The sequence below is a fragment of the Sorangium sp. So ce295 genome (assembly GCF_051527405.1).
Taxonomy (GTDB): Bacteria; Myxococcota_A; Polyangia; order Polyangiales; family Polyangiaceae; genus Sorangium; species Sorangium cellulosum_B.
The window spans coordinates 1,839,876-1,897,546 of record NZ_CP150324.1 but is presented as its reverse complement, the minus strand read 5'-3'; the positions used below and the strand labels follow the sequence as shown (position 1 = coordinate 1,897,546).

46 protein-coding genes and 2 pseudogenes (2 of these 48 cut by a window edge) are annotated in these 57,671 nt (G+C 69.2%); 27 read left to right on the top strand and 21 right to left on the bottom strand.

What is annotated here, in order from left to right:
* Positions 1–581 carry the 5' portion of a hypothetical protein gene (locus tag WMF11_RS07250; protein ID WP_437907705.1) on the bottom strand. It extends 10 nt beyond the left edge of the window, so the window shows 581 of its 591 coding nt (coding positions 1–581); it begins with the start codon at positions 579–581; its stop codon lies off the left edge, out of view.
* A 48-nt stretch (positions 582–629) separates the two neighbouring features.
* Positions 630–890, bottom strand: coding sequence for a hypothetical protein (locus WMF11_RS07245; RefSeq protein WP_437907704.1), 261 nt, complete (start codon positions 888–890; stop codon positions 630–632).
* 612 nt (positions 891–1,502) lie between these two features.
* Between WMF11_RS07245 and tssC the strand changes: the two genes are divergently transcribed.
* The 6 genes and pseudogenes from tssC (at position 1,503) to WMF11_RS07215 (ending at position 8,777) form a co-directional block, all read left to right on the top strand.
* On the top strand, positions 1,503–2,975 hold the full coding sequence (tssC, locus tag WMF11_RS07240) for a type VI secretion system contractile sheath large subunit (protein WP_437907703.1): 1,473 nt from the start codon (positions 1,503–1,505) through the stop codon (positions 2,973–2,975).
* A gap of 100 nt (positions 2,976–3,075) precedes the next feature.
* A complete protein-coding gene (locus WMF11_RS07235; RefSeq protein WP_437976914.1) occupies positions 3,076–5,190 on the top strand; it encodes a M13 family metallopeptidase in 2,115 nt (704 codons plus the stop codon).
* A 33-nt stretch (positions 5,191–5,223) separates the two neighbouring features.
* A pseudogene (locus tag WMF11_RS07230) lies at positions 5,224–5,499 on the top strand (glutathione S-transferase family protein); the annotation flags it as partial.
* 275 nt (positions 5,500–5,774) lie between these two features.
* The gene (locus WMF11_RS07225; protein WP_437976913.1) at positions 5,775–6,422 is read left to right on the top strand and encodes an RNA polymerase sigma factor; all 648 of its coding nucleotides are present in this window, start codon (positions 5,775–5,777) and stop codon (positions 6,420–6,422) included.
* On the top strand, positions 6,412–7,731 hold the full coding sequence (locus WMF11_RS07220) for a FecR domain-containing protein (RefSeq protein WP_437907700.1): 1,320 nt from the start codon (positions 6,412–6,414) through the stop codon (positions 7,729–7,731). Before WMF11_RS07225 ends, WMF11_RS07220 begins: the two co-directional genes overlap by 11 nt.
* Positions 7,728–8,777, top strand: coding sequence for a hypothetical protein (locus WMF11_RS07215; RefSeq protein ID WP_437907699.1), 1,050 nt, complete (start codon positions 7,728–7,730; stop codon positions 8,775–8,777). Before WMF11_RS07220 ends, WMF11_RS07215 begins: the two co-directional genes overlap by 4 nt.
* A 113-nt stretch (positions 8,778–8,890) precedes the next feature.
* On the opposite strand, the gene WMF11_RS07210 is transcribed toward WMF11_RS07215, so the two are convergent.
* On the bottom strand, positions 8,891–9,715 hold the full coding sequence (locus WMF11_RS07210) for a LamG domain-containing protein (protein WP_437907698.1): 825 nt from the start codon (positions 9,713–9,715) through the stop codon (positions 8,891–8,893).
* Between the two features lie 417 nt (positions 9,716–10,132).
* On the opposite strand from WMF11_RS07210, the gene WMF11_RS07205 reads away from it, so the two are divergent.
* The 5 genes from WMF11_RS07205 (at position 10,133) to WMF11_RS07185 (ending at position 15,717) form a co-directional block, all read left to right on the top strand.
* Positions 10,133–11,848 (top strand): DUF1592 domain-containing protein, encoded by a 1,716-nt coding sequence (locus WMF11_RS07205; protein ID WP_437907697.1) that lies wholly within the window; start codon positions 10,133–10,135, stop codon positions 11,846–11,848.
* Positions 11,845–13,146: a DUF1552 domain-containing protein gene (locus WMF11_RS07200; protein WP_437716203.1), complete on the top strand. Its 1,302-nt coding sequence runs from the start codon at positions 11,845–11,847 to the stop codon at positions 13,144–13,146. The genes WMF11_RS07205 and WMF11_RS07200 overlap by 4 nt, the downstream gene beginning before the upstream one ends.
* Before the next feature lie 426 nt (positions 13,147–13,572).
* Entirely contained in the window at positions 13,573–14,547 is a 975-nt protein-coding gene (locus WMF11_RS07195; RefSeq protein WP_437976912.1) for a hypothetical protein, read from the top strand.
* 247 nt (positions 14,548–14,794) lie between these two features.
* Complete coding sequence (locus tag WMF11_RS07190; RefSeq protein ID WP_437907695.1) at positions 14,795–14,938, top strand: hypothetical protein; 144 nt, start codon at positions 14,795–14,797, stop codon at positions 14,936–14,938.
* 146 nt (positions 14,939–15,084) lie between these two features.
* Positions 15,085–15,717, top strand: a complete 633-nt coding sequence (locus WMF11_RS07185) for a glutathione S-transferase family protein (protein ID WP_437976911.1) — start codon at positions 15,085–15,087, stop codon at positions 15,715–15,717.
* Positions 15,718–15,752: 35 nt separating this feature from the next.
* Here the strand turns inward: WMF11_RS07185 and WMF11_RS07180 are convergent, their stop codons facing one another.
* On the bottom strand, positions 15,753–15,932 hold the full coding sequence (locus WMF11_RS07180; RefSeq protein ID WP_437976910.1) for a hypothetical protein: 180 nt from the start codon (positions 15,930–15,932) through the stop codon (positions 15,753–15,755).
* 296 nt (positions 15,933–16,228) lie between these two features.
* On the opposite strand from WMF11_RS07180, the gene WMF11_RS07175 reads away from it, so the two are divergent.
* From WMF11_RS07175 to WMF11_RS07165, 3 genes are all read left to right on the top strand, one after another.
* Positions 16,229–16,435, top strand: coding sequence for a hypothetical protein (locus tag WMF11_RS07175; RefSeq protein ID WP_437907692.1), 207 nt, complete (start codon positions 16,229–16,231; stop codon positions 16,433–16,435).
* An 83-nt stretch (positions 16,436–16,518) separates the two neighbouring features.
* Complete coding sequence (locus WMF11_RS07170; RefSeq protein WP_437976909.1) at positions 16,519–17,448, top strand: alpha/beta fold hydrolase; 930 nt, start codon at positions 16,519–16,521, stop codon at positions 17,446–17,448.
* 92 nt (positions 17,449–17,540) lie between these two features.
* The gene (locus tag WMF11_RS07165) at positions 17,541–18,446 is read left to right on the top strand and encodes a YihY/virulence factor BrkB family protein (protein WP_437976908.1); all 906 of its coding nucleotides are present in this window, start codon (positions 17,541–17,543) and stop codon (positions 18,444–18,446) included.
* Between the two features lie 21 nt (positions 18,447–18,467).
* Here the strand turns inward: WMF11_RS07165 and WMF11_RS07160 are convergent, their stop codons facing one another.
* Positions 18,468–19,622, bottom strand: a complete 1,155-nt coding sequence (locus tag WMF11_RS07160) for an AI-2E family transporter (RefSeq protein ID WP_437976907.1) — start codon at positions 19,620–19,622, stop codon at positions 18,468–18,470.
* A gap of 1,489 nt (positions 19,623–21,111) precedes the next feature.
* On the opposite strand from WMF11_RS07160, the pseudogene WMF11_RS07155 reads away from it, so the two are divergent.
* A pseudogene (locus tag WMF11_RS07155) lies at positions 21,112–23,253 on the top strand (right-handed parallel beta-helix repeat-containing protein); the annotation flags it as partial.
* A gap of 111 nt (positions 23,254–23,364) precedes the next feature.
* Here WMF11_RS07155 and WMF11_RS07150 read toward each other — a convergent pair.
* Complete coding sequence (locus WMF11_RS07150) at positions 23,365–24,681, bottom strand: extracellular catalytic domain type 1 short-chain-length polyhydroxyalkanoate depolymerase (RefSeq protein WP_437976906.1); 1,317 nt, start codon at positions 24,679–24,681, stop codon at positions 23,365–23,367.
* Positions 24,682–25,240: 559 nt separating this feature from the next.
* Between WMF11_RS07150 and WMF11_RS07145 the strand changes: the two genes are divergently transcribed.
* Genes WMF11_RS07145 through WMF11_RS07135 form a run of 3 tightly spaced genes read left to right on the top strand, consistent with a single transcriptional unit; the run spans position 25,241 to position 30,660 of the window.
* Positions 25,241–26,797: a hypothetical protein gene (locus WMF11_RS07145; RefSeq protein ID WP_437976905.1), complete on the top strand. Its 1,557-nt coding sequence runs from the start codon at positions 25,241–25,243 to the stop codon at positions 26,795–26,797.
* Between the two features lie 42 nt (positions 26,798–26,839).
* Positions 26,840–29,149, top strand: coding sequence for a family 43 glycosylhydrolase (locus tag WMF11_RS07140; RefSeq protein ID WP_437976904.1), 2,310 nt, complete (start codon positions 26,840–26,842; stop codon positions 29,147–29,149).
* Between the two features lie 23 nt (positions 29,150–29,172).
* Positions 29,173–30,660 carry a UxaA family hydrolase gene (locus WMF11_RS07135; RefSeq protein WP_437979285.1) on the top strand — a complete coding sequence of 496 codons (1,488 nt, stop codon included), beginning with the start codon at positions 29,173–29,175 and terminating at the stop codon, positions 30,658–30,660.
* Between the two features lie 98 nt (positions 30,661–30,758).
* On the opposite strand, the gene WMF11_RS07130 is transcribed toward WMF11_RS07135, so the two are convergent.
* The 4 genes from WMF11_RS07130 to WMF11_RS07115 all read right to left on the bottom strand — a co-directional run bounded on the left by WMF11_RS07130 (position 30,759) and on the right by WMF11_RS07115 (position 35,528).
* Positions 30,759–32,072, bottom strand: coding sequence for an MFS transporter (locus WMF11_RS07130; RefSeq protein ID WP_437907683.1), 1,314 nt, complete (start codon positions 32,070–32,072; stop codon positions 30,759–30,761).
* 31 nt (positions 32,073–32,103) lie between these two features.
* Positions 32,104–33,234, bottom strand: coding sequence for a mannitol dehydrogenase family protein (locus WMF11_RS07125; protein ID WP_437976903.1), 1,131 nt, complete (start codon positions 33,232–33,234; stop codon positions 32,104–32,106).
* Between the two features lie 53 nt (positions 33,235–33,287).
* Complete coding sequence (locus WMF11_RS07120; protein ID WP_437907681.1) at positions 33,288–34,301, bottom strand: zinc-binding alcohol dehydrogenase family protein; 1,014 nt, start codon at positions 34,299–34,301, stop codon at positions 33,288–33,290.
* 195 nt (positions 34,302–34,496) lie between these two features.
* The gene (locus tag WMF11_RS07115) at positions 34,497–35,528 is read right to left on the bottom strand and encodes an amidohydrolase family protein (protein WP_437907680.1); all 1,032 of its coding nucleotides are present in this window, start codon (positions 35,526–35,528) and stop codon (positions 34,497–34,499) included.
* Between the two features lie 779 nt (positions 35,529–36,307).
* On the opposite strand from WMF11_RS07115, the gene WMF11_RS07110 reads away from it, so the two are divergent.
* The 3 genes from WMF11_RS07110 (at position 36,308) to WMF11_RS07100 (ending at position 39,215) form a co-directional block, all read left to right on the top strand.
* Entirely contained in the window at positions 36,308–37,396 is a 1,089-nt protein-coding gene (locus WMF11_RS07110; protein ID WP_437976902.1) for a PfkB family carbohydrate kinase, read from the top strand.
* Positions 37,393–38,064 carry a bifunctional 4-hydroxy-2-oxoglutarate aldolase/2-dehydro-3-deoxy-phosphogluconate aldolase gene (locus tag WMF11_RS07105; protein WP_437976901.1) on the top strand — a complete coding sequence of 224 codons (672 nt, stop codon included), beginning with the start codon at positions 37,393–37,395 and terminating at the stop codon, positions 38,062–38,064. Before WMF11_RS07110 ends, WMF11_RS07105 begins: the two co-directional genes overlap by 4 nt.
* Before the next feature lie 77 nt (positions 38,065–38,141).
* Positions 38,142–39,215: a hypothetical protein gene (locus WMF11_RS07100; RefSeq protein WP_437976900.1), complete on the top strand. Its 1,074-nt coding sequence runs from the start codon at positions 38,142–38,144 to the stop codon at positions 39,213–39,215.
* A 97-nt stretch (positions 39,216–39,312) separates the two neighbouring features.
* Here the strand turns inward: WMF11_RS07100 and WMF11_RS07095 are convergent, their stop codons facing one another.
* The 3 genes from WMF11_RS07095 to WMF11_RS07085 all read right to left on the bottom strand — a co-directional run bounded on the left by WMF11_RS07095 (position 39,313) and on the right by WMF11_RS07085 (position 45,123).
* On the bottom strand, positions 39,313–40,257 hold the full coding sequence (locus WMF11_RS07095; RefSeq protein WP_437976899.1) for a lamin tail domain-containing protein: 945 nt from the start codon (positions 40,255–40,257) through the stop codon (positions 39,313–39,315).
* 11 nt (positions 40,258–40,268) lie between these two features.
* On the bottom strand, positions 40,269–42,353 hold the full coding sequence (locus tag WMF11_RS07090) for a PEP/pyruvate-binding domain-containing protein (RefSeq protein WP_437976898.1): 2,085 nt from the start codon (positions 42,351–42,353) through the stop codon (positions 40,269–40,271).
* A 388-nt stretch (positions 42,354–42,741) separates the two neighbouring features.
* Positions 42,742–45,123, bottom strand: a complete 2,382-nt coding sequence (locus WMF11_RS07085; protein WP_437976897.1) for an FG-GAP repeat domain-containing protein — start codon at positions 45,121–45,123, stop codon at positions 42,742–42,744.
* A gap of 144 nt (positions 45,124–45,267) precedes the next feature.
* On the opposite strand from WMF11_RS07085, the gene WMF11_RS07080 reads away from it, so the two are divergent.
* Positions 45,268–45,972, top strand: a complete 705-nt coding sequence (locus tag WMF11_RS07080) for a DUF3455 domain-containing protein (RefSeq protein ID WP_437976896.1) — start codon at positions 45,268–45,270, stop codon at positions 45,970–45,972.
* Positions 45,973–46,150: 178 nt separating this feature from the next.
* Here WMF11_RS07080 and WMF11_RS07075 read toward each other — a convergent pair whose 3' ends face one another.
* The 7 genes from WMF11_RS07075 to WMF11_RS07045 form a co-directional block, all read right to left on the bottom strand.
* On the bottom strand, positions 46,151–47,020 hold the full coding sequence (locus WMF11_RS07075) for a hypothetical protein (protein WP_437976895.1): 870 nt from the start codon (positions 47,018–47,020) through the stop codon (positions 46,151–46,153).
* Complete coding sequence (locus tag WMF11_RS07070) at positions 47,017–47,454, bottom strand: hypothetical protein (protein ID WP_437907671.1); 438 nt, start codon at positions 47,452–47,454, stop codon at positions 47,017–47,019. Before WMF11_RS07070 ends, WMF11_RS07075 begins: the two co-directional genes overlap by 4 nt.
* Positions 47,444–48,358: a hypothetical protein gene (locus WMF11_RS07065; protein WP_437976894.1), complete on the bottom strand. Its 915-nt coding sequence runs from the start codon at positions 48,356–48,358 to the stop codon at positions 47,444–47,446. Before WMF11_RS07065 ends, WMF11_RS07070 begins: the two co-directional genes overlap by 11 nt.
* Before the next feature lie 185 nt (positions 48,359–48,543).
* Complete coding sequence (locus WMF11_RS07060) at positions 48,544–49,653, bottom strand: TOMM precursor leader peptide-binding protein (RefSeq protein WP_437976893.1); 1,110 nt, start codon at positions 49,651–49,653, stop codon at positions 48,544–48,546.
* Complete coding sequence (locus WMF11_RS07055) at positions 49,625–50,146, bottom strand: GNAT family N-acetyltransferase (RefSeq protein ID WP_437976892.1); 522 nt, start codon at positions 50,144–50,146, stop codon at positions 49,625–49,627. Before WMF11_RS07055 ends, WMF11_RS07060 begins: the two co-directional genes overlap by 29 nt.
* Entirely contained in the window at positions 50,127–51,392 is a 1,266-nt protein-coding gene (locus WMF11_RS07050) for an MFS transporter (RefSeq protein ID WP_437976891.1), read from the bottom strand. The genes WMF11_RS07055 and WMF11_RS07050 overlap by 20 nt, the downstream gene beginning before the upstream one ends.
* A 241-nt stretch (positions 51,393–51,633) precedes the next feature.
* The gene (locus WMF11_RS07045; RefSeq protein WP_437976890.1) at positions 51,634–51,855 is read right to left on the bottom strand and encodes a hypothetical protein; all 222 of its coding nucleotides are present in this window, start codon (positions 51,853–51,855) and stop codon (positions 51,634–51,636) included.
* 805 nt (positions 51,856–52,660) lie between these two features.
* On the opposite strand from WMF11_RS07045, the gene WMF11_RS07040 reads away from it, so the two are divergent.
* From WMF11_RS07040 to WMF11_RS07020, 5 genes are all read left to right on the top strand, one after another.
* On the top strand, positions 52,661–54,442 hold the full coding sequence (locus WMF11_RS07040; protein ID WP_437976889.1) for a hypothetical protein: 1,782 nt from the start codon (positions 52,661–52,663) through the stop codon (positions 54,440–54,442).
* Positions 54,443–54,553: 111 nt separating this feature from the next.
* On the top strand, positions 54,554–54,685 hold the full coding sequence (locus tag WMF11_RS07035) for a hypothetical protein (protein WP_437907665.1): 132 nt from the start codon (positions 54,554–54,556) through the stop codon (positions 54,683–54,685).
* A 21-nt stretch (positions 54,686–54,706) separates the two neighbouring features.
* A complete protein-coding gene (locus WMF11_RS07030) occupies positions 54,707–55,186 on the top strand; it encodes a hypothetical protein (protein ID WP_437976888.1) in 480 nt (159 codons plus the stop codon).
* Between the two features lie 135 nt (positions 55,187–55,321).
* Positions 55,322–55,654: a hypothetical protein gene (locus tag WMF11_RS07025; protein WP_437976887.1), complete on the top strand. Its 333-nt coding sequence runs from the start codon at positions 55,322–55,324 to the stop codon at positions 55,652–55,654.
* A gap of 266 nt (positions 55,655–55,920) precedes the next feature.
* Entirely contained in the window at positions 55,921–56,982 is a 1,062-nt protein-coding gene (locus WMF11_RS07020; RefSeq protein WP_437976886.1) for an endonuclease/exonuclease/phosphatase family protein, read from the top strand.
* Between the two features lie 240 nt (positions 56,983–57,222).
* Here WMF11_RS07020 and WMF11_RS07015 read toward each other — a convergent pair whose 3' ends face one another.
* Positions 57,223–57,671, bottom strand: partial view of a methyl-accepting chemotaxis protein gene (locus WMF11_RS07015; protein WP_437976885.1) — the end only. The gene runs 1,234 nt beyond the window's last position; the window shows 449 of its 1,683 coding nt (coding positions 1,235–1,683); its start codon lies off the right edge, out of view — the gene reads right to left on this strand; the stop codon is at positions 57,223–57,225.

Here is a 57,671-nt window from a genome sequence, read left to right as displayed (position 1 = left end):
TCGCCGCCGGTGGGTGCGCCCGCGCCCGCGCTCGCGAAGAAGCTCTGGATACGGCCGTGGTTCAGCACCACGAAGAAGTCGACCCCGTACTTCACGAGCGTGATCCAGTGGGGCATGGCCGGGGAGCGCCGCATCAGCAGCTGGAGCATCCCGGACCCGACGAGGAGCGCCGGGACAAGGAGCTTGAGGTCGACCTGCGGCGGCGGGACGACCTGCGACGCCGCGTTCAGCCTGTCCGCGGCACGGACGACGAGGCGCGCCGTCCGGCCCGGGCTCGGCGGCTCGGCGGGCGTCGCGCAGGGCGAGGGCGTGAGCCCATCGATCGGGCGACAGCTACAACCCGAGAGCTCGGGGATGTGCGCGAGCTCGGAGAAGACGTCCTCCAGCGGGACATCGGGCTCGTGCTCGACCGTGAGGCTCCCGGCCCACGCGCTCGCCCGCGCGTCGACGACGCTGGGGCACGCGCGCGCCTGCTCCGCGATCTCCTCGGCCCTCGCCGGGTCCCTGCGCAGCGCGGGGACGGCGAGGCGCACGCGCCCTGGAACCCAGTGGATGATGACGACCCCTCGATCGCTCGGCATGGCTCACCTCCCGGCCTGCGAGGCCGGGTCACCGGAACACCCCTCTTGTCAGCGCCCGGGCGGCTCCATCTCCGCGCGCGACAACCCCTGCGCGCCGCCCGAGCCGGCGCGCTGCTCCTGGCGCGCCATCTCCTCCCTCACCTCGGCGACGAGGTCGGCGAGCCTCTCCCTGCCCTCGCCGAGCGAGCCCCTGATCGCGTCCACGGCGACGAAGCCGAGCTTCATGGCCCTCTTGACGGTCGGACGGGTGATCCTCGTCAAGCTGGCGAGCCCCATACCGATGATGATGCCGAGCCCGAGGCGTTCCATCCCCACTCCTCTCCTCGAAATCCACGACCCAAGGCGCGCCTTGGCGCGCCGAATACCGACGACGCGCGAAGGCGCTCCGGATGCCGACGACGCGCAGACGCGCGCCGAAAGACAGAGAATCTGGACCACACGGGCACAGGGCACACGGAGAGATAGACAGAGACAGGCGATGTCCGCTGTCCCTCCGTGCTCCCACTGCCCATTTCACTCGGCCCCGAGCCGTTCGGGGCGCTGGCGCCGCGCGGCGCCGCGCGGCCACGACCAGGACGGGCGTCGCCGCGGGGGCGTCGGCGCCTGATCCGGGAGTGCGAGAGGGCAGACTCGAACGAAAGCCCTTATGTCTTCGGCTTCCGTGGGAGCACCCACACGAGATTTGTAACACTGCAGTCGCGCGACCGCCATGGGCTTTTCATGTCCGGTCGACACCTGACTCGCGTGCTGAGGGAGCGTTCCGCGCGGGCGTCCGAGGCGCGCCGAGCGCGCGTTTCTCCTCTGGCGGCGCCGCGCCATGCCGCGCCGCCGCGGGCTCGTCCCGCCCGGGCGCGGCGGGGCGCGCGGGCGCCGGCGTGTCCATCGCTTCCAGCCGGCGAGCGACCGTGGTAAATTCCGGACATGCAAGCGGGGCAGCACGAAGAGCCGGTGATGGGGAGCAATGGCTCTCTCCTTGCGGAGCTCCTGGCGGAGACGGGGGTCGCCCCGACCAACGGCGCCTACCACGATGTGAAGCGGGGCGTGGAGGCGGTGGTCGGCAAGGTCGCGGGCCGCCCGGAGGCCGGCGCGGCGCTGGACAGCGCCCTCATCGACCTGTGGATCGCCGAGATCGACCAGCGGCTGTCGCGGCAGATCGACGAGATCCTGCATCACCCGGTGTTCCAGCGCCTCGAGGCCGCGTGGCGCGGCCTGAAGTTCGCCATCGATCACATCGACTTCCGGGAGAACATCCGCGTCGAGATCCTCAACTGCTCGAAGGACGATCTGCTCGCGGATTTCGAGGACTCGTCCGAGGTCGTGAGGAGCGGCCTCTACAAGATCGCCTATTCGTCGGAGTTCGGCAATTTCGGCGGCAAGCCGTTCGGCGCCATCATCTCGAACTACGAGTTCGGCCCCGTGCCCCAGGACATCGCGCTCCTCCAGAAATGCGCGGCGGTGGCGACGATGGCGCACGCGCCCTTCCTGGCCGTCGCGGGCCCGCAGTTCTTCGGGCTCAAGGACTACCGGAAGGTGCCGCACCTCGGCGACATCAAGGCGCTCTTCGAGGGGCCGCAGTACGTGAAGTACACGGCGTTCCGCGAGTCCGAGGACGCGCGCTACGTCGGCCTGCTCCTCCCCCGCTTCCTCCTGCGCCTGCCCTACGGGGCGAGCACCTCGCCCATCCGGGCGTTCTCCTACGAGGAGGACGTCGTGGGCAACCACGCGGCGTACCTCTGGGGGGCGCCCACCTACGCGATGGCGACCCGGCTCGCCGAGAGCTTCGCGCGCCACCGCTGGTGCCTGCACATCATCGGGCCGCAATCCGGCGGCACGGTCGAGGGGCTCACGCTCCACGAGTACGAGGCGCTCGGCGCCATCCAGACGAAGATCCCGACCGAGATCATGCTGACCGAGCGCCGCGAGTTCGAGCTCAGCGAGGAGGGCTTCATCGGGCTCACGTTCCGCAAGGACACGGACAACGCCTGCTTCTTCTCGGCGAACTCGGCGCAAAAGCCCAAGTACTTCGGCCAGAGCGAGGAGGGGCGCGCCGCCGAGGTCAACTACCGGCTCGGCACACAGCTGCCTTATGTCTTCCTCGTCAGCCGGCTCGCCCACTACCTCAAGGTCATGCAGCGCGAGCAGATCGGCACCTGGAAGGAGCGCGGCGACCTCGAGCGCGAGCTGAACAGCTGGCTCAGCCAGTATGTCGCGGACATGGATGTCGTGTCGCCCGCCGTGCGCTCGCGCAGGCCGCTCCGCAAGGGGCGGACCTCGGTGACCGAGGTCGAGGGGAGCGCGGGCTGGTACCGGGTCCACCTCGAGGTGCGCCCGCACCTCAAGTACATGGGGGCCTATTTCACCCTGAGCCTGATGGGCAAGCTCGACCGGGAGTGAGGCCGGCCCCGCTCCGGGCGGATGCCGGCGCGAGCGCGCGATCCCGCGGCGGGCGGCCATCGCGCGCCCGCGCGACGGCCGGCCTGTGGTAGAGCGCTGTATGCGCACGCTCCGACAGCCTGCCGCTCCCCTCGCGCTCACCGTGGCCCTCTCCGCGCTGGCGGCCTGCGGCCCCGCCGCGAGCCCGCCGCCGGCGCCCCCGCCCCCCACCGTGAAGGCGCTGATGCCGCCGGCGCCGCAGGGCCTCCCTGTCGTCGAGACGAAGCTCGAGAGCGTCGGGCTCGACGAGGCCGCGCTCGACCGATCGGCGAACCCCTGCGAGGACTTCTATCAGTTCGCGTGCGGCGGATGGCTGGCGAAGACCGAGATCCCGGGGGACGAGTCCGTCTGGATGCGGAGCTTCCACGAGATCGAGAAGCGCAACGAGGCGGAGCTCCGGCGCATCCTCGAGGACGCCGCGAGCGCCGGCGACCGGGATCCGGTGACCAAGAAGATCGGCGCCTACTACGGCGCATGCATGGACGAGCCCGCTGTCGAGGCCGCCGGCGCGAAGCCCGTCGCGGACCTCCTCGCGAAGGCGCGGCGGGTGCGCGACCCGAAGGGCCTCGGGGCGCTCGTCACCGAGCTCCACCGCCGCCGCATCTGGGCGCTGTTCGACATCGCATCCGCGCAGGACATGAAGGACGCGACCCGCGTCATCGCGCAGCTCGACCAGAGCGGCCTCGGCCTGCCAGACCGCGACTACTACCTCAACGAGGACGACAAATCGAAGGCGCTCCGCAAGACCTACGAGGAGCACGTCGCGCGGATGATGCGGCTCGCCGGGGCGCAGGAGGCGGCGGCGAAGGCGGCGGCGCTCGAGGTCGTGCAGATCGAGACCGAGCTCGCGAAGATCTCGAAGACGCGGGTCGAGCGGCGAGACCCGGCGGGCCTCTACAACAAGCTCGACCGGACGGCGCTCGCGAAGGCCGCGCCGGCGTTCTCGTGGGACGCGTATTTCCAGGGGCTCGGCCTCCAGGACGTCAAGGAGGTCAACGTGACCTCCGTCCGGTTCTTCGAGGGGCTCTCCCGGCTGCTCACGTCGGTGAAGCCCGCCGCGTGGCAGAGCTACCTGTCGTGGCACGTGGTGCGCTCCATGACGCCCGCGCTGCCCAAGGCGTTCGTCGACGAGAGCTTCACGCTGCAGGCCGCGCTCACCGGGCAGAAGGAGGTGCGGCCGCGCTGGAAGCGCTGCGTGGACGCGACCGATGACGCGCTCGGCGAGCTGCTCGCGCAGCCGTTCGTCAAGACGAGCTTCCCCGGCGCGAGCAAGCCCGCGGCCGAGGCGATGGTGCACCAGATCAGCGACGCGTTCGCGCGCGACGTCCGGGCGCTCGACTGGATGGATGAGGGCACGCGGCAGCGCGCGCTCGCCAAGCTCGCCGCGATGGCGTACCTCATCGGATATCCCGACAAGTGGAGGACCTACGATTTCGAGGTCGATCCGAGATCGTACGCGAAGAACGCGCTCGCCGCGCGCGCCTTCCACACGCAGTGGGACCTCGGGAAGATCGACAAACCGCTCGATCGCGACGAGTGGCAGATGAGCCCGCCCACCGTGAACGCCTATTACGACCCGCAGCGCAACCACATGGTCTTCCCGGCCGGCATCCTGCAGCCGCCGTTCTACAGCGTGAGCTCGGCCGCGGCGGTGAACCTCGGCGGCATCGGCATGGTGGTCGGGCACGAGCTCACGCACGGGTTCGACGACGCGGGCTCGCAGTTCGACCAGAAGGGCAACCTGGAGGACTGGTGGTCGAAGGAGGTCGGGGCGGCGTTCAAGGAGAAGACCGGCTGCGTCGAGGCGCAGTACTCGGCCTTCGAGGCGCTGCCGGGGCTGAAGCTGAACGGCAAGCTGACGCTGGGCGAGAACATCGCGGATCTCGGGGGCGTGAAGCTCGCCTTCATGGCGTACCGCGCGATGCGCAAGGGCGCGGCGGAGCAGACGGTCGCGAGCGGGTTCACGGAAGATCAGCAGTTCTTCATCGCGCACGGCCAGTCCTGGTGCGGCAAGCTGCGCGACGAGGCGCTGCGGCTGATGGTCCAGGTGAACCCGCACTCCCCGCCGCGGTTCCGCGTGAACGGCCCGCTCGCGAACCTCCCGGAGTTCGGCGAGGCGTTCAAGTGCGCGCCGGGCACGCCGATGCGGCCGACCAAGACGTGCGCTGTCTGGTAGCCGCGCGCGGCGGGCTCGGTTAAACGAGCCTCCATGATCCTGATTGGCCAGTACGACTCTCCCTTCGTGCGCCGCGTCGCCGTGGCGCTCCAGCATTACGGGCTCGCGTACGAGCACCGCCCGTGGTCGGTGTGGGCCGACGCGGCGTCCATCGCGAAGTACAACCCGCTCCGGCGGGTCCCCGTGCTCGTGACGGACGGCGGGGAGCCGCTCGTGGAGAGCGCTGCGATCCTCGACGCCCTCGACGACCTGGTGGGGCCCGATCGCGCGCTCCTGCCGCGCTCGGGCGAGGCGCGCCGCGCTGCCCTTCCGCGTCCTCGAGGTCGCGCGCGGCGCCTGAGCCCCGGTCGCTCTTGCGGCAAACTTACATCCCCACGCCAGTCACTCCCGTGGTGAGCCGGTCCGAGCCCGAGCCGCTACTGCATGGAAGTGCGCTTCGCCAGCTGGACCGAAGACGCCCCGCCGCGCGCGCGGCATCTGCGGACGTGCGCGGGGCGCGCTCCCCCGGCCGCCCCGACTCACCTTCTTGCGCCGGGAGCACCGGCTCGGTACTGTGACTGCTCCGCACGACCGCTGCGGGAGTCATGAGCCCTCGGAGCGATGCCGTAGCACGTAAAGCCAGCCTTGCCATCACTCCTCCGGAGAGTGGCGGTCCCGACGAGGGTGAGGTGGTGCGCGCGCTCGTGACAGGGGAGCCATGGGCGGCAGCAGCGGTATGGAACAAGCATGCTCCGAAGGTGTTCCGGATCGCGGCGCGCGTACTCGGGCCGGGCGCCGACGCCGAGGACATCACCCAGGAGGTGTTCGTGCGGGTTTTCTCCAAGATATCCGGGCTGAGGGACCCGGACGCGCTGGGAAGCTTCGTGTTCTCGGTGACCGTTCGAATCCTCAAGTGGGAGCTCCGGCGAAGGCGCGTGCGGCGCATCCTCCAGCTGTCGGACACCGCGGATCTTCCGGAGCACCCCGTCGAGCCGGCCGACAGCGAGGCGCGCGAGGCGCTGGGGCGTCTCTACGCGATCCTCGACACGCTGAGCGCGGACGATCGGACCGCGTTCGTGCTCCGGCACATGGAGGGCATGAGCCTGCAAGAGATCGCAGAGGCGGTCGGCGTCTCGCTGGCCACCGTCAAGCGGCGGCTCGGCCGGGCCACCGAGCGCGTGTCGTCGCTGGTGGAGAGCGACACGACCCTCGCCGCCTACGGCATGAGAGAAGAGGCACGGGATGAACCCTGACGAGGCGAAGGAGCCGGAGCTGAGCCCGAGGGCGGCGCGCCTGGTCGAGCTCTCGTGCCAGTCGCTCGGCGCGATGACGCACCAGCAGCGCACCCGGGGGCTGCTTCGCGTGACGGAGCGGACGGCGGCGCGCCGGGGCTTCCGGTCCTCGCCGCTGCTCGCAGGAGGGCTGTCGCTCGCCGTCGCCGCCACGGGCGTGCTCGCGTTCCGAGGGTGGCAGCGGCGGGCGCACGGAGATCGGCTGTCCTACGAAGTCGAGGGGGGCGTCGCGAAGGACGGCGATCTCCAGGCGGACGCGTCGAGCCGCCCGACGTTGCGGTTCTCGGACGGCACCGAGGTGCAGCTCGCCGAGGGGGCGCGCGCGCACATCGCGGCGGTGACCGCGCAGGGCGCCCGGGTGGCGCTCGACAAGGGCGAGGTCCACGCGCGCGTGGTCCACCGGTCGGAGACGCAGTGGCTGTTCGACGCGGGGCCGTTCGTCGTGACCGTGACCGGGACGGCCTTCGCGCTCGCCTGGGCGCCGGACGACGAGCGGCTCGACCTCCGGCTCGAGGACGGCTCCGTCGCCGTCCATGGGCCGCTCTCCGCGGAGCCGATCGCGGTGCGCGCAGGGCAGTGGCTGACGGTCCGGGTGCGCAACGGAGAGGTTCTCCTCCGGGACCTCGACGCGCGGCAGGGTGCCGAAGCGGCGCCCGCCCCGCCTCCCTCCGCCTCCGCGCTGGCCGCCGCTCCGCCCGCCGAAGGCCGCGCGGAGGCCCCGGTCGCCTCGCCGGCCGCCGCCGAGCCGCGCGGCGAGCCCGCGGCCGCGCGGGGGACGGCGCGCGGCCCGGAGGCGGGGCCGAAGCGCGACTGGGCCGGCAAGCTCGCGGCCGGCAAGCTCGACGCCATCGTCGACGAGGCGCAGCGCCTCGGGCTCGACGCCGCCCTCGCCGAGAGCACGAGCGAGGAGCTCGCGGCCCTCGCGGACGCGGCGCGATACACCCGGCGGACCGACGTCGCGCGGAGGGCGCTCCTCGCGCAGCGGCGGCGGTTCCCGGGGACGCGCCGGGGCGCCGAGGCGGCGTTCCTGCTCGGGCGGCTCGCGGAGACACAGGAGGGGCCGGCCGCAGCGCTCGCCTGGTTCGAGAGCTACCTGAAGGAGGCGCCGCAAGGGGGGGCCTATGCCTCCGAGGCGCTCGGGCGCAAGATGGTGCTCGTGCAGGGGCTCCAGGGCGATGACCGGGCCGAGCTGGTCGCGCGGGAGTACCTGCGCCGGTTCCCGGGCGGCACTTACGCGCAGGCGGCGCGGGCCCTCGCCCGGACGCCGTGAGGCGCGCGCTCGCGCAGGCGCTCGCGCTCCTCCTGGCGGCGGCGAGCGCCGTGGCCTCCGCGGAGCCTGCCCGCGTGGTCCTCGTGCGGCCCGGCGCCGCGGACCCGTCGATCGCGGAGGCGCTGATCCGCATCCGGGGGGAGCTGGTCGCCGACGGCTTCGACGTCGTGCTCGCCGACGCGAGCGCCGCCTCGGCGCCCCGGTCGGCCGAGGTCGACGTCGCGCAGCAGCGCGGCTCCGCGGCGCTCATCGGGATGTCGCTGGAGCCGGACGCCCAGGCCGCCGAGCTCTGGGTGGTCGACCGGCTCACGAGCAAGACGCTCACGCGGCGGATCGACATCCGCGGCGAGCCGCGCGCGCGCATGGCCGAGGTGCTCGCCGTGCGCGCGGTCGAGCTGCTCCGGGCGAGCCTGCTCGAGCTCCTGATGGCCTCGCGGCGCTCCGCGGAGGGGGCGTCCCCGCCGCCCGTGGCGAGCGACGCGCGCCGGCACGCGTCCCGGTGGGCGGAGCGGTCGCTGGACGGGGCGCGCCGGTCGACGTGGGGGGTCGAGCTGGGGGGCGCGCTCCTCGCGAGCCCGGGCGGCGTCGGCCCCGCGCTGCTCTCGGTCGGGCGCCTCCGCTTCGCGCCGCTGCGGCCGTTCCAGGCGCGCCTGTCGCTCGCGGGGCTCGGGACGGCCCCGCGCGTCGACGGGCCGCAGGGCAGCGCCACGGTGGCCCAGCGGCTCGCGCTCGTCGAGTTCGCGGTCCTCCCCTGGCCCGACCTGCGCGTTCGCCCGATGCTCTCGGCCGGCGCGGGGGTGCTGCACGCGTCGGTCGACGGCGAGGCAGCGTGGCCGTACCGGGGCGTCCACAGCGCCCGGTGGGCGTTCTCGGCGGACGCCGGTCTGGGCGCCGAGATCGAGCTCGTGCGGGGGCTCGACATCTCCGTCGAGGGGCACGTGCTCGTCGCCGAGCCGTATCCCGTGGTGCGCTTCCTCAACGACGAGGTGGCGTCCGGCGCGCGCCCGGCACTGCTCGGCAGCCTCAGCTTCGTGGGGTGGCTGTGAGAGACTGCGGCTGATCGGATTCAGCAAGCGAGCAGCCCGCCCGGTCGCAGGCGGAGGCATCCTCGCGACCGCGTCTCTATCCGTGAGGAGAGGAGCGCCGCGGGCGAGGCTCCTCATCGGGGATCCGGCGGAGAGCGCTGCGAGAGCTCGGCGACCTCTGCCGGGACGAGCGCCCGGCTGTGGATGACGATGTCATCGACGTCCGCAAAGAGGAACCGACTCGCGCCCCCCCATCGACCGACATAAAGGGTGTCGGAGCCGGGCGCTATCGTCACGTCGATCGGCGCCGCCTGGTCGAGCTGCCCGTCGAGGTAGAGGGACATGGTGAGCGCCTCGCCGTCGACGACCGCGGCGGCGTGCGTCCACCGGCGAGGCTCCATGCAGAAGCAGATGAGGAATTGATAATCGCTGGTCTCCGGCCCTTTCCAGAACCCGAAGTGCATGCCCGGCGGCGACTGCGCGTAGTCGATGTTGATCTCCCATCCGCCGGTGTTCTCCGTGCTGACCACGGTCGCCAGGACCTCGGGCGCGGGCTCGTCGCTCGTCAGGCGCACCCACGCCGAGACGCTCCAGCTCGCGGTGGCGTTCGGGAAGCTGTCGACCGCCATGAACTCGCCCTCGCCGAGGTGCATCGCCTTGCCGAACCGACCGTCTTGCACCCACGTTCCTCCGGTCAGCGCTCCGTCGCGCATGTTGCCGGAGGAATCGAGCACGACCGTGCCCTCTCCCTCGTCGAACGTCCAGTGCGCGACCATGCCCTGGGTCAGCGTCGTGGGGGCCAGCTCGATGGCGTCGAGCGGCCCTGCCTCGCAGGCCGCGAGCCCCAGCAGCGCGACGGCGGCCAGGCGGCGGCGCGTCGCGCGGCCGGGGGGCCTCGCGGCAGAAGCCGGCATCGCGGTGGTAACCCGGTGCGGGGACAGCGTGTTCGACCGCTTCATGGTCAGGCCCTCTCCGTAGCAGGACAGAGAAGCGGCGCCGAGGGGCACGGCGGGCCCGCCGGTCCTGTCCCGATCTCGGCCAATCCCCGGTTCCGAGCTTCGGTGTCCTAAGGCACCCGGCGGTGACGCGGCGCAGCGTGCTGGGCTGCAGCATATCCGATCTTCCTGTGTCGCCTCGCAGCGCGCGTTTAACCAGAAATTTGTCATGGAGTGCGAATCGACTGGAGGGTGAGCCGTTTCGGGGGCGAGCCGCTACTGCCACATGCTCCCTGCGACGGCCGACCTACTGGTCGCCTGACCATCCCGCGACGCTGCCGTCGCGAGACGTCGAACCTGCGTCTTTCTCTCTCGAGGCGCCCGGGTCGTTGCAGGGGTGCGCTCGCGGAGCGGATGCGTTCACACGAGGAGATGAACACGATGAGACTTATCTTACGGACTTGCGCAGGGCTCGTCCTTTGCGCGCTCGCAGCCGCCTCATGCACCGGGGTGCTCGGCGGCCCAGGCGACGCCGAGGAGCGGCCTGGCGGCCCAGGCGACGCCGAGGAGCGGCCTGGCGGCTCCGTGGCTCCTGACCCGAGCTTCGACGGGACCCCGGCGGATCCCACCTCGGCGGGCGTCAAGGTGCTCCGCCGGCTCAGCGGGCGCGAGTACCTCAACACCGTCCGGGATCTGCTCGGAGACACCACGCTGCACCTTAACGATGTGCCCGTGGAGAATGACGATCCGGTCCTCGGCTACCATCTGCCCGGCCCGGTCGACAAGCTGAACGCCGAGCTGTTCCGCGACGCAGCCGAGAAGCTCGCCGCGAACGCGGCATCACGCCTGAGCGCGCTCGTGCCGTGCGACGCGCAAAGCGCCGGAGAAGAAGCGTGTGCCCGGCAGTTCGTGACGGAGTTCGGCCTGAAGGCGTACCGGCGCCCCCTCTCCGCCGACGAGGTGGACGGGCTGATGCGCCTCTATCAGACCGGGCGAACGGAGATCGAGCTCGACTTCAACGGCGCGATCGTCCTCCTCGTCGAGGCGATGCTGCAGTCGCGGGGGTTCCTCTACCACTGGGAGAACGGGCAGGAGCCAGCGCTCGTCGAGGGGAAGACGGTGAAGCTGGACGGCTATGCGCTCGCCAGCCGCCTCTCGTACTTCCTCTGGGGGACGATGCCTGACCAGGCGCTGTTCGACGCCGCGGCCGCGGATCGGCTGGCGAGCGCGGAGGACGTGGCCCGAGAGGCGCGCCGGATGCTAGGCGATCCGAGATCGCGCGACGCCGTGGCCGACTTCTTCGAGGATTGGCTCGACCTCTCGGCGGTCGCTCGCAAGCCGAAGGACGCCGACGTCTACCCCGAGTTCGACGATGCGCTGAAGCGGGCGATGTCGGAGGAGGTGCGGCGCTTCGTCGCCGGGGTCGTCCTCGATGGCACCGGGCGCTTCGAGGAGGTGCTGACCGGGACGAGCTCGTTCGCGAACGAGCCGCTCGCCGCGGTTTATGGAGTGAGCGGGCCGAAGGGCGAGGAGATGCAGCCCGTGTCGCTCGACCCGGCCCAGCGGTCAGGCATCTTGACCTCGCCTGCGTTCCTGACCGTGACCGGCGCGGCCGACGGCTCGCACCCGGTCAGGCGAGGGAAAGCCATCCTTAACCAGATCCTGTGTCAGACGCTCCCGCCGCCGCCGAACGACATCCCGGAGCCGAAGAGGCCAGATGAGGGAGGTACCACGCGAGAGCGCTTCGCGGAGCACTCCCAGCTGGCGTGCGCGAAGGGCTGCCATGCGCGCCTGGATCCGCTCGGCTTCCCGTTCGAGAACTACGACGGCATCGGACGCTTCCGGACCATGGACAACGGAGAGCCGGTCGACGCGACGAGCACCGTCGAGCTGGACGGCCAGGTCCACGCCGTGGCCGACGCGCGCGGGCTCAGCCAGGTGCTCGCCTCGAGCGAGGCGGTCCACAGCTGCTTCGCCAAGCAATGGCTGCGCTATGCGCTCGGTCGAGGCGAGACGGGGGACGACAAGGCCTCGTTCGAGTCGGTGGTGGATGCCTTCAAGGGCGCTGATCAGGACATCCGCGAGCTGATGGTGGCGCTGGTGAGCTCACGTACGTTCCGCTTCCGGGCGATCATGGAAGGAGAGGTGCTGCAATGAACCAGGCGCGATTCTCACGGCGAGCACTGCTCCAGGCGCTGGGCGTGGGGGCGGCCATGCTGCCGCTGCTGCACGCCGAGCGCGCGGCCACGGCGGCGCCGAGCGCGTTCCCGAAGCGCATGATCGCCGTGACCTGGACCAACGGCATCTTCCAGCAGAACTGGCTGCCTGGCAACGACGACCTGAACGCGGCGCGCCTCCCGACCATCCTGGAGCCGCTCGAGAGCTGGAAGTCCAAGGTGCTGATCCCCCAAGGGGTCGACCTGAAGGTGATGCTGGACGCGAACCGGACGTACGACGGGCACTTCAGCTATGGCGCGCTCTTCACCGGCGTGAGCCCCGCCCCCGGGGTCAGCGACGGCATCGCGCCGTCGATCGATCAGATCATCGGAGACGATCTCAGGAGCAAGGGGGTGAGTTCGCCGCAGCTCAACCTCGGCTGCCGCCCCTATGGCTTCTCGACGAGCTGGGCGGGGCGAAATCAGAAGAACAATGCCGAGACGGATCCCTACCGCCTCTTCAACAGGCTCTTCGGAGGGGCGAGCCTGCCGGCAGCCCAGATCGACAAGCTGCGCAAGCGCAGGCAGAGCGTCCTCGATCTGGTGGGGACCGACCTCGAGCGCTTCGGCCAGCGCCTCGGGACGGAGGACCGGCTGAAGGTGCAGGCGCACCTGGACTCGATCCGCTCGCTGGAGCTGGACCTCGAGGCGGCGGCCTCGCAGCGCGCGTGCACGCCGCCCGCGATCGGCGAGGGGGGGATCAACTACGATAACATCAACGACTATCCGAAGCACGTCGACCTGATGATGAAGCTGGCCGCGGCAGCCGTGAAGTGCGACCTGGCCCGGACGGTCACCCTCGATCTCATCGATGACGGCGGGGGCAACAGCCTCACGTTCCCGTGGCTCGGCATCGGCAGCCCCGACTACCACGCCATCGCCCACGAGGGCGCGAACAACGCGGCCCAGAAGACGGCGATCGATCGGTGGTTCTACGAGCAGGTCGCCACGCTCGTGGCGCAGCTCGCCGACTCCTCCGAGGGGGACGGGAGCGCGCTCGACAACAGCGTCGTCGTCGTCGCCAACGACATGAACGAGGGGAACTACCACGCCGTAGACAACATCCCGTTCCTGCTCGTCGGGAGCTGCGGAGGGTTCTTCAAGACCGGGCGAAAGGTCAAGCTGGGGAGCATGCCGCACAACAAGCTGCTCGCCACGCTCTGCCACGCGATGGACGTCCCGGTGAGCAGCGTCGGCGAGGGCTACGGCGGAGACTGCGACGCGTTCTTGAAGGCTTGACCGACAAGCGAACCTCCGGGGCGATTCGCTCGGGTCGTACACCGGTGCTCCCGAGAGCTGAGCGCCCGAGCCGGGCGACCAGGCGTGGCCTGTCTACAGCTCCGCGTCCTCGTGCATGGCGAAATTTCAAATTCATCGAGAAAAGCACGGCGCCCGCGCTTGTGGTGATTGAGTCCACGCTGCTCTCACGACCCAACTGCGGGACCTGCCCTGGGCTGATGGACGCGATGAGCGAGGCCGCGATTCGCACCGATCGCAGACGCACGATTCAGCATCGTTCGTGTCACTCTTCCCATCGAGAGTTCTGCGCACGCCGAGGGGGTCTTGACATCACCCCATGACAAAAGTATCAAGTTTGGTCCGCTTGCTTGGCTCTCGGAGAGCCGGAGGTCCACCATGCATCGTGTTCACGCTGTGAGCCTTACCTTGGCCCTCATTGCATTCCACGTGGGCTGCAATTCAACCTCCTCGGACTCGAGCTCCGGTGGAGGCGACGGAAGCGGTGGCGCGACCAGCACCGGTACGACCGGCAGCGGCGGGGCTGGCGGTGACGGCGGGGCCCTCACGAGCAGCTCGTCGAGCGGCGGCGGGCAAGGCGGCTCGAGCGGCGGCGGGCAAGGCGGCTCGAGCGGCGGCGGGCAAGGCGGCTCGAGCGGCGGCGGGCAAGGTGGCTCGGGCGGCGGCGAGACCTCCCTGACGGGCTGCGCGTCCGGCAGGTACATCCTCTGCGAGGATTTCGAGGACACCGACGTGGGCGGCGTTCCGCAGGGCTGGACCAAGCATGGTGAGCCGGTCGCGGTCGCCGACGATCAGGCCGCGCACGGCAAGCACGCGCTGAAGATGGGCCCCGTCGCGAACGGGGAGCGGCGCATCTATCACGACGCTTCTCAGCTCGGGAGCGGGCACTGGGGCCGGATCCGCTACCGGGTGCAGCGGCCGGTGCCTGACGCGTTCGTCCATTCGACGCTCGTCGCGCTGTACGGCAACGGCCCGACGACGGGCGCCCAGGAGGTCCGCGTCGTGGACACGGTGAAGGAAGACAAGGACGGCTGGGACAATGACGGCAACGGGTCGCACATCCAGTACCTCTACAACGTGCAGCCCGCGGGGGCGGAGTTCGGCAAGGGGAGCACGTACAGCTGGTACTATGAGGACCAGTGGCACTGCGTCGAGTGGCACATCGACGGTCCAACGCAGCGCTACGACTTCTACCTGGACGGCGAGCTCCTCGACCAGATCAGCATCGCGAACGGGCCGGGCAACTACTCGGGCTCGGAGATCCCGGACGCGTTCAGCGAGATCCGGGTCGGGTGGAACAACTACCAGAGCGCGCCGCCGGGGTTCACGGCGTGGATCGACGACGTCGCGCTGGACGACGAGCGGATCGGCTGCGAGGAGTGAAGTCCTGCTCGTAGATCGCGCCGAGGATCCGCGCTGGATCCCCGTCGGTCCCCTTCGGGATGTGGACCCGCCGCACGGGCGGCGCGCGTACGTGCCGGGCTTCGCGCGTTCAAGCAGCGACCTGAGGTTGCCCTCCAGGTTCGCTGCGTGCTCTTCCGCGGTTGCCTGTCTCCCAGGCAGGCTCTCCAGGGGATACCCGGCGAGTAGAGCATGTGGGGAAACGCAGGGATTCATCGAGGCCGGCGCCGTGGCGCTCGGGGTCGGCGGCGAGCTCGTGGACGCCGCGGCGCTCGCGGCGGGCAAGGACGAGGTCCTCACGGAGCGCGCGCGTGAGTTCATGTCCGTGGTCAGCGCCGCGCGTGCGGAGCTCAAGAACAGCGGGCGGGCGTAGCGGACAGCTCCGGCGGGCGGTGCTCGGGAGCTCTCCTCGATGGAGCTGCCCGCCGCGACATGGAATTACCAGGGCCCTCGATGCGGCCGGCCAGGGTGTGCACCGTCTGGTAGCCGCCCGCGGCAGGCTCGGTTAAACGAGCCTCCATGATCCTGATTGGCCAGTACGACTCTCCCTTCGTGCGCCGCGTCGCCGTGGCGCTCCAGCATTACGGGCTCGCGTACGAGCACCGCCCGTGGTCGGTGTGGGCCGACGCGGAGTCCATCGCGAGGTACAACCCGCTCCGGCGGGTCCCCGTGCTCGTGACGGACGGCGGGGAGCCGCTCGTGGAGAGCGCGGCGATCCTCGACGCCCTCGACGACCTGGTGGGGCCGGAGCGCGCGCTCCTGCCGCGCTCGGGCGAGGCGCGCCGCGCCGGGCTGCGGGTCTCCGCGCTCGCCACGGGGCTCGCGGACAAGGCGGTGAGCCTGCTCTACGAGCACGTGCTGCGCACGGGCGAGCGCCGGAGCGCTGTCTGGGTGGAGCGCTGCACCGCGCAGATCGGCGAGACGCTCGACCTGCTGGAGCGGGAGCGCGCCGCCCGGCCCGGCGAAACCTGGTGGCTGGGCGCCTTCAGCCACGCCGACATCGCGGTCGCCTGCGCGCTGCGCTTCATCGGTGAGGCGCACCCGGCCCTCGCCGACGCCGCGAGGCGGCCAGCGCTGGCCGCGCACGCGGCGCGCTGCGAGGCGCTCCCGGTGTTCGCGGCGGTGGTGCAGCCCCTCCACGTGGCCGTGTAACGCCGCGTGCCAGGAATCCCGCCAGGACGCCGTACCTACCCTTCCAGCCTCGACAGCTCGACGGTCCCGCTCAGCCAGCGCGGCAGGGTACCGCGTCCGCCTACCTTCTTCGGCCGCCAGTCGCCGCTGTCCCCGTGCACGAAGATGACGTGCACGTTCTCGTGCTGGGCAGCGATGACCGCCGGGATGAAGGCGTTGGTGAGCTCAAGAGACATCCTGGCGGCGCCCTTGGTGACGCAGAGCCCGATGGCAGCCGCGTCGCGCTGCGCGATTCGGCCGGCCGCCGACGACCCACATCAGCGAGCGGCCAAGCTCGGGCGAAGCCCCACCTCGACACCCTGCACGCTACGCTCGACGTCGCGAAGGCCAAGCTCCACGAGATCGCCGAGACGACCGACGATACGTGGGACGAGGTGAAGCAGGGCGCCGACCACGTCGGAAGCGACGTCAAGGCGTCCGTCGAGGGCGGCGCGTACGACTCCCTCGAGAAGCCCAGCAAGGAGGGCTGACCATGTCGTGGTTCACAGCATGGCTCGGTTACGGCCTCGGTCGGGGAGCGGCCAAGGCCATCTTCGGCGAAGACCAACCGCAGGCAGTGCGCCCGCCGATCCGCGAGCAGACCGAGGCGGAGATCCGCGCCGACGAGAAGCGGTACGACGAGGACGCGAAGCGGCTCGACACGGAGGACAAGGCGGCGAAGAGACGCGGCTCCGGCTGAGGGACGAGCGCCCGCTCGACCGGGCGCGACCCGCATAGGTCGGATCTGAGCGACACCGGCGGAATCGCATTACGCTTCGTGTCATGGAGCTGCACCACACCACAATCCACGGGCACGACATCGCCTTCCGCCGGGAAGGCCGGGGCCCGCTCTTGGTGCTCATCCATGGCATGGCCGGGAGCTCGGCGACGTGGCGGCACGTGATGCCCGCGCTCGCCCGGCGGTTCACCGTCGTCGCGCCGGATCTGCTGGGCCACGGCGCCTCCGCCAAGCCGCGGACCGACTACTCGCTCGGCGCGTATGCGAGCGGCATCCGCGATCTCATGGCGGCGCTCGGGCACGACCGCGGCACCCTCGTCGGGCACTCGTTCGGCGGCGGCGTCGCCATGCAGACGGTCTACCAGTTCCCCGAGTGCTGCGAGCGGCTCGTCCTCGTCGGCAGCGGCGGCCTCGGGATCGAGGTGAACGCGCTCCTGCGGGCGCTGAGCCTGCCCGGGGCCGGGCTGGCGCTGCCGATCGGCTGCCGGCCGCTCTCCCGCGCGCTCCTCCGCTTCGCTCTCCGCCCGGAGCGCTCCCTCGCGCGCGCCGCCGTGCGCTTCCTGGAGCGGCGCGGCCGGCGCCCCGGCCCGGTGCTCGTCGAGTTCGTCAACTCCTGTTCATCGCTCGCGGACGCGGACGCCCGGCGCGCGTTCGTCCAGACCCTGCGCTCGGTGATCGACCGCGCCGGCCAGCGCGTGAGCGCGCACGACCGGCTGTACCTGACGGCGGAGGTGCCGACGCTGATCGTGTGGGGGACCAACGACCCGGTGATCCCCGTCGCCCACGCCCGCGACGCGCACGTATCGATGCCGGGCAGCCGCCTCGATCTCTTCGACGCCGTCGGGCACTACCCGCATTGCGAGGATCCGGAGAAATTCGTGCGCGTGCTCGAGGGGTTCGTGGACACGACGGAGCCGGCGCGGGTCTCCGCGCAGCGGTGGCGCGAGCTCCTCACGCGCGGGCGCGCGGCGTGACGGCGACGCGCCTTCGCTGGCCATGTCGGGGCGCGATCACACGACGCGTTAGACTGACAGTCTACCATGGAGCCCCGAGGTGGGAGGCATCGATGCGTCGGCTGCACACCTTGAAGCTGGCGGGATGGAAGCGGCGGTTTTCACGCGCCGGCGCCTGGTCGAAGGACGTGCTCGTCTGCCTGGATCGCACGAGGGTCCTCGGCCTCGCCGCCGAGACGGCGTTCTGGCTATTTCTCTCGCTCGTGCCGCTCGCCGCTGTCGCGGGTCTCCTTGCCGGGCGCTTCTCGACGAACAACTGGAGCGCGGTCGTGCAGCTGTTGAGCCCGCTCCCGGCAGCGGCCCGCCAGCTCGTCAGCGCCGAGCTGATCAACCTCGCCACCTGGAACGAGGGTTCGGCGGGCGTCGCGAGCACAGCTGTCTTCATCTGGCTCGCCTCGAGCGGCGTGCACTCGATCTTCGACTCCCTCGAGATCGGGACCGGGATCTCGCGTCCCTGGTGGAAGAAGCGCCTGCTCGCCATCGGCATGTGCGTCGTCCTGCCGGTCGCGGTTGCTCTCCTCGCGTCCCTGGGCCCCGCGCTCCAGGGCGCGATGGGTGGGCTCGGGCGGTGGATCCCGCCGCTGCGGGCGACCGAAGCCCCGACCCTGGCGAGCCGCCTTCTCCGCTTCTGCGTCAGCACAGGGATCGTCCTCGCGTACGTCTGTGCCCTGTACCGGGTCGGCATCCCGCCCCGGGCCCGGCGTGGCGTGCCGATCCTTCCCGGTGCGCTGCTCGCCGTCGCGCTCGAGATCCTGTTCGGCTTCGCCTATGCGTTCTACATCGCCAAAGCGGGAGATGGCGGCGCCTACCTGGCGGGGCTCGCGGTGATCGGCGTGACCATGATCGGCCTGTACTTGTTCACGGCAGCGCTCCTCGTGGGGGCGGTGGTGAACCGGAAGCTTGCGCGCGGCGTCGAGACCTGCCCCGGGGCGGCAGCCAGGAGCAGGATGGACGATTGAGCGTCGATCTCGCCACCTCGATCACCTCCGAGCGTCGTCCTCCGTGCGCCTCCCCTTCGTCTCCGCCACGTAGATCCGCAGCGTCGAGATCGCCAGCGCCATCACCAGCGGCCCGAGCAAGAGCCCGAACAGCCCGAACGTCTCCACCCCACCGAACAGCGCGCCGAACGTGAAGAGCGCTGGCATGCTCGATCCCCGGCCCACGAGCCGCGGGCGGATCACGTAGTCGGAGACGCCCCCCACCACCAGCGCCCCCCACGCGAGCTCGACGATCCCCATGGCGATGTGGTGCGTGAGGATCAGGTACACGCCCGCCGGCACCCAGACGAGCAGCGTGCCGACCGCGGGGACCAGCGAGGCCACCGCCGTCGCGGCGCCGAAGAACGCCGCCTCGGGCACCCCCGTGATGAGGTAACCGATCGTCGCGAGAAACCCTTGCGCGATTCCGGTGAGCACCGTGCCGAGGAGGGTCGTCCGGCCGACGACACGGAACTCGTCGAGCAACGCGCGGGTGTGGCGTGGGTGCAGCGGGAGCACGTCTTCCGCGCGGCGCGCGAGCGAGGTCCAGTGCCGAAGGACGAAGTAGGTGGTCATCGACAGGAAGAAGAAGCCGAGCAGCGCGCTGAAGCTGGCCGAGGCGACGAACGCCGCGATGCCGGCGGCGCGGGCGGCGAGCTCGGCCGCGGCGTCGCGCAGCCGGGCGGCAAGATCGTCGGCGCGGAGCCCGAGCGGTTCGAGGCGCCGGGTCCACTCCACGACGAGCTCACGGGCCGGGGCCCCGGGGGAGAGCGCGGCGATGAGCTCCCCCGCCAGCACCACGCCCCGGCCCACGAGCAGCGACGAGATCCCGGCCAGCACCGCGACGATCACGATCGACGACAGCCCGACCGCGATCGCCGCCGCCACCGCGGGTCGACGCCCGCGCGCCCGCATCCGCTCGTAGAACGGCTGCATCGTGAAGGCGTTGAGCGTGCCGAGGACGATGCCGATCCCCACCGGGTGGGTGATCCACACCATGGCCGCGACCGCGGCGATCGCCAGCGCCGCGAGCGCCCTTCGCTCCCGCGCGGGCTCCGGAGGGGCCGCCGGCAGGACCGCGGTGGGAGGCGGCTCCGGCGCGCGCATTTCCAAGGACGGGGGCGGCCCCGAAGCGTCGGGCGGGAGGGGGTCGGCCATCACGTAGGTCTCCGCGGTTCGAGGCGAGGTCCGACCTCCGCGCAGGTGGAGAATGCCGCGATCTCCTGCCCGGTGTCGGGGCTACTTGCGCTGGAGGACTGGCGCTCGGGTCTCCGGGCAGGCCGCAGCGTCATGATCGCCGGAGGGGGTATTCAGTCGTCCGGCCGATCTCAGCGGCCGTCCTCGGGAAGCGTTTGCTGCGGCTTGCCCAGTGGCGTCGGGTTCGCAGGAGGCGAGGGCTCTCATCCGCTCTGCTCCCCTGCGCGGAGCCGGCGGGTCGGGGGGCGTGCTGCTGCTTGGGGTCGCTCTCGCTCTCCGCCTCGGACATGCGGCACCTCCGTGCGCTCGACGTGGTCATCGTCGTCGTGGTCCGTGCCTCGTCAAGACGCCCGAGGCCCTCCGCTGCACGCGGTGAAGCTCAGGTTCGAGCGTTGCGCACGACCGATGTCGGACGAGCTCGCCACCCTGCCCGTTAACGAGCATCGAGGACGTCGTGCGGACGATGCGCGAGCACGGCTGCCGGCGTGTCCCCTCGTCGACGACGATGACGGACACGCACACCGAGCAAGGAAGGCGCATAATTGCCCGGGGGATGAGCCGGCGGATCCACCCCTCGCCCCCATCACGCCGCCGCGCGGGCCCGCCCGACGAGCTCGGAGCCGGTCAGCGCCTCGACGGCTGCACCGCCGTCCAGGCCGAGCTGGTCCTGTGCACGAGCACCGCCCAGGTCCCCCGGAAAACACGACCTCGCGCAAGCCGGGCTCGCGGGACAGCTCACGCGGGCGCCTCGGCCGGCCGCCGCTGCGCACCGCTCCGGATCGAGGACATCCGCGCGCCGGTTCATTTCGATTGACGCCAGTCATGTGAACGTTCACATTCCACACCAGGTATTCTTTGGCGTTGCCCTGGATAGGTGCGTCATGCGCACCGGGCCTTTCTCCTTGTGCGCGTTTACCGTGCCGGTCGGGCCGCTGGCTCCAGGTGAGGCGCATGCAGGGCGAGGAGCGTGCCGGCGCGCGTGCTCGTTCGGCATCTCTGCTTCGCGACGTACCGCTGCTTCGCGAGGCTCTGGCAGGGCTCGCGGCAGCATCGCTGCGGGTCGGTTCCTCACTGAGCTGACGTGATCTGGAAGCGGCGCGGCGCTCCGCGTGGGCGGCTGGCTCACCTTCCCTTCGAGGCAAGAATCATGCGTGAGAGTCACGATTCCACCGTTCGTCACGTCAAGCTGCTGGTCGCCGCATCCCTCACGGCGTTCGCTGGGTTGGCCGCCTGTTCATCGGACGGGACGAGCCCCAACCTGGCCGGCGGCGACAGCTCGGCTGGCGGCAGCGCGACCGGCGGAGCCGACGCCACTGCAGGAGCCGGAGGAGCGGCAGCGGACGGGGGCGGCGGCAGCGCCGGCGCGGTGGCCGGTGGCGGAACGGGCGGCGGCGGCGGCGGCGGCGGCGGCGGCGAGGTTCCAGACGAGACCGGGACGCGGCAAGCGGCGTACTACGTGTCGCCCTCCGGTAGCGACGACAATCCAGGCACCGCCGGCGCGCCGTTCAAGACGGTCACCAAGGCGCGCGACGCCGTCCGCACCGTCAACGCCAACATGACCGGCGACATCTACGTTTACCTCCGAGCTGGCACGTACAGCCTCACCGACGCCATCGCCTTCGCTCCGTCGGACTCGGGCACGAATGGCCATCGCATCCACTATCAGGCTTACCCCGGGGAAAAGCCCGTTTTGAACGGCGCGACGAAGGTGACCGGATGGACGCCGGAGGCAGGCAACATCTACAAGGCCAAGCTGGACCGAACGACGAAGCTGCGCAACCTGTACGTGAACGATGCTCGTGCCCTGATGACGAGCAAGCGGGTCACGTCGCGCGGAGGGGTCGGGACGTACAGCGTGACGGCCGGGCAGCACAGCTGGGCTTGGGCGACCGGCAGCGGCAGTGACGGCGCCAAGTACGACCTCAACGCGGTACCTGCCATCGCCAGCAACAAGGACGACCTCGAGATCGTGAACGGCACCACGTGGAATGAGAATATCGTCTGCGTTCGTGATGTCACCACCACGCCAGACAACCTCCGCGCGCTGCTCTTTCAACAGCCCTACGGTGCCATTGCGCAGACCCCCGGCTGGAACTCGGGCTTCAGTGTTTCTGGTTCCCACACGATCTACAACGCGCGTGAGTTCTTGGACTCACCCGGTCAGTTCTATTTCGACAAGACGACCGGGACCCTCTACTACTACCCACGACAGGGCGAAGACATGGCTCAAGCCGACGTGCAGGCGCCGATCGCAGAGAAGCTGATCGACATCGTCGGCGCCTCCAGCGCCAGCCGCGTCAAGAACCTCACCTTCCAGGGCATCACCTTCGCCAACACCGACTACAACCTGTACAGCGTGGACGGGTCGCGCGGCAAAGCGACGGTACAGGGCGCCACCACCTACGTTGCTTACGGCGACGGCAACTGGCACAACAGCAAATACGAGATCATCGACACGCTGCCCGGGATGATCACGGTCAACAACGCCGACTCGATCGACTTCATCGGCAACGTGGTGAAGCACAGCGGCAACGAGGGCATTTCTTTCATCAACGACGTCGTGAATTCCAGCATCGTCGGCAACTACATCACCGACATCGCCGGCAGCGGCATCACGGTCGGCCACCCGCAGCACCTGTACGCGGGCGACACCGGCCCGCACCACAAGTTCGGCTCGGGTGTCGAAGGCATCTGTAAAAACGACACCATCAGCAACAACCTGCTGTACGACGTGAGCTCGCTGCCGGGTTTCGGTGGCCATTCGGGCATCACCGCGTTCTTCGTCGATGGCCTGAAGATAACCTACAACCACATCCAGAAGACGGCCTACAACGGCATCAACCTGGGCTGGGGCTGGCGGAACTTCCCCGACTCGACCACCTGCAAAGACAATGCGATCACCAACAATCGCTTCATCGATACCTTGAGCAGGCTACACGACAGCGGCGCGGTCTACACGCTAGGTCAGATGCCGGGCACGACCATCAACGAGAACTACGTCAAGGGCATTCCGCCCGCGACGAGCGGCCCCACGTACGGCCTGCACAACGACGAGGGCAGCGCGTACATCACGCAGAACGACAACGTGCTCGACATCGACCCCGGCGTAAAATACACGATCAACTGCGAGGATTTCGGGGCCAAGCACCACCTCACCATCCTGAGGACGTACGCCACCGTGAACAAGATGGGCATCAACCCGCCCGATAGCAGGATCGACCCGCCGGTCGCGGTTCCGGACAACATGTGGCCGGCGGCCCAGTACGAAATTTGCCTGAGCTCCGGCATCCAGGAAGAGCACCGGGGCATCATCCCCAGCAGCCTGCTCGCGGTTCAAGACTACGTATTCCCGGCGAGCGCCTCGGTGGCATCCGGCACCAAGACGATCAAGATCAGGAGCACCGGCGCGGCGGCCAACGCCGTCTGGCTCGCGCCGGCCGGCACCGGCACGTTCACGGAGGGCGCGACGATGACGAAGGCGGCGGGGGACGCTACGTCCATCGCCGTGCCGGCCAGCGCCGGAACGTACAAGCTGCATGTGGTCGATGCGCAGGGCGAAAAGCTCGGTGAATCGGCGGCGCAACTGCGGGTGCGCTGACGTGCCGCGGTGGGCGCTACAGCAGTGACGCTGCCGTCGGCGACCATCTTCACCCAGCGCTGGTTCGCGGGTTGTCCGGCTGGCCCGGCTGCCAGCGCGTGCAGGTCACCGGGCTGCCATTGTCCTCCGACGACGACGCATCAAGGTCGAAAGTGCAATTGCCAGAGCAACCAGGGAAGTCCCGACGGACTCCCCTGAATCGGCCCTGCCGACCGCGCACGATCCAGGATCAGCGCTGCCGGCCGGGCCACCAGCCGTGACGGCGCCACCCGTTCCACTGCTCCCGCCGCTTCCGCCTGCGGTGCCGCTTCCGCCTGCGGTGCCGCTCGACCCCGTGCTCCCAGCGGTCCCGCCGCCCATGCCGCCCTGCCCCTGTCCGCCACCCCCACCCTCTCCGCCGGTTCCGCCCGCGCCGCCGCTTCCGCCCGCGCCGCCGCTTCCACCCGCCCCACCGCTGCACGCCTCTATCTCGGGATCGACCGGCCCGGTCTTGTCGAGACCCAGAAAGGGGATGACATACTCAGCGGGGAACAACGCGTCGGATGGGCCGTGATCACCGCCAATCGAGGTGAACGCGTCGAGGACCACGTAGCCGCACTCATTCTCCCAGCGTTGCCGCGTCGCATCGTGATTACCGAGCCGGACTCCCGTATCGGTCGACGTCGGGCTCGCGCCCACGCCCAGAACATTGGTCCATTGCTTGATGGCCTCCGTGTGGTTCGGGTACCTGATGATGGTGTCCGCGTCGCCGTGGAAGAGCTGCAGCCGCGGGCGATGTCCCGCATACCCCGGGGCCAGCGTACGGGCGATGTCCCCCCATTCTTGCGCGTTGTGGGTCACCGAGCCGCCCGCGCACGCTCCGCTATATCCGCCGCTGTTGCCTGATTCGTTGGCTGCGCGGCACCCGGCCGGCATGCCCGCGAACGCGGCGCCTGCTTTGAAGACGTCCGGGTAGAGGGCGAGCAGGAGCTCGGTCATCATGCCGCCGGACGAATCTCCCGTCGCATAGACGCGATCCGCGTTGCCTCCGTACGTGTCGAGCGCGTACTTCACCATCTGCCTGATGGCGTGACTGTCGCCACCGCCTTCGCGCGTGCGCGTCTTGTTCGAGACGACGTCCCAGCATCTTCCGCTGCTGGGGACGACCATGATGAAGCCATGTTCGTCCGCCGCGTCGACGATGCCCCCGCCCCGCGCCTGACCAAACACTGCACTGGCGGTCCCGCCGCAGTAGTGCACCAGAGTCAGAATCGGAGGATTCGGCGCCACGCGGTCCGGGGCATAGACGTACATGCTCACGTCACCAGGCAGACCGCTCACCCCCCAGCCGTTGACCTGCTGCAACGTCGCCGCTCCCGCGGAGGGTACCGACCCCAGCATGGCTGCCAGCAAGGCGCCCCCGGCAGTCCAATTTCGGCTCATGATGGAGTTCTCTCCTGAGGGTGAATTTGCTCTCTCGGACCAAGCAAGGGTGCGACAACACGACCCATCCATGGCGAAGCAACAGGATACCGATCGGGCCGATTGTGAGCGTTCACATATGCAGCGTCAATTCCAATCGACCGGCCCGAGGTGTCCTCCGGCCCGAGGGAGAAGAGGCTGGCGGGGCACCTCTGGAGCGGCGGCCGTGAGCTCGTCGCCGGGCCATTTCGGTTGACGCCGATGATGTGAGCGCTCACAATCGCTCGCGAACCATCCCCTTCGCCTTGTTCAGGACAGGCCGTCGGGCGCGCAGGGCGCCCGTCCTCGGGATCGATCCCGGTACGGCTCCGCTCGCTCGGTCATCGCGGACAAAGGCGCGTGATTCACTGCGCCGCGCAACAGGGGTGGGCTCTCCGCGGTCCGACATCGTCGCACGAAAGCCCGTGACGGCCAGCTGAACCGGCAGTGGACCAGGATGTGATCCCGAGCTCCGGACATCGGACCGGGCGGGCGCCGGCGTCCAACGGCGCAGCAACCACGCGGGAGACAGAGGAGCGAGATGGCACGTTTGGGAAGCAGATCGAGCGCACGATTCCTCGTGGCGCTCTTGTGGACCTCCGGGTGCAGCGACCCGGCGACGACGACCGGCGGCGACGCAGGACCCGATGCCGAGCCCCCCGCGTGCTCCGAGGGCACCTGGGATCACGATGGCGACAGCGCGACGAGCTGCGTCGCATGGACAGACTGCACCGCGGGCACCTTCGCGAGCGCCGAGGGCTCGCCTACCGCGGACCGGCGGTGCACGGCGTGCCCGGAGGACACCTTCAGCGACACGATGAACGCGCCGAGCTGCGGGATGCACACGCCCTGCGCGCCTGGGACGAGGCAGACCGCGCCGGGGACGAGCACCACGCCCGCGCAGTGTGACGCCTGCCCGCCGGGCACGTACTGCGCTGGCGGGACCGCCGCGCCTGTCGATTGCGCGGACGGCACCTGGGACGACGACGCCGATCCCATAACGACGTGCGTCGCGTGGACCGACTGCGTGCCAGGAGAGCTCGTCGGCACGAAGGGAAGCAGCACCACGGACCGCAGCTGCGTCAAGTGCACGAACGGCGAGCACACGGCCACGATGAACGCAACCAGCTGCTCCCCGGGTGCCTGGGTGCTGAGCTACTTCGGGCCGAATCAAAACGTGGCGAGCGATTCGCTGCACCTCGCCTACAGCACCGACGGGCTTCGCTGGTCGACCCTCGCCAATGGACAGCCTGCGTACCAGCTCACCGGGATGGGCACGAATCACATCCGCGATCCGTTCCTGTTCCGCAAGAACGATGGAACGTACATCTATATCGCCACGGACTGGACGCTCTCGGAGAACGACGCGAACTACTGGAACCATCCGAGCTCCAAGATCTTCGTGGCGGACTCGACCGATCTCATCACCTTCACGAATCCCCGGTTGATCACGCTCACGAACCTCCCGGGCCCCGGGAACACCCCGATGCACGCGTGGGCCCCGGAGGCTTACTACGACCCCGATCGCGAGCTCTATGCGATCATCTGGTCCGGGAACGACACCACGGGCGCGAACCGCATCTACGTCAGCTACACCGAGGACTTCGTCACCATCGTCAACCCGACACCCGACGTGCTCTTCGATCCGGGCTACAGCGTCATCGACGCGACGATCACGCAATGGAATGACCGCAACTACCTCTTCTTCAAGGACGAGACGGACAGCAGCGGGAGCGCGCTCACCGGATCGGGCAAGGACATCCAGATCGCGCGCTCCCCGACGCTCGCGCTCGATCCGGAGACGTTCACGCGATGGAGTCCGGACTACATCACGCGCGGGTCGACCCAGGGCAGCAGACGAGCGACGGAGGGGCCGTTTGTCATCAAGGATCCGCGGGAGGATCGATGGTACCTGTTCGCCGACTACTACCTGAACGGCGGTGTGTTCGGGTGCTGGAGCACGACGGATCTCGACGCGGATCCGGGCTCCTGGACGGAGCTCCCGAGCGCGCAGTACCGCTTTCCGTCCGGCGTGCGCCACGCGAACGCGGTCCGGGTCACGCAGGCGGAGCTCGACGCGATCATCGCCCACTACTGAGCATTCTACCGGACCCACGGACGGGTGGAGTTTCCCCTTATCATGCGCGCACCGAGATCTTCCCATCCAGAGTGCACTTCCCTCTCTGCGCCGCGCGTCGCGCTCACGGCGGCAGCCTTCGCCTTCGCCGCGCTGCTCGTGGTGGTCGGTTGCTCGGAGGGGCCTTCGACCGATGCGCCGGACGCGTCGACCCGTTCATTGCGGATCATGACGGCGGGCACAGCGCTCAGCACCTCGGAGTCCGGCGGGCGGGTGACCGTGAGCGTGGCGCTCGACGGCGCGCCGAGCGCGCCGATCACGGTGCCGGTCTCGAGCTCGGATGCGACCGAAGGCTCCGTCTCACCGGCGACCCTCTCCTTCACGGTGGAGGATTGGAGCGTCCCTCGGGAGATCACGGTCACGGGGGTGGACGATGCGGAGAGCGACGGGGATCAGATCTTCCGCGTCCGCCTCGGGCCCTCGGTCTCTGCAGACCCAGCGTGCGACGGCCTCGTCGCGGAGTCCGCTGACATCACGAACACGGACGACGACGCTCCAGGGACGGCAGCGATCGTCGTCAGCGACCCGTCGGGGCCCCTCGCCGAGCGCGGCGCGCCCGTGACGTTCACCGTGCTCCTCGCATCGCAGCCGAGCGCGCCCGTGACGATCGCGCTCGGCGTCAGCGACACGACCGAGGCGACGCTGAGCCATGCGGACCTGACGTTCACGGAGGCGAACTGGAGCACGGCGCAGACCGTGACCTTGAGCAGCGTCGATGACTGGCAGGCCGACGGAGCTCAGCCCGTACGCGTCGTCTTCGACGCACCGGCCAGCGAGGACCCGGAGTATGCGGCCCTCGCCGCCCCCGCTGTTCTCGAGCTCTCCAATCTCGACGACGACGCCGGAGGGGGTTACCAGCTTCGCACGACGCACAAGGAGGACGCCCCGCTCTACGTCGCGCACTCCTATTATCACGCGATGATCACCGACCTCGACGACAGGGCGAACAACCAGCTTCCTGCCGACTTCCAGTGGAGAGTGGTGCCCGGCCTGGCGAACCCGGATGATCCGACGCTGGTGTCGTTCGAGCCTGTGGGTTTCGGCGGTCGCTACCTGCACGTCGACAGCATGAACTCGACCCGGTACCCGCTGCAGGATGAGACGTCCAACCGGGCCAGCGGGCTCTGGGAGACCCCGCCCGAAGAGAGGAGTCACCTTCTGTGGATCGACGTGTTCACGGAGTCCACCGCGTTCCGGAGGGACGCCACGTTCCGGATCGTGCCCGCCCTGAACGGGGATCCGACGATGGTCTCGCTGCAGTGGTACTCGGACGCGACACGTTATCTCCGGCACCTGAACTACCAGATCCATGCGCACGTGCTCGACGGCACGGCGGTCGAGAACGCGGAGGCGTCGTTCGCGCTCGAACCGCTCGGCTATCTGATCTCGCAGCGCGCCGATCCCCACATCAAGCGGCATACGGACGGTTACTACTACTTCACCGCGAGCGTGCCGACGTACGATCACATCGAGATCAGGCGCGCGACCACGATACGAGGCCTGACCAGCGCGACCCCGAAGGTCGTCTGGACGAAGCACGCGACCGGCCCCATGGCGGCGCACATCTGGGCGCCCGAGCTACATTTCATCGACGGCAAGTGGTACATCTACTTCGCCGCCGGAAGCTCGACCGACATCTGGGCCATTCGCATGTACGCGCTCGAGAGCTCATCGGCCAACCCGATGGATGGCACGTGGATCGAGCGAGGGCAGATCGTGACGGACTCGGACACCTTCGCGCTCGACGCCACGACGTTCGAGCACGACGGCAAGCGCTATCTCGTGTGGGCGCAGGAGGACCCGAGCGTCGCGGGCGACAACAGCAGCTTGTTCATCGCGGCCATGGTGAACCCGTGGACGCTGGCCAGGCCCAGCGTGCGGATCGCCAGACCCGAGCACGCCTGGGAGACGGCGGGGTTCGCGGTCAACGAAGGTGCTGCCGTGCTCGAGCGGAATGGGCGGGTCTTCATCAGCTACTCGGCGAGCGCGACGGACGACCGCTACTGCCTCGGCCTGCTCACGGCGAGCGCGACGGACGACCTGCTGCGCGCCAGCTCGTGGACGAAGAACGAGGATCCAGTGTTCGTCAGCGCCAACGGGCTGTATGGCCCGGGCCACAACTCGTTCACGACCTCGGCGGACGGATCGATCGACGTGCTCGTGTACCACGCGCGGAACTACGAGAAGATCACGGGGGACCCGCTCTACGACCCGAACCGTCACACGCGCGTCCAGCGGCTAGAATGGAATGCAGACGGAACGCCGAACTTCGGCGTACCGCTCCTGAACGGCGCGAATACGATTGGCGACTGACTGCTTCGCGGAGGGAGAATGAAATGAGCTTGGCAGCATCCCTGTTGCAGATCGATCCTCGAGATGATGTGGCCGTCGCCGTGCGCGGCCTGGCCGCCGGCGATTCGGTGGCCCACGCGATCACCGCCCGCGCCGACATCCCGGCCGGGCACAAGGTGGCGCTGCGCGCGATGGCCGCTGGCGAGCTGGTGCGGAAGTACGGCTGGCCAATCGGGCGGGCGACAGTGGAGATCCAGCCGGGCGATCACGTGCACACGCACAACCTGGCCACCGCGCTCTCCGGCCTCGACACCTACGCCTACGAGCCCACGAACCCTGAGCCCCTCCCCGCCACCGAAGACCGCACCTTCATGGGCTACCGGCGGAAGAACGGGCGGGTGGGCACCCGCAACGAGATCTGGATCCTCTCGACGGTGGGCTGCGTCTCGCGCACCGCCCAGAAGGTGGCCGCCGAGGCGGACAAACGCTTCAAGGGCCGGGTGGACGGGGTCTATGCCCTCACCCACCCCTTCGGCTGCTCCCAGCTGGGGGGCGACCTCGAGGCCACCCGCCGGATGACCGTTGCCCTGGCCGGCCACCCGAACGCGGGCGGAGTATTGATCATCGGCCTGGGCTGCGAGAACAACCAGCTCGGCCCGCTCCTCGAGAGCGCCGCGCACATCGATCCCGATCGCCTGCGGTCCTTCACCGCCCAGACGGCCGAGGACGAGATCGAGGCGGGCCTCGAGGCCGTCGAGGAGCTGGTGAGGATCGTCGAGCAGGACCGCCGCGAGCCCTGCCCCGTCTCCGACCTGGTGATCGGCCTCAAGTGCGGCGGCTCGGACGGCTTCTCGGGGCTGACCGCCAACCCGCTGGTGGGCCGCATCGCCGACAAGGTCTGCGCCGCCGGTGGCTCGGCCATCCTGACCGAGATCCCGGAGATCTTCGGCGCCGAGCGCCTGCTCATGACCCGCGCCGAGAGCGAGGCGGTCTACGAGGGCATCGTCGGCGTGGTCAACGACTTCAAGGGTTACTTCATCACCCACGGCGAGCCGGTGTCGGAGAACCCCTCGCCCGGCAACATCGCCGGCGGCATCACGACGCTGGAGGAGAAGTCCCTTGGCGCGGTGCAGAAGGCCGGCCGCGCCCCGGTGACCGAGGTGGTCCACTACGGCGGGCAGATCCGCGGCACGCCGGGCGTGGCGCTGCTGGAGGCCCCCGGCAACGACGCGGTCTCGTCCACAGCGCTCACGGCCGCCGGCGCGACGGTCATCCTCTTCACCACCGGCCGGGGCACGCCCCTCGGCTTCCCCGCGCCGACCCTCAAGCTCGCCACCAACTCCAGCCTGGCCCAGCGCAAGCAGCGCTGGATCGACTTCGACGCCGGCCGCATCGCTTCGGGCGAATCCATGGACACGGCCGCCGACGCCCTGATGGACCTGGTGCTGGCCACCGCCTCGGGCCGTCCAACCCGCGCCGAGGAGAACGGCGAGCGCGAGATCGCACTCTGGAAGCGGGGCGTCACCCTCTGAGCCGAAAGCGCCTGTCGGAGGCCAAGGCTCGGCCTCGTTCCGCCGCACGTCGAACGGCCCGCCTGGCCGCCTCCGGTGACCGAGCCGGATGGACGATCTCACCCTGCGCTGGTAGGCGAACTATCTCGGTCGATATCCAGGCTGCGGTACCTCGCTGCGCTCGGTGCCGACCCGACCTGGAGCGGCTCGATCTTGCCGACGATGACGAGGTAGCTGAACGCGCCGAGCAGGCAGAAGCCGCCCGCCACGACGAGCGGGATCGTGAATGATCCCTTGGTCAGGGAGAGCATCACGCCGGTGAACGTCGTGATGACGATGCCGGCCAGGTTCGACGCAAAGTTCTGGATGCCGCTGATCGAAGCCACATGGCGCGGCGTGGGCGCGACGTCGCCGGGAAGGGACCAGATGCTGGCGCCGGCGAACGCGAGGCTCGCGTAGGAGATGCCGAAGAAGGCGAGCATCAGATAGATGTTGGAGGTCAACGCCGACAACGTGATCGCCGACGACACCAGCATGCCGCCGACCATGCAGGTCTTGCGTGCGGCGGTGAGGCTCCAGCCACGGCGATAGAGCGTGTCGGAGACGAAGCCGCCGATCCAGCCGCCCGGGATCGCCATCAGCGCGGGGATCATGCCGAGCGTGCCGAGCGACTTGAGCGAGAAGCCGCGCGTTTGCACGAGGTAGCTCGGGAACCACGTGATGAAGAAGTAGTTGGTGAAGTTGAGGCAGAAGAAGCCGAGCATCATGCCCCAGAGCGTGCGATGGCGGAAGAGCGACGCCCACGTCACGCTGTTCTGCGCGTCCTCTGCGGGCGCTGCGTGCACGACGTCCTTCTCGCCCGTCATGTCGCCGTGTGCGGGGCTGCGGTAGATGACGACCCAGCCGAGGATCCACACCGCGCCGAACAGGCCCGTGATGATGAAGGCCGCCTTCCATCCGAGCGTGTCGATGATGAGCGCGACGAGGGGAATCGACAGCGCCGAGCCGACGCGCGCACCGCTGTCGAAGATGCCCGTCGCGAGCGCGCGCTCGCGCGGCTTGAACCACTGGCTCACGAGCTTGGCGCAGGCCGGGTAGGCGCCGGCTTCGCCCACGCCGAGCAGCAACCGGTAGCCGAACATGGCCGCGACGCTCGACGCGCCGGCGGTCGCCGCGGTGAAGAGCGACCACCAGCCGACGGCGATCGGCAGCGCGATGCGCGCCCCCACGCGATCGACGAACCAGCCGAACGGCATCTGCATGAGCGCGTAGGTCCAGAAGAAGCCGCTCATGATGAACCCCATCTGGGCGGGGCCGATGCCGAGCTCCTTCTCGATCTGGGGCGCCGCGACGGCCAGATTGGCGCGATCGATGTAGTTGATGGCGACGGCGAGAAAGCACAGAAAAAGCACGACCCAACGCATCTTTCTCATCTGCATGCCTCCTTTGGGCAGCCGCACATGCTCATGCGGGCACGGCCGTGCGGAGCGCCGCGCGCAGCCGGGGCTGATCGAGGTTCAGGCCGAGCTCGCGCGCGAGCTCGACCACGGGCCCGAAGCGGCGTCGCTTCTTCTCGCCATGGTTGCGCGCGATGTCGGAGAGCCGGTGATCGAGGAATGGGTTCTGGAAGCGCTGGCGCACCTCGTCGAGGTAGGCGCGCGCGGCAGCCCCCTTGTTGAGCGCATCGAAGACGGGCACCACCTCGTCGCGCCAGAGCGCCTCGAGATCGGCGCGCAAGGCCGGATTGCGCATCGCGCGCAGCGTGTTCTCGTCCGCAGGGCGCCCGCCCTGCTGCCAGCGCTCGGCGAGGTAGGTGTGCCCGAGGTTCAGCAACAGCAGCTTCAAGCGTTCGTAATGGAGCAGGTCGTCCGTCACGATCATCGCTTCATGCTGGCACGGCAGCACCATTCCCTCGCGCCGCTCGATCGCCCAGAGCGCGTAGGGCTCGGCGATCGCGCCGACGGGGCGGATCGGCTCGGAGACGATCCGGTCGACGAGCGAATTCACCCAGATGCACGTGTGCTCGATGTAGCTCAGGAAGGCGGCGTCGGCGCCCCACTGGCGCGCGACGCCGGCGACGAGCGCACGCAGCGTGTCACCGTTGTTCGAGACGAGCTCGCAAGGCAGCAGCGTGAGCGGCGCGGCGCCCGCCTCGAAGCGCGCGCGCAGCAGGACGACGAGCTTCGCGGCGAACCCGCGCGGCACGCCCGCGCCGGGCGCCAGCAAACTCGCCGTGTCCTCGGGCGAGCAGACGTATCCGCTGTCGCTCGTGTTCGAGATCACGACGCGCGCATCCTTCGCGAAGCGCTCGCGCACGAGCGGCCAATCGGTGTTCGCGTCGAGCGCCTCCGTGATCGAGCCGCATTCGGTCGTCGTGTCGACGACCCCTTCGCGGCGCAGCCCGCGGATCCGCACGGGGTAACGCCCCTGCGCGCGCAGCGCGTCGATGCGCGCGCGGCTCTCGGGGTTCGACGTGGTCTGCACCACGGTGATCGTCCCGAGCGCGCGGCCGGCGAGGAGCGCCTCCGAGATGAAAAGGTCCGCGTGAGCCTGCAGGAACCGGCTCGTGCCGAACTGAAGAATCGGATTGCCCATGTCAGTGCTCCGGTGGCTCAGCGGGCGCGTACCCACGCGAGGCTCGTGTGCGCTCACGACATGCCCACCATGATCTTGGACGTTCGACCGGGGTGGGCAGCCCAGTCGGCGAGCGCCTCGGGAACGCCTTCGATGGGGATCGATTTCGAGATCAGGATGTTCGGGTCGAACGTGCGTCGCTCGAAGAAGGCGATCACGTCCGAGAACTCGTGCAGGCAGTTGCGCGCGCCGAGGATGTCGAGCTCCTTCATCACGAACAGCCTTGTCTCGTAGCTCACCGGCTCTTTGCCGTAGCCGATGTACACGACTCGGCCGCAGAACTTCACCCACTCCACCGCGTTGCGGTACGTCGCGGTCGCGCCCACGGCTTCGATCACGACATCCGGCCCGTCGCCGTTCGTCAGGTCCATCACGCGCTGGCGTGCATCGGCGTCCCCGAGCACCGCCTCCCGCGCGCCGAGCGCCCTGGCGAGCGCGAACTTTTCCTCCTGCGTGTCGAGAGCGATCACGCGCGCGCCGCGGCTCACCGCGCCGGCGATGGCCCCGAGCCCCACGCCGCCGCAGCCCATCACCAGCACCGTCTCCTCGGCCTCGACGCGCCCTCGCGCCGCCGCGTGAAAGCCCACCGAGAACGGCTCGACGAGCGCGAGCTCCGTGAGGCTCAACTTCCGTGACGTGAAGAGCTTCTGGTACGGCACGGCCACGAGCTCGGTCAGCGCGCCGTCGCGCTGTACGCCCATGGTCTTGTTGTCGCGGCAGGCGTTGCGCCTTCCCGCGCGGCACGAGGGACACCCGCCGCACGCCGTGTACGGCGTGAACGTGACGTCGGCACCGACGCGCCAGTCCGCCTCGACGCCCGAGCCGAGCTCCACGATGGTGCCGGCCACCTCGTGCCCCAGCACCCGAGGGTACGTCACCATCGGGTTCTTGCCCAAGAACGTGTTCAAGTCGGAGCCGCACAAACCGACCCGCTGCACGCGGATCAACACCTCATCGTGCGCGGGTTTGGGCTCGCGGATCTGGCTCACCTGTGCAACCGACGGACCCGTGATCGTCAGGGCTTTCATGCTGTCATTGCCTCACTGAGCGACTTCGTTCACTCGCGGCTTTCACGGCGCGCTCCGCAGCCGGGGCCGCTTCGTTCTGCCAAGGGACAGAGCGCCATGTCGAAGGGCCGAAGCCGAAGCGACGTGGCGTTGCTTCACGATCCGTGAGCGGGGCGGCGGGCGCCGCCTTCGCCGTGGCGCTCGGGACGCCGCTGTTCAGGGGTGACGCGCGTAGAATTTCTGCGCATTCTTGTACATGACCTTGTCACGTGCTTCCTGACCAAACTCCTTGAGGTAGAGCTCGGCGACCTCGATCTCCGAAGCGAGGCTGCCGCCCATGTCGACGACGGGCCAGTTGCTGCCCCAGATCAGCCGGTCTTCGCCGAAGGCCTTCATCAGCACATCGAAGTGCGCCTTGTATGCCGCCAGATCGGTCGGCGCCTTCCAGGGGTCGTCCTCGGTGGCGGCCGGGTTGTACATGTCGAAGAACGACGAGAACTTGATGTAGATGTTCGGGTGCCTGGCCAGCCGCTGCATCGCATCGACCCAGGCCGGATCCGGCGTCGGCCCTTTCGCGCCCGCCAGGTGGTCGATGATGATACGGAGCTTGGGCACCGCGGTCGCGAGCGCCTCGACCTTGTCCTTCGGGTTGAGGGCGCCGCGGCTGATGATGTCGAGCGTCATGCCCTTGGCCGCGAGCTCCTCCAGCGAGGCGAGCTGCTTGGCGTCGAGCGTCAGCTTCGGGCTCCAGAGGAAGCCGCGAATGCCGACCACGCGCGGGTCCGCGGCGAGGCGCGCCAGATCGGCGCTGAAGCTCGGCGAGCCAATCTCGAGCTGCGCGACGAGGAACTTGAAGAAGTCGTTGCCCTTCGTCATCTCGAGGACCTTGAAGTTGTCGTCGACGGCGGGGCTGGCTTCGACGATGCCGGTGCCGATGATGCCATTCTGCTTGGCGACCGCTTCATACTCCGGGGGCAACACGTCGCGGTAGATCGGCTTCTGCTTGGCTTCCGGCCAAACGACGCCGCCCGGACGCGTGACCTGGTAGAGATGGATGTGCGTGTCGAGGATCGGCCGCCGCTGCTCCGCCGGCACGGCCAGCGGTGCCGCCGCTTTGCTCGTGTCGCCCGCCGTCTCGGGTGGCGTCGCGGTGGTCGCGGAAGACGACGCACACGCCGCGAGCGGCGAGAGCGTCATCATCAGGCACAGCTTGGCGAAAGTCGTCGGAATACTCGTGAGTATTTTCATGGTGGAGTCTTTTTCGAGTCGGTGCCGAACGCGATCCCGATAGCGAAGGTGTCGCTGCGCATGACGACCCCCTCATGGCAAAGCGGAATAAGGAGGCCTTTAATGTGAACGTTCACATGAACGATGTCAACACCAATCCGTTGCTGAGGCCGAGCTCGGACTCGGGTGGCGGGCAAGCCTCCTCCGGAGCGCCGCGGCAAGAGAGGCAGACACCGGGCCGCGGTGATGTTCGATGTAGATTCCAATTTCCAATCCGCTTGCCCCTGGTCAAGGGCCTATCCCTATAAGGAGCATCTGGGATCACCGCTGTCGCGGGCGGGCTGGACGATTCGGTCCCGGTGGTCGCCGTCGACCAACACGACGGCGCGGCGGCGACCCGCCATCTCCTCGACCTGGGTCATGGGCGCCGCGGCCGGCCGCCGCTGCGCCCCCATCGCGATCGAGCATGGCGTCGCGCCGATCCATTTTGGTTGACACCCGGTATGTGAACGTTCACAATTTGCCTCGGGGTTTCCTTTCGCTCCTCTGAGCAGGCCCATGCGCGGCGGCCCTTCATCCCTGGGCTCGGGATCGATCACCAACCCTGGAGAAGCGACGCTGGAGAACTGTTCGACAAGTTTTCCAACATAGTCGCAGCCCGGCGCCGCACGCTGCCGGCTCGCTTCCCACGCGCACGGCGCGGGGCATCGGAGGCTGTGTTGAGAGCCTTGCCGAACAGCCCCACCAGTTCAACAACTTATCCATCGACGGCGCCTGGATGAGCCGTCGAGGAGAAGAAGATGCAGATTCGCAGTGCAAAGGGTTGCCAGTGGGACCAGGTGAGCCTCGGCGAGGTGATGCTGCGCCTCGACCCGGGTGAGCGCCGCGTCCACACGGCGCGGGCGTTCGACGTCTGGGAGGGCGGGGGCGAGTACAACGTGGCGCGTGGGCTCCGGCGCTGCTTCGGTCTCCGCACCGCCATCGTCACGGCGCTCGCGGACAACGCCGTCGGGCGCCTCATCGAGGACCTGATGCTCCAGGGCGGGGTCGACACGTCCTTCCTGCGCTGGGTCGACTACGACGGCGTGGGCCGGGACGTGCGCAACGGCCTCAACTTCACCGAGCGCGGCTTCGGGCCCCGCGCGGCCGCCGGCTGCTCGGACCGCGGCCACAGCGCGACGTCCAAGCTCAGGCCCGGCGACGTGCCGTGGAAGACCGTCTTCGGCGAGCGCGGCGCGCGCTGGTTCCACACCGGCGGCATCTTCTGCGCGCTATCGGAGACCACGGCCGGCGTGGCGCACGAGGCCATGGAGGTCGCGCGCGCGCATGACGTGCGGATCTCCTACGACCTCAACTACCGGCCCTCGCTGTGGAAGAACTTCGGCGGCCAGCGGCGGGCGCGCGAGGTCAATCGCGCCCTCATGCCGTACGTCGACTGCGTGTTCGGCAACGAGGAGGACTTCGTAGCCGGCCTCGGCTTCGAGGTGTCCGGCGTGGACAGCAGCTACAGCCAGCTCGACACGAGCGGCTTCCGCCGGATGATCTCCGAGGTCGTCGCGGCGTACCCCAACATCTCGGTCGTCGCCACGAGCCTCCGGACGGCCAGGACCGCCAGCGTGAACGGCTGGGGTGGCATCCTGTACTACAAGGGCGAGTTCCACGAGGTCCCGCAGCGAGACATCGAGATCCTGGACCGCGTGGGTGGCGGCGACTCGTTCGCTTCGGGGATCATCTATGGCCTCCTGGCCGAGCAGAGCCCGCAGTGGGCGCTCGAGTGCGGCGTCGCGCATGGCGCGCTGGCGATGTCGACCCCGGGGGACACCTCGATGGCGTCGCTCGACGAGGTGCGGAAGGCGATGAGCGGAGCCGGCGCGAGGATCGAGCGATGAACAGGGAGCAAGTCGTCCGCCGCATCGAGGAGATCGGCGTCGTCCCCGTCGTGCGCGCGCCGAGCGGAGAGCTCGCCGTGCGGGCCGCTCGCGCGCTCTGCGCGGGCGGCATCGAGGTCGTCGAGATCACGATGACCGTCCCCGGCGCCCTGTCCGTCATGCGCGAGATCGCCTCGCGGATGGGGGACCACGTCCTCGTCGGCGCGGGCACCGTGCTCACCGCGGACGCGGCCCGCGCGTGCATCGAGGCAGGCGCCGAGTTCATCGTGAGCCCGGGGCTCGACCTGGAGGTCATCCGCGCGGCGCACGATCTCGGGAGGGCGGTCTTCCCGGGGGCGCTCACGCCGACCGAGGTGATCAACGCGTGGAACGCCGGCGCCGACACGGTGAAGGTGTTCCCGTGCTCCGCGATGGGGGGTGCGAAGTACCTGCGCGCCCTGCGCGCGCCGCTCCCGGAGGTGAAGATGATGCCGACCGGCGGGGTCAACCTGACGACAGCCAGGGATTTCATCGAGGCCGGCGCCGTGGCGCTCGGGGTCGGCGGCGAGCTCGTGGACGCCGCGGCGCTCGCGGCGGGCAAGGACCAGGTCCTCACGGAGCGCGCGCGTGAGTTCATGTCCGTGGTCAGCGCCGCGCGCGCAGAGCTCAAGAACAGCGCGCGGTCGTAGAGAACAGCCGCCAGTCCATGGAGCGTACACGCGCGGCTCGCCGCCCATTCCACCGATGGCCAGGGGCCCTCGCCATCATGACCGTGACGCTGGCGGGCTGCTCGGGCGCGGCGCCCGTGACGGCGCCTCCGCCGGCGGCCGCTGCATCCCAGGAAGCCCAGCCGCCGGCGCCGCCGGCGATCGCGCCGGCGGCTTCTGCGGCGCAGGGCGCGCCCGCCGCCGCCCCGGAGGAGCCGCCGCGCGCAACGGCGCACGTCGCGGCGCAGCTCACCGTCGACAAGGCGATCCCGATCGGCAAGTGGCCTGAAGGGGTCGCGGTGGTCGGCGACACGGCGTGGGTCGCGGAGAGCGGGAACCGGCGCGTCGCGCGCGTCGACCTGAAGCGAGGAGAGGTGACGGCGCACGTGGCGGTTGGCCGGCTCCCGGTCCAGGTGGTCGCGTCCCCCGCGGGGGTGGTCTACACGCTGAGCCACACCGATCAGGCGGTCTGGGCGATCGACGGGCAGACGGCGCGTGCCCGCGCGCTGGCGCGCTTGCCCGACTCCCCCCAGGACATGGTGGTTGCGGACGACGCGCTCTGGGTGCTGCTCTGGAGCAAGGGGAGCTCGACGGACTCCTCGGTCGTGCGGATCGATCCGGCCACGGGAGCTCAACGCCGCTCGCCCGCGCTCGGCCGGGACGCGTTCGCGCTCGCCGTCGGGCACGGTCGGATCTGGGTGGCGCACGGCCATGGAGACGTGAGCGTCGTCGACCAGACGTCGCTGCAGCCGCGCGACGATCTCCACATCGGAGACTCCCACCGGCGCATCGCCGCCGGCCCGGGCGCGGTGTTCACGGATGTGCGCTCCGGGGTCGTCCGTGTGGATCCAGCGAGCGGCAGAGCCACGCACGAGGTCGCGCTCGGCGAGCCCGTCGCCGTGCTCCAGCAGACGGGAGACGAGGTCATCGCCGTGGGCCAGTCGGGTCGCACGTGGCTGCTCGACCCGGAGAACCTGACGATCCGCGCGATCCTCGCCGCCCCGGAGGGCGTGAGGTCGCCGCACGCTGCAATGCGATACGGAGAGACGCTGCTCCTCACCGAGTTCGACGACGCTGGCGGAGCTGGGAAGACGGACGGCCGCCTGCTCCTCCTGCGATCTTCGCCTCGCTGACGCCGAGCCATGCCCCAGCTCGGTCGGCGGGCAGGGTCCCTGGAGCGAGCGCGCGGCCGCGCGCGCAGGGCCAGCACGGTCCGGCGTGAAGGCGCGATCATTCCTCCGGCGGCTTCACGCCGGGGGTCGGCTGTCCGACGACGTAGCCGTTCGCGGCCCATTGGTAGGCCAGGCTCACGCCGGGTGCCTGAGCTTCGAGCACGAGGCCGCCATCGCTCACCCCGCCGGGTGCCGTCAGCACGAGCTCGCCGCCGCTCGGATCGAGCGCAAAGCTCGTGTGGAGCTCGCCCTGGTCCGTGTCGCCGTCGGCAAACAGGACGAGCACCTCGTGACGCGGAAGGGTGACGGCGGGCAGCGGCCACTTGCCGCGCTCGGCGAAGTCGTCGGACAGCGTCCAGCCCGTCAGATCGACGTCCTCCGCCGAGGGATTGAACAGCTCGATCCACGGCTCGTACTCGCCGGACTCATCCGCCAGCGTGCTCGTGTTGTTGAGCATGATCTCCGAGATCGACACGGCCAAGGGCACAGGACACCCCCAACAGAACGCCGGGCTGCCGGTCGAGATCATCGGGACGGCGTCGACGAGCACGGAGCCGTCGGCGGCGAAGGCGCTGAACGTGAACGGAGCGTCGAAATCGAACTTGAGCTCGTAGCGAGCCGTGCCCGCATCGGCTCGCGCGACGTCCGTCCAGTTATGATGGCTGTTGACGTACTCGAGGCGGCTCGGTTCGGTCACACACGCCGTCGTTCCGTCGAGCGATACGCTGAAACCGTCCAATCGATACAAGGAGGATTCGCCGACACCGAAGTCTTCCCATGTCCGCCTGAGCTGGACCACCGCGCGCCCGTCAGAGGCCTCGAAGCGCAGCACGTGGGTCGCTCCGAGGCGGCCGCCGGGACGTTCGCCGCACAGCGCGTCGCTCGCGCCCGGCGGTGCTCCGCCGGCTCCGCCCGCGCCCGCTCCGTCCCCCGGCTCGGAGCTGGGACAGCCGGCGCACGCCAGCGAGAACCCGAGGCCGTACAGGATCGTTTTCAAGGTCATGTCTGGCTCCATCATGGCGTGTAGGGTCTGGCTTGCTTGATCACGGTGCGCCCGTCCATCGTGACGTCCACTTCCACGTCGAGCGACAGCGGGGCGAGGCTCGGATACACGCTGGCCGCGAAATGGTCCTGCACCACGAACAACAGCCCCGCCAGCTCGTCCAACGCGGTATCGGACCAGAGCCGAGCGCCGCCCGCCGCCAGCGAGGACGGTGACACGAGCGTGACCTCGCTCGGCGACCCGCCGGCAGCGCGCCGGAACGTCAGGATCTCAGGGCTGGCGGTGGGATCCAGCGGCTCGGCGACGCCGACCTCTCCCACCTGGCTGACCACACGATACAGAGGCTCCGGCGCGTCGGGTTCGAGCCCCGTGAGCGCGACGGCTTCCAGGCGCTCACCGACGAACGTGGGGTGGACCGCTACGCCCATGAACACCTTGGTGTGATCGATGCCATAGTACGCGCGATCGTCGAACGCGCGTTCGTTCCACAAGCTGGCCCAGACCCGGCGCACCGCGAGCAGGGCGCTCTTCTCTTCGGTCAAGTCCTGCTCCAGATCCTCGATGAGCGGCGGCAGATGGCTCCGGTCGGGGTGCTCGGCGAGCTCGAGCTCTCGCCGCTCGAGCTCGGCGCGCAGGTAGGCCTCGTGCTCCGGGCTCAAGCAGGCCGACGGTCCCAGCGTGTCCGAGTCGAGGTCGTCGGCCAGGCAGCCGCTCCGGGAGTCGTACAGACCTGCTCCCGACAGACCCGGCAGGTCCTCGGCGTTGGTGCTGCTGCGAAAACGCAGCCGGGTGACCAGCCCCGCGGCGCCATAGGCCTGGCGAACAGCCGCTTCGAGCGCCTCGCCGAACTCGGGCACGTGCTCGGCGGCGCGCATGCGGCCCCGGAGCTCCGACAGGCGGCGCTGCTTGGTATCGGCGTCCGTGAACACCCGGGGATCGGCCAGCAGCGCCGCGACTTCGGCGTTGAACCCGCGCCGCTCCATGAAATCTGCATAGGCGCGGAACGGAATCGCAAAGCCGTCCACGCGGTTCTGCTCGGGCAGGATCCGGGACAGCTCTCCGAGGTTCGCGGCCTTGGTGCCGAACGCCGCGACATCCGCCGAGCCGAGCGAGGCCAGGGCTGCCGGCGTGGCGACCTCCAGGTCCGCGGCTGGATCGCCGAGCGGCGGCCGACGGGCGCTCCAGAACGCCTCGGCGTCCTCCAGGCGCGCGGGCTCGATCTCCACGTGGGCTCCCCGGGCCGTGAGGCGGACGAGGCCATGAGCGAGCGCGCGGAGCACGCTGTTGTCGAACACGCCCGGCACCGCGGCGCTCGGGATCCCCTTCTCGCGCAAGCGCAGGTTCACGTGGCTGGCCAGGCTCTGCGGCTGCCGCGTGACGAGGCCGGCGACCAGCCCCAGATCGCTCGGCGCCGCGTCGATCACCAGCACGTCGCGCGGTCCGGCGCTGCCTGCGGCGGCGCCATCCACGATCTTCAGGTAACCGTACGCCTCGCCCTCGCTGTACGTCTCGGCGGACAGCCCGCTCAACAGCGCATCCGGGTCGACCAGCGCGACGCCTGCTGCCACGAGCTCGTCGGCGATGGCTTGCACCGCCGCGGTCTGGGCAGATCCATCCGGTGAGAACACCAGGAAGCGCTCGGCGAACGGGCTACACCCCTTGAGCCGCCGGTCGGCTTGCACGATGTCGTCGACCGTCAGGAGCTCATCGGGCGCGGCTTCGCTGTAGACCGTGTACGCCAGCACGCCCGCCGCTCCGGTCAGAGGATGGGGCGTGGCCGGGTAGAGCTTCAGGCCGCCGCCCCACATCACGCGGCTGGCGCGGCGCAGCACCATGTCCGCATAACGCTCCGCCGCGAGCGCCGCGTACTCCGGGAAGGTGCGAAGGAACTGCAAATGGTACGGGTAGTCGTCGGTATTCTGAAACAGGCACGCTGCGCCGGCGAACACCGCCGGAGGCTCGCGGCCGTCGACGATAGTCAGGTACTTCACCTCCGCGCCCTCGCCCGCCAGGGAAGTGTAGTCGTCGCGCGTGACGAGCTCCGTGAGATACTCCGCGTCAGCCCCCGGCGCTCCCCCCGCGCCGGCGGCGTTCACGGCCGAGGAATCGCCACATGCGGTCAACGCGACCGCCGAAAGCAACGCCGATACTGGCGCCGAGGTCCAAGGTTGCATCGATTGGGTTTCCCTCCCCGACGTGGCCGGAGTCGAGCAAGCGTGATGCCAGGCCGGCGGCCGCGCTGGTCGCTGCCGGAGGCGGCGCTCGAAGGGCCGCAGCCGCGACATCCGCGTCGCGGAGTGTGCCGCGGCCGTCATGGCACAGGGCCCCTTCGCGCTACCAGCGAGAACCAGCCGTCCTCCTCGGGATCCCTGGGCTCGGCCACGAACACGCCGGACTCGGCCGGCTCGCCGCGTGCCGCGTGCCAGGTGGAAGAGCGGATGCGCCCTCCCCGCGCCACGAGGACCTCGACGCTCGGTGATGGCCCTAATGAGAGATGTTGACGAAGACGTTCACGCTCCCGTCCTGCTGGACCGGGGTGGAGACGACGAGCACGTCCGGCCTCTGGTCGGCGTTCACGTCTCCGATCGCGAGCGCCCTGGTGAAGACGCTTTGGTACATGAGCGCGGCGTCGAACGTGCCGTCGCCCTTGCCGCGAAACACACCCACCGTCCCACCGCCGCCGAGCGCAAGGAAGATATCGGGCCGCGTATCGGAGTCGAAATCCGCCGTGCTGAGCGCTGACTCGAGGGGGAGGTAGACCGGCATGGTGATGGGCGCGCCGAACATTCCCCGTGGTTGGCCGGGTAGGACGCCGACGACGCTCGCGCTACCCACCGTCGCGAAAGCCATATCGAGCACGCCGTCGCCCGTGAAATCGGCGGGCGCGACGGTCCACGCGGAGCTGCCCACCGGGAGGCTCGTGGCCGCCTCGAACGTGCCGTCTCCGTTGCCGATGAGGAGCCGGAGGTCATCGCTGTCGTAGTTCGCCGTCGCCAGATCCGCCTTCCCATCGCTGTTGAAATCGCGAGCCGCCACATCCAGGACGTTCATCCCCGCGGGATACGCGATCGGCGGCAGGAACCCGCCAGCCTTGTCATTGAGGAGCACGCGCACGTCGTCGAAGGTGGTCGCCGCGATATCGGCGGCGCCGTCTCCATTCATGTCGGTGAGCGCGATCCGCCTCCCGCCCTCGTGGAGCGTCACGGGGCCGAACGAGCCTGCGCCGTCACCGAGGAGCACACCGACCTTTCCCGCCGCGTCGGTGCCGAACACGACATCGAGGTGCCCGTCGCCGTTCACGTCCCACGCGACGACCTGCTCCGGATCCACGCCGCCGGCAGGCGTGGTCACGGGAATATCGAATGCGCCGCTCCCTTTCCCGAGAAATAACGAGAGCGACTGGCCACCGGCATACGCGACGACCACGTCGGCCCTGCCGTCTTCATTCCAATCGCCGAGCGCCGCGCCGCTCGCCCCTTTGCCTCCGAGCAGCGCCGGAGCTGCGTGGAACGTCCCGTCTCCGCGACCTCGCGCGACCATGAGGCCGGTCATCGACATGACGAGATCCGCGTTGCCGTCCCCGTCGAGATCTCCCGACCGGACGCGTGAGCCACGGTGTCCAGTGAAATAGGTCACCCGCGGCTCGAGCCCCCCGAGCCCATCACCCCGGAAAACGCTGAGGAGCGAGTCGTCCATGCTCTCCACCGCGATGTCTTGTTCTCCGTCGCTGTCCCAGTCGCCGAGGACGACGCCGCTCGGCGCGAGGCCGGCCGGGACGCGCCTGGTCGCCGAGAGCGCGCCCGACGGGCTACCCATCAAGAGGGTCATTCCCTTCGTATCCACGGCAGCGATATCGGGGTTGCCGTCGGCGTCGAGGTCGCCGACCGCCAGATCGGCCGCGCTGCCGACCGGCACGCCGTCTTGCGCGGAGATCGTGGTCTTCGTCACGGGGCCGAACGCGCCGCCGGCCTGACCGAAGCGCACGCTGACGACTGGCGAGGAGATCTCCGTGTCATAACCGACGATGTCGCGCAAGCCGTCGCTATCGAGGTCGGCCAGCGTGATGAAGCGGCAATTCGTGGTCCCGGTGAGGGTGCTCGACGCCGTGAACGCGCCCGCGCCGTCCCCTGCCAGGATCGCGATGTTATTGCCATTGCGGCTCGCCACCATGTCGAGCTTCCCATCGCCGTTCACGTCGGCGAGGACGGGCGAGACGTAGTCCGCTCCCGGGCTCGAAATCGGGGCCTGGAACGTGCCGTCGCCGTTGCCGAGCAGGACGCGGACGCCAGCGTCGGCGCTCAGGAGCGTGACGACCAGATCCTGGTTCATGTCGCCGTTCACGTCGCCCACGGCGACGTCATGCGCGCCATTCACGACGTGCTCTGTCCGAGGAAGAAACCCACCCTTACCATCGGCGAGGAGCACCGCGACTCTGTTCGCGCTGCGCAGCGCCAGCGCGCCGTCGACAAGTCCATCGCCATTGAGGTCCGCGAGCGAGAATGGGGTGCCACCGTAGCTCGAGCCGGTCGCATAGAACCTGACGACATCAAAATCGATCGTCTCCGCAGCCTGAGGCGTGCCCCCACCCGCTCCGCCTGCGCCATCCTGGCCGCCGCTCCCGCCCGTGCCGCTTGCGCCGCCTGCGCCGCTCCCGCCCGTGCTGCCGACGCCGCCCGCGCCGCCGCTCCCGCCCGTGCCACCGACGCCCCCTGTACCGCCAACGCCGCCAACGCCGCCCGCGCCACCTTGACCGCCGAGCCCCCCGGCGCCGCCCTGACCAACGGGCGGATCGGATGGAACGCCCCCGCACGCATAGCTGCAGAAGATGACGAACGCCGATGCCAGGAACCCGCGATGTGTGCGCATTGGGATATCACCTTGCAATGAGCCGCGACTGGGAAGATAGTTCGCGCAAATTCATCTCAATTTGTCAAGAAATTTGCACCAACGCATGCCACCTGGCTGTACGGTCGGACGGCCGCCACGAGGAGATTGACTTTCGGATCGCGTTTGGATTTCCTGGCCCCCTGTGCCGCCGCGATCAGAGAGGAATTCATCATGAACGCGCGTTATGCGATTGGACTCATCGTCGTTGGTTGTGGTTGCGCGGGATCGACGCCGAGCGCCTCGAGCCCGCCGCCGAGCGAACCGCTGGCGAGCGCCGAAGCGCCCGCGCCCGCTCCGCCGGCACCGGCACCTCTGCAAACGACGCCCGCGGCCGAGCCCGCGATGACTGCGAACGTCCCCAAGCTGGCGCCCCCCGAAACGCCCGAGGCCATCAAGGCGCCGAGCACGGCCAACCTCGTCTTGAAGGCGAACGCCAAGGGCGCACAGATCTACGTGTGCGGCAAGAACAAGGAGCCCAAGGCGAAATTCGAATGGACGCTCAAAGCCCCGGACGCGACGCTCTCGGACGAGGCAGGAAAGACGCTCGGCAAGCATTACGGCGGCCCGACGTGGGAAGCGGCAGACGGCAGCAAGATCGTCGGTGCCATGAAGGCCAAGGTCGATGCGCCCGACGCCACCGCGATCCCCTGGCTGCTCCTGGAGATCAAGTCGACCGAGGGGCAAGGCGTGCTCAGCCACGTCGCGTGGATTCAGCGCGTCGAGACCGTGGGCGGCAAAGCTCCGGCGGACGGCTGCGACAAGGCGCACGATGGCGCCGAAGCGCGCATCGATTACAGCGCGACCTACTACTTCTACGCGAACCCGTGAGCTCGCTCGCTCTCCGAGCCCGCTCGGACAGCCGCGTTGGCCCTGGCCGCCGCCCCGCGCGCCGAGCCGAGATGTGAGCGGCTCGCTCGGCCGTTCGCCGCTCGTCCACCGCCATGGACGGCGCCCCGTCGAAGCGGCCGCCGAACGACGTCACGTGCACGCAGGCTGCGGCGTGCCGTCACGCCCGCGAGACCTGCGCAGCCGGGGCACCAGCGTCAGGCTCGGTGGTCGGGCGGACATCCGTGATGAGCTCCCGTCCAAGCACCAGGACCGCGGCGTGGAACAGCCACAGGTGGCTGAAGTCGATGCTCAGCGTCGCGAGGGTGCCCATGTGGAACAGCAGCGCCACGCCGAGGAGGTACTTGCGCGCGCCGCGCACCGGGAAATAGAGGATGAACGCGAGCTCCATCAGCAGGGCAGCGCAGGAGAACACGCGTGATATCTCCGCTGACCGGGCCAGAAGGAGACCGAGCGGCTCTCCCTGCCTCAGCATGGCGATCTGCATGGTGGTCCCCTCGAGCGCCCAGTCCCAGCCCGATCGCATGAGCTTCGCGACAGCCGACTGGAAGTACACGAGAACCACGACGAGCTCCATGCAGCGGAACGACGCGCTGGACGCCCACGCGTCGGACCGCGCGCCAGGCCGATGCAGCACCATGAGCCCGCAGAGCCACACAACATGGATGCGCGCGTCGACGAACCCGAACATGTTATGCCACGCGTCCAGGAGGAGCATGCTGGCGAAGAACCCGAACGCGGCCAGCCGGAACGCCACATTGAAGAGCGCCGCGGCCGCGCAGAGCGTCGCGATGAGCTTGACGCCGAGCAGAACCCCGTGGGAGGGGAACGGCAGGCCGAGGACCGCAGCGAGGCCGATAGGTCGATAGAGGTGCGGGCTCATCGCGGTGTAGAACGACCAGTCCCACCGCCAGACCTCCCACAGGCCGTACGGATAAAGGACGAACCGGAACCGGTCCAGGAACCGCGACGCCGGGGCGTGGAGCAGGAACTCCTGCCACCGCCGCCAGAGGTGCTCCGCGGCGCTCACGGCGCCGAGCCCTCGACGGTGCAAACGTGCTTTTCCTCGGAGCGCACGACGCTCTCGGTCATGGCGCCGCTCGGAGACCGGACAAACTCTACCTCTTCGGCCACGATCGAGAGCCGGCGGAAGCGACCCGCCAGGACCGAACGGCAGAGATCCGCGCGCTGCTCCGGCGAGGCCGGATCCAGGAACGTGGCGTAGGATGCGTGGTTTGCCTGGAAGAACGGCACGTGCACCACGTCCCACGGCCGATGACGGCGTCCGTGCTCGTCGACGTAGAGGACGCGCTCCATCACGATCCCATCGGGCCAGTGTCGATCGAACATGCGATAGGCGTTGAGCGGGTAAAGGCTCTCGCGCGTCGCGCTGGCCCCGGTCTGCAAGGCCACGATCCCCAGGAATAGCAGCGAGCCGCACGCCGCGCGAAGGCTAGGTTTCACCGAGCACCTCGACTTGCATTTCATGATCGTCCGAGATCGCTCGCCAGGCGGACGGGCAGGAGAACGTCACCGGCAGCCCGCGCTGCAACCCTTTGTGGCAACCTGCGCCGGGGTTCCACACCTCGACGTCGCCGTCGTGGGAGAAGCCGAGCACGACGTCGAGCGGCAGGGTGAGCCGCAGCGGCGGCAGGCGGAGGACGCGGCCATCGCGCTGGCGCAAGAGCTGGCGGCTCGAGCGCAGCACGACGTGATCGCCGTGGAAAGAACCCTCGGCGATGTCTCCGATCACGAGCGCCGAGCGCCGAGGCGGCGGCCTGCCAGGGCAGAGAGGCCGCACCTCCAGGCAGCGCTGGCGGACCAGGGGATGCCATGAGGCGTCGACCGCCCGCAGATTGCCAGTCGCCGCACGGAGGAGCTCCTGGCGCCCGTCGCGACCCGCGAGCAGCCGGACGGGCCGGCCCGACGTGCCCTCGTCATCCCAGGGCGTGAAGCCGATCCACTCCGGATGACCTGGCGTATCCCAGACATCGAAGCTCAGCGCCTTGAACCGGCGCCAGACGATCGGCCCGACATGGTCGTCCCCCTCGAGGCGGTGGCCCAGCGCCTCATGCAGCAGGTAGCCGAACGCGGGAGGCCGCAGCTCGAGCACCTCCGCGTCGAGCTCGCCTGCGTTCGCGGCGGGCAGGTCCAGGTGCTCCACGAGGGCCTGCGCCCAGCGCCGCGCGCGCTGGGCGCTGCCGCGGTCCCACACGCTCAGGAACGAGTAGCTCTCGCCGTCGCGAGAGACATCGAGGTACGCGCTCCTGCGCCGCAGCGGCGGTCGCGCGGGCCGGCGGAGCTCCCGCACCTCGTCACGCAGCTCCAGGCGCACGGCGTCGAAGGAGCGGGCGAGGTCGCTGGCCACCTCATAAAGCGCAGGAGCCCTCAGCCCGCCGGCAGACGGGGCGTCCGCCGTCCCGCTGCGAACGTGCCCGGAAGCCGTCCGTTGCCAGAAGTTCGCCTCCGACCTCGCTCGCGTCAACAGGAGACGACCGCGCTGCCAGCGGAAGTCCCTCACGCTCCGCGCCTGGATGCGATGGACCGGACGCTTCATGCTTCGATGTGGCCACAGTTCCAGCACGAGCGATCACGGCGGTAGGCGCGGCGGTCGATCTCGAGCGTGAACGGATCCACCGTGAGCTCGGTGCCCATCGAAGCACACTCGGCGAAGCCGCCCAGATATTTGATGATCTCGAGCGCGCCGATCGAGCTCACGAGCGCGTTGACGGGACCGAAGGACGGCGCCTGATAGCGACGGTTGAGCGCCTCGTGCAGCTCCGCCATGTCGCGCGCGCCGCCCTTGGCCCGGCGCTTCTCGGAGCGCGGCTTGAAGCAGTGGTAGCACGACGTCCGCCCCGCCACGGTCATCGGCCCGATGACCCCCGTGGCGTCGCGGTATCCCAGGTTCACATAGGGGATGCGTCGCTTCACGCAGGCGAGATCGACCCACTCGTGGATGGTGGCTGGCTGGTCCGCAGAGAGCACGACGAAGTGAACGCCCTTCAGCGCGGCGCTCAGCTCTCGCGCGCTGCGCACCTTGAGCGGGACCGGACGGACGAGCGTGCCCCGGTTTCGCTCGGCCAGCCGCTCCGCTGCCACGTCGATCTTGGGTCGCCCGACGTCCTTCTCCGTGAACAGCACCTGACGCGTCAGGTTGCTGAGCTCGATGTCGTCGAAATCGATGAGCCGCAGCTCGCCGAAGCCGGCTCCGATGAGCGCCATCGAGACCCAGTTGCCGATTCCGCCCATGCCCACCAGCGCGACGCGCCGCCGCGCGAGGCTGGCCTGCACGGCGACCGGGTCGGCGCCCGCGAGATCGTAGAACAGAAGATGGCGATCGTACCGGCGAAAGCGCTCTGGAACGGGCTTGGCCGGGCGCAGGATGCCCGCGGACTTCAGGTCTCGTCCGAGCCGCTGCGCCTTGGCGGGGCGCTCGCGCACGCGACGAGCCGCTGAGGAGAGCGTGGTGGGCTTCAGGAAGCCGAGCAGGAAGTCGAGCCCCTCGCTGTCCAGCGTGAGCTCCTTTCGCAGCCGATCCGTGTGACCCAGCGTGAGCTGAACAGCTCCGTCTCGCGTCGCTTCAGCGCGCTCCAGCCCGAGGTAGCGTGGGATCTGAAGCCTCGATGCGCGCTCACTGCGTGCTTTGGTTGCATTTTGCATAGAGATACCTATCGCGCACCGCTCCCCGGTGCATCAGATAACATCGCAGGTGCCCTTCCCGAACCATGCCGGCCTTCTCGAGGACGCGCATCGAGGCGACGTTGTCCGGATCGACATAGGCCTCGATACGCGCCACGCCCAGATCGGCGAAGCCTCGATCGAGCGCGAGCGAGGCCGCCCTCGTCGTGATCCCCCGCCCCCAGTGCCTGCGGGCGAGGACATACCCCAGCTCCGCCCTGCAGGACGCCGCTCCGGACCGGCGGTCGAGGGTGATGGCGCCGACCGGCGTGGCGTCCAGGCAGATGGCCATGAACCACGGGTGTGATTCAGCGACGTCCGCGAGGAAGCGGCCGGCACGCTCACGATCCTGGTAGCTGTCCCAGAACAAGGAGCGAGTCACCTCGGGGTCGGACGCCCACGTCATGAACGCGTCCAGATCACCCGCGCAGAGCGGGCGCAGTGAGACATCCAGTTCATGTATGCTTCTTGTCATTCTTCACCACGAGCAGGAAGATCACCATGAGCACGCACAACCCGATGGATACGGTCGAGAAGAGGTTGTAGAGGTTCACGACAGATAGACGCTCGCCGTCCCGGCCCGAGAGCTGCCAGTGGATGATGGCGAGGGCGCCCATCATGCCGACGCGAGAGAACAGGCTCAACGAGCTCAGGACCGACGCGCGCGACGAGGAGGTGATGCGCTCGTTGATGCGGGCGCTCAGGAAGCTCCGCACCGAGGCAAGGCTGCCCTGGAGCAAGCAGAACACGACGAGCGCGGGAAGCCAGGCGCGCATCTGGCCGACGAGCATGTACAGGACCGAGAAGCTCATGAAGAGCGTCAGCATGAACGACGCGCTGCGTACCCATGCCCTCTTGGCGATGGCAGCGTAAACGGACCCGAACAGGGCGGAGGCGCCGGCATAAGCGATGAAGGTCGTGCCCAGGGCAGTGGTCTCGACGGAAGGATCGAGCTCCTGGAAGAGCGGCTGCCAGTAGTGGAGGATCGGCTGGATCACGAGCTGCACCAGCAGGCTCGCGAGGAACAGCGGCAGCACGGTCGGCCGCAGGATGCCGTCGGCGAAGGCGTTGCGCAGGTGCACACGGAGCGGCGTGTGCTCCGCCGCGACGCGAGAACCCTGCACGTCGCGAGGGAGCGCGAACACGAGCCATGCCATCGCGGCACCGAAGGTGAGCGCCGCGCCCAGGTACGGCAGCCCCACGCCGCGGGCCGCGATGAGCCCGCCAGCGAAGCCGAACGCCATGACCGCAACGCTGTTGCACGTCTGGTTGAGGTAAAAGAAGCGATCGAGGTGCTGCGGTGAGCTCGCGAGCCCCGACGAGTCGATGGCGTAGGCCTCGTAGCAGCCGGACCAGAAGCAGAGCGACAGGGCGGTCAGGCATTCAGCGACGCAGAACCACGCCCAGGTATCGCAGGTGAAAAAGAGCAAGAACCCTGCGCCGCCGAGCAGCAGCGCGAGCGCAAGGCTAAGCCGCCGCCCGACCACGTCTGCCACGAGACCAGTAGGAAACTCGCCGACGAGAATCACGGCCGCTTGGACCGACTTCAACGTCGCGATGTCCTGCAGCTGGAAGCCCCTGGACAGGAGGTAGAGCACCGACGTTGCGCCGACGAACATCCGTCCGCCCTCGAAGAGCATGTCGAGAGCGAGAAATCGGCCCATCCTCGGCGGCGGCGCAGGGGCGAGGGGGATGTCGATGTGCTCTGACACGGTGGACATGGAGTTCCTATTGGGACGTGTCGACACTATCAATCCATCAAGGTCGATTCAAGCGCAAAATGGACGGCAACTCGCCCTCACGGTGCACGTCGATCCGCCATGGAAGACAGGCAGTCAATGATGGGCTGCGCTACGAGGGACGTCATCCCGCCTGGTCGTGATTGTCCTGGTGACGGCGGCGCGCCGCGGAGGCGAGTTCATCGCCGCCGCGGCGCGACCAATGTCCCTGTAGTCGCGGTCGCTAGTTACGGACCGAGCCGGCGTTCCGCACCGAGCCCGCGTTCCTCACCGAGCCGGCGTTGCGCACGGAGCCTGCGTTGCGCACCGAGCCTGCGTTGCGCACCGAGCCGGCGTTGCGCACCGAGCCGGCGTTGCGCACCGAGCCGGCGTTGCGCACCGAGCCCGCGTTGCGAACCGAGCCCGCGTTGCGAACCGAGCCCGCGCTCTTGATGACGATCTTCATGCTGGGTTACCTCTCCTTTTACGCGTTACGCGTGTGGTCTGTAAGAAACGGCGTTTTGCCGCGGTGATGCGTGGTCTACTGAAGTGGTCTCTTGTCGTGAACGCACGCTGCGCGTTCACCTTGCCTCATACGAACACGTCGGAAGCTCCGGCTCTTCCTCCTTCGCTAGGAGCGTTCGCCTTAAGCGTTCAAGCTCGACTCTTCATTCCTTGTTTGGAAGCGTCGAAAATGTGCTGTTGGTCGGCTGATGTCTCGCGTCCCATGCGTTGGTCCGGTCATTACGCCTGTTCGAACGCGAGGACGCCGGCGTGCGGGTCGCAGCCCCACGCGCCAGCGGGTCGGGTACGCGAGGGTCGGATGGCCCAGCTCGGCCGTCGTCCCTCGCGGGCCTCGCATCGCCGACGCAAACCCGAGCTTCGGCGGGCAAGAGGGCCCGTGGCCGTGTGCGTCGGCGCCGCGGCCTCGCCGGCAGCGTCGCCGGCGGACAGCGGGGTTCGGACGCTGCGACGTCGCAGGGTCATGGGGGAGGCCTGCCCGAGCTCGAGCCGCCGGACCGCCGGAGCCGCAGCCCCGGCGCGCTCGATCGGTCCCTCCGGGGATCGTCATCGCGGCAGCCCACCGCAGCGCCGGCGCCGACGAGACTGCATAAGTGCCAGAGGAGCAGAAGTCGACGCATCGCCGCACGCTCCTGCTGCAAGGAGTTGCCATCTCCGGACTCGGAGCTCGGGGCGAAATGAATTAGAGTCGATCGGCAGGTCGAGGCGTGGAAGGGCGCCGAGCTCCGGCGCCGGGTGGGAGCAGCGCGATGAACGAGATCAATTTCTACAAGCTTCCGCGTACCATCCAGGACGGCGTGCTCGAGGCGTTCCGCGGGCGGTTCGCGCCGGCGCCGATCGTCAGCCGCTTCGGCACTCGGCGCACCATCGTGGCCTGGCTCACGGTCAGCGCCGCCTCGGGCCTCCTGCTGGCGGCGCTCTGTGCGGCCGGCCTGGGCGACGTGAACAGCGTTCTCGCGCTCCACCCGAGGTCGGCGGCCGCCGCGTACGTGCTGCTCGCCGCGACCACCGTCATCGGCGTGCTCCGGGCGCTCGCCTACAACGCCGACCTCGTCACGCTGCCGTTCGCGCCCGGCCTGTTCGTCTTCCCCGCGAACCTGGTCGACGCGCGCGACCACAGGCTCCGGGTCTTCTCGCTCGCGGAGCTCTCGCGCGTCTCGGCGGGCCCTCGCGGCGCCGTGGTCCTCACGTTCGGCGGCACGCAGCACGCCTTTCCCCTCGAGGACCCGTCGCGCTCGGACGACGTGATCCGGGAGGTCGAAGCGGCGTGCAGCCGCATGAGAGCGAAGCCCGACGCCGCGGAGCTGCGGCGGCTCGATCCCTTCGAGCCGCCCGCCATCCAGAGCCCGTTCGCGTCGCCGATCCCGCTCTCGCGCGAGGTCCCGGGGTGGCAAAGCTATGCGTGGCTCCTCGCGGCCGCGATCGGCGTGGCCCTCGGCCTGGGGCTCTTCTTCCTCCGCAACCGGATGAGCGACGCGCGGATGTACGCCGCGGCGCGGGAGCGCGACGACGTGGCCGCGTACCAGAGCTACATCGCGCGCGGCCGCGGCCACGCGGAGGTCGTCTCCCAGGTGCTGCTGCCACGGGCCGAGCTGCGCCTCGCGGTGGCGAAAGGCTCGGTGGAGGCCATCGACGACTTCCTCCGCGCCCACCCCAAGACGGGCATCCAGGCCGAGGTCGACGCGGCCCGCCGCGCCGCGCTCGCCGCGGAGCTCGATCGGGCACGGGAGGTGGGTACGCTCGCGGCGCTGCTGGCGTTCGCGGAGCGCTACCCGAAGCACGGCCTGGACAAGACGTTCAACGACGCCAGGCACGCGCTTTATGCGCGCGCGCTCGATCGGTACAAGAGCGAGATGCCCGAAGGGGGCGAGCAGAACGCGGATCTCGTGAGGCGGCTCCTCGCCTACGCGGAGCGCGTGGGGCCCAGGAGCACGCCGCAGGGCCTCCGCGGCCCGGCCGTCCAGGTCCGCTTCCGGCGGCTTCCGTCGCAGGACCTGGAGCGCGCCGACGACATCGTTAGGAAGATCCCGATGTTCAGCGGCGCCGCGTCCCTGCCGAGCCGCTACGTCGATGCGACCCGCCTCGATCCCCAGGAGAAGCGGACCGCGTCGGCCCTGGTGGAGGGGTTCGCGCGGGGGTTCGAGCCGGAGCTCGTCACGTTCGAGCCGGGCCCGCCCTTCGAGGGCTCCTCCGAGGAGCAGCTCACCGTGACCTCCCCCTCGCTCGTGGTGAGCTATCGCGTCGAGTCGTCCGGGATCGCCCATGCCAGCAAGAAGCCGCAGATCATCATCATGGGGCTCAAGTTCCTGTTCAAAACGGAGTTCATCTTGCCCGGAGACGCGGAGCCGCTGCTCACGAGCTACAAGATCTCGCGGAAGGTCCCGGCCGGGCTCATCCAGCAGCAGACCCCCGCCCCGCGCCCCGGGGTCCTCGAGGCCGTCGTCTACGAGGCCATGATGCGCGAAGCCTTCATCGACCTCGAAGAGCGCTACCTCTCCAAGTGGTTCAGGAAGCGCGACGCGCCCAAGTGAGGGTGGACGCGGCGGGCGCGCGCGACGCCGGGAGAATGACACCGCCACGGACGTCCCGCAGCCCGGCACGAGTTCCCCATCGTCTGCGGCATCGACGCGGGGGCCCGGTGGATGTGGTATGAGTGGAACCCGAGCCGCACGGCCGGCAGCCCGTTCGTCTGGCCCAGCGCCAGCGACAACGTGATCAAGGATTTCCTGATCTTCCGGCTGGGCGCCGAGTTCGTGCCCGAGCCGCCGCGCTAGCAACGCCTGGAGGTGCACCTCATGCGGCTCGACCGATCCTTTCGACGAACGCTCCTTGCCGGTCTCCTGCTGAGCGCCGGCCCGTCGACAACAGCTGCGCTCCTCATCGCAGCGCCGGGCTGCAGCGACTGGCTCGGCCGGGACGACATCCGCTGCTTCGAATGGCCCGACGAGCTCGGGGCGTGCCTGGACCGCGAGCAGGCGGTGGAGGAGCTCAACACGATCGATCGAAGTTGCAACGACCAGGTCGTGTCGGTGGAGAGCGCGAAGCAGCGAGACGGATTGTGCTGCTACAAGGTGACCGCCAGGAACTACGCCCGCGGCTGCCCCACGACGAGCGCTGCCAGCGCCGGGGGCAGTGGCCCGGTCAAGGGCAGTGTTGGCCACTCGGGGGGCGGTGGCGGCCAGTCCGGGGGCGGTGGCGGCCAGTCCGGGGGCGGTGGCGGCCAGTCCGGTGGTGGTGGTGGTGGCCAGTCCGGTGGTGGTGGCGGCCGGTTTTGACTGAAACCGGCTGGATCAGACTGATTCGGCGAGCGCGGCTTCGAGGTCCACCGCATCGCGCTCGGCGTGTTCGACGCGATCGAGGCGTATCCGTGGGTGGGTGCGCAGCTCTCACGCGCTCTGTGGGAGACGGCGATGCTGCGGATCTACGAGCGCCTCGGCCGCCAGGTCGAGGCGCTGGGCGTCCGCGGGAGCGCCCAGTTCACCGCGGCGTCGACGCTGCTCAGCTACGTCATCGGGGTGAGCGTCCAGAACGCCACGGCGATCCAGTTCGCGCGCCGCGAGCTCGCGCCGTCGACGAACCGCGTCGGCTTCCTCGAGGCGGCAGCGGCCCGCTGGCGCGAGCTCGACGCCCGCGAGTACCCGTTCACGCGAAGCGTCGCCGCCCATCTCCCCGGCCACGACGACCGCGGAGAGCTCCTCGCCGGGATCGACCTGATCCTCGCCGGGATCGCCGGCTCGAGGTGAGCCGCGGAAACCAGCGCGTACAGCGTGGCTGTATGGTGGGATGGCCATTACGAGGAGATTGACATCCGGATCGCGTTTGGATTTCCTGGCTCCTGTGGCGCTCAATGGCACACCGACGACGCTGCACCTGCGGCGCATCGCATCGCGCATCGCGCATTGGAGCAGCGACGCGGAGAAGCGTCGCAGGACGGCGAATCTACGATTGTCGGGTTCGTCGTTCGTACTCGAGCGGCAATCCCCAGAAAAAAAAAAAAAAGGAAGTGTCCATGAATCTGAGAGAGCTGAGCATTGCGACATTCAACCTCTTCAACCTCAACGAACCTGGCTTGCGGATGTACTCGGACCCGGAGGGCTGGACCCAGGATCAATACAATCTCAAGCTCCAATGGGTCGCCCGGCAGCTGAAAATGCTGAAACCCGACGTCTGCGGGTTCCAGGAATTATGGCACCGCGACTCCTTGGACAACTGCTTGCAGACCGCGGGCATGACGGAGAATTACGATGTGCTGGCGCCGCCAGAGGCGACGGGGACGAAGATCGTCTGTGCCGCCATCGTACGCAAGGGGCTCCTGGAAGGCCAGCCGGACTGGATGGAGCGTTTCCCCAGAAAATTCGTCCTGCAATCCAGCGGCGACGATCCGCAGACGCCGGACATCAACGTGAGCATCAGCGGCTTCTCCAGGCCGGTCCTCCACTTCACGATAAAACCGCGTGAAAACGACCCTGCGATTCATGTCTACGTCTGCCACTTCAAATCCAAGGCGCCGACGAAGGTGTTCAACGAGGCCTGGTACAAGGCAGACAGGACTACCTATTCAAAGCACTCGGCCGGGCTCGGGTCGGCGCTCTCGACGATCCGTCGAACGGCGGAGGCGGCGGCGCTTCGCTTCCTTCTGACAGAACAGATGAAGGGCAACAATACACCCGTCATCGTGATCGGCGATATCAACGATGGGCAGCAGAGCAACACGGCCAACGTGCTGACCGGCCAACCGAAGTACCTGGTAGGCGATTCGGCTGGAGGTGGAGACACCGCGCTCTATACCGCGCAGACCTTGCAGGAGTACCGCGACACGAGGGACGTCTACTACACGCACGTCCATCAGGACATACGCGAATCGCTCGATCACATCCTGGTGAGCCAGGAGTTTTACGACAACAGCCGCAAACGCCTATGGATGTTCAACGGCATGACGGTGAACAACGATCACTTGAACTTCGAGGATCACAAAGCCGACGGCACCAACGATCACGGCATCATTCGCGCGATCTTCAAGTACAAGCCGATGAAGAAGGAAGCGCAGGACGTGATCGAAGAGGAGGCTTGAGCCCGCTCGCGCGTCCTGCGCCTGTGCGCGCCGTGACGCCCGCAGGCCGCGGAGTGGACGCGGCCTCCTCGATGCATCGATAAGTTGCTGTTATAGCGTCACCTCTTCGAGGAGCAGAGCGGCGGGCGACCGCACAGGAGACGGGCCCAGATCGGCGTTTTCGGCGCGGAAGCGCACTCCTGTGCGCTGAGCACCGAAAACGTCGAGGTGGGCCCGTATCCGAAGCGGGCGACCGCCGCTCTAGAAGGGGATGAAGTCCTGATCGCCTGGGGCGTGCGGCACGCGCCCGTTGCTCGATGCGCCGCCGCCGCTCAGGGGGCCCTTCTGCGGCGGCCTCCACAGCGCCTTGCCGCCGCGGCGGTCCGGTAGACGCGGCGGCGCCGCGGGCCTCTGGCCCGGGTCGCCGTCGCTCTCCTGCGCGAGGCGGAACGACGCCATCACGTTCTGGAGCTGCTCTGCCTGCGCCGAGAGCTCGGCCGCCGTGCTGGCGAGCTCCTCGGAGATCGCCGCGTTGCGCTGCGTGGACTGCTCTATCAGCTCCACCGCCCCGCTGATCTGGGCCACGCCGTTCGACTGCTCCTTGGATGCCACGGCGACGCCCTGCACCAGCTCCGCGGTCTCCCGGATCGACGGGACGAGCTCCGCGATGAGCTGGCCCGAGCGCTCCGCGACGACGATGCTCGACGCGG

Coding starts and splice junctions, on each gene's coding strand:
- WMF11_RS07245 (WP_437907704.1), bottom strand. CDS start 890: ATGGAACGCCTCGGGCTCGGCATCATCATCGGTATGGGGCTCGCCAGC.
- tssC (WP_437907703.1), top strand. CDS start 1,503: ATGCAAGCGGGGCAGCACGAAGAGCCGGTGATGGGGAGCAATGGCTCT.
- WMF11_RS07235 (WP_437976914.1), top strand. CDS start 3,076: ATGCGCACGCTCCGACAGCCTGCCGCTCCCCTCGCGCTCACCGTGGCC.
- WMF11_RS07225 (WP_437976913.1), top strand. CDS start 5,775: ATGAGCCCTCGGAGCGATGCCGTAGCACGTAAAGCCAGCCTTGCCATC.
- WMF11_RS07220 (WP_437907700.1), top strand. CDS start 6,412: ATGAACCCTGACGAGGCGAAGGAGCCGGAGCTGAGCCCGAGGGCGGCG.
- WMF11_RS07210 (WP_437907698.1), bottom strand. CDS start 9,715: ATGAAGCGGTCGAACACGCTGTCCCCGCACCGGGTTACCACCGCGATG.
- WMF11_RS07205 (WP_437907697.1), top strand. CDS start 10,133: ATGAGACTTATCTTACGGACTTGCGCAGGGCTCGTCCTTTGCGCGCTC.
- WMF11_RS07200 (WP_437716203.1), top strand. CDS start 11,845: ATGAACCAGGCGCGATTCTCACGGCGAGCACTGCTCCAGGCGCTGGGC.
- WMF11_RS07185 (WP_437976911.1), top strand. CDS start 15,085: ATGATCCTGATTGGCCAGTACGACTCTCCCTTCGTGCGCCGCGTCGCC.
- WMF11_RS07180 (WP_437976910.1), bottom strand. CDS start 15,932: ATGTCTCTTGAGCTCACCAACGCCTTCATCCCGGCGGTCATCGCTGCC.
- WMF11_RS07175 (WP_437907692.1), top strand. CDS start 16,229: ATGTCGTGGTTCACAGCATGGCTCGGTTACGGCCTCGGTCGGGGAGCG.
- WMF11_RS07170 (WP_437976909.1), top strand. CDS start 16,519: ATGGAGCTGCACCACACCACAATCCACGGGCACGACATCGCCTTCCGC.
- WMF11_RS07165 (WP_437976908.1), top strand. CDS start 17,541: ATGCGTCGGCTGCACACCTTGAAGCTGGCGGGATGGAAGCGGCGGTTT.
- WMF11_RS07160 (WP_437976907.1), bottom strand. CDS start 19,622: ATGGCCGACCCCCTCCCGCCCGACGCTTCGGGGCCGCCCCCGTCCTTG.
- WMF11_RS07150 (WP_437976906.1), bottom strand. CDS start 24,681: ATGAGCCGAAATTGGACTGCCGGGGGCGCCTTGCTGGCAGCCATGCTG.
- WMF11_RS07145 (WP_437976905.1), top strand. CDS start 25,241: ATGGCACGTTTGGGAAGCAGATCGAGCGCACGATTCCTCGTGGCGCTC.
- WMF11_RS07140 (WP_437976904.1), top strand. CDS start 26,840: ATGCGCGCACCGAGATCTTCCCATCCAGAGTGCACTTCCCTCTCTGCG.
- WMF11_RS07135 (WP_437979285.1), top strand. CDS start 29,173: ATGAGCTTGGCAGCATCCCTGTTGCAGATCGATCCTCGAGATGATGTG.
- WMF11_RS07130 (WP_437907683.1), bottom strand. CDS start 32,072: ATGAGAAAGATGCGTTGGGTCGTGCTTTTTCTGTGCTTTCTCGCCGTC.
- WMF11_RS07125 (WP_437976903.1), bottom strand. CDS start 33,234: ATGGGCAATCCGATTCTTCAGTTCGGCACGAGCCGGTTCCTGCAGGCT.
- WMF11_RS07120 (WP_437907681.1), bottom strand. CDS start 34,301: ATGAAAGCCCTGACGATCACGGGTCCGTCGGTTGCACAGGTGAGCCAG.
- WMF11_RS07115 (WP_437907680.1), bottom strand. CDS start 35,528: ATGAAAATACTCACGAGTATTCCGACGACTTTCGCCAAGCTGTGCCTG.
- WMF11_RS07110 (WP_437976902.1), top strand. CDS start 36,308: ATGCAGATTCGCAGTGCAAAGGGTTGCCAGTGGGACCAGGTGAGCCTC.
- WMF11_RS07105 (WP_437976901.1), top strand. CDS start 37,393: ATGAACAGGGAGCAAGTCGTCCGCCGCATCGAGGAGATCGGCGTCGTC.
- WMF11_RS07100 (WP_437976900.1), top strand. CDS start 38,142: ATGACCGTGACGCTGGCGGGCTGCTCGGGCGCGGCGCCCGTGACGGCG.
- WMF11_RS07095 (WP_437976899.1), bottom strand. CDS start 40,257: ATGACCTTGAAAACGATCCTGTACGGCCTCGGGTTCTCGCTGGCGTGC.
- WMF11_RS07085 (WP_437976897.1), bottom strand. CDS start 45,123: ATGCGCACACATCGCGGGTTCCTGGCATCGGCGTTCGTCATCTTCTGC.
- WMF11_RS07060 (WP_437976893.1), bottom strand. CDS start 49,653: ATGCAAAATGCAACCAAAGCACGCAGTGAGCGCGCATCGAGGCTTCAG.
- WMF11_RS07055 (WP_437976892.1), bottom strand. CDS start 50,146: ATGACAAGAAGCATACATGAACTGGATGTCTCACTGCGCCCGCTCTGC.
- WMF11_RS07050 (WP_437976891.1), bottom strand. CDS start 51,392: ATGTCCACCGTGTCAGAGCACATCGACATCCCCCTCGCCCCTGCGCCG.
- WMF11_RS07045 (WP_437976890.1), bottom strand. CDS start 51,855: ATGAAGATCGTCATCAAGAGCGCGGGCTCGGTTCGCAACGCGGGCTCG.
- WMF11_RS07040 (WP_437976889.1), top strand. CDS start 52,661: ATGAACGAGATCAATTTCTACAAGCTTCCGCGTACCATCCAGGACGGC.
- WMF11_RS07035 (WP_437907665.1), top strand. CDS start 54,554: ATGTGGTATGAGTGGAACCCGAGCCGCACGGCCGGCAGCCCGTTCGTC.
- WMF11_RS07030 (WP_437976888.1), top strand. CDS start 54,707: ATGCGGCTCGACCGATCCTTTCGACGAACGCTCCTTGCCGGTCTCCTG.
- WMF11_RS07025 (WP_437976887.1), top strand. CDS start 55,322: ATGCTGCGGATCTACGAGCGCCTCGGCCGCCAGGTCGAGGCGCTGGGC.
- WMF11_RS07020 (WP_437976886.1), top strand. CDS start 55,921: ATGAATCTGAGAGAGCTGAGCATTGCGACATTCAACCTCTTCAACCTC.